The sequence below is a fragment of the Acinetobacter minutum genome (assembly GCF_035916735.1).
Taxonomy (GTDB): Bacteria; Pseudomonadota; Gammaproteobacteria; order Pseudomonadales; family Moraxellaceae; genus Acinetobacter.
On sequence record NZ_JAQIHG010000002.1, the window covers coordinates 1 to 57,671 of the forward strand.

The following is a 57,671-nucleotide window of genomic DNA, read 5'->3' on the forward strand; positions in this document are numbered from 1 at the left end:
TCCCCACTTGTTTTTAAGTGGGGACTAAATTAAGGCTTATAGGATGAATTCATAAGGTGTGTTCAGCGAACGCTTACCTAAACTTTCCAATAAAAAACCACTCAGTTGAGTGGTTTTTATTTGCTTGAATTTTATATATTTTGGTGTTGTGAAGCAGAGGATACCGTCTCACGTTTAGGCATCTGAATCACTTCGTCTTCAATATGCAATTTCACGATCCCTTGCGAATTTGTCAGTTTACGCTGTAATTCTAAACGCTGGATCATGTTTTCGAGCACCTTAATCAGCTCAGGATATTCGAAATTTTGTGCTTCATCTAAATTCAACAGAAGATGGAAACCTTTGTATTCATAATCAAACCATTGCTGATTATCGAGTTTACGAACATTATATTTTTCCATGATTTGCCAAGTCTTTACAGGCCCCTGAATACCTTTCAGAAAGATAGGGGGCTTCGGCGAACACAGAAAATCACTTTTAATCAGCTGATAGGTATCATCAGAGATCAGAATTTCATCCACCTTGGCCGCACTTTGCAAACGGGCAGCCAAGTTAGCATCTCGACCAACAATCGTATACGCCATACGGTGAGCAGCCCCATAGTTTCCCACGTGACAATACCCCGTGCTCACGCCCATACGGATATGTAATGCCGGATAGCCCATTTTCACCCAACGTTCGCGTAACAGCTTCATTTGCTGTCGCATGGCTAGAGCCATTTCCACACAAGTTTTTGCATCTTGGGCAACACCATTCGAATGTGGATCACCAAAGAAAATCAGGATGGCATCGCCCATGAATTTATCAACTGTACCACCATATTGCTTCGCAATATCGGTCATGTGACTGAGATAATCATTGAGCAAGAAAGCCAGATCATCGGGAATCAGGGTTTCAGATAATTCGGTAAAGCCTTGAATATCCGAAAAGAAAATGGTCATTTTCTTACGTTTATATTCAATTTTGGCTTGTGCCTCTCCGCGCATAATGGATTGCCATAACTGCAGCGGTGCATAGCGGCTGAGCTGATTGGCCAGCTCCATATAACGATTCATTTCCTCATAATAATGCTGACGATTTTTATTAAGGAAACTCGCACGCTGGTTTTGATAAAAGCTACCGACACCAAAGTAAGCAATGAGACAGATAAAACCCAATACAATCAGTTCGGTACTGGTGTGATCAAAATATTCAGCAAAACCAAAGATAAAGATATTGCTCAGGTAGAAAACTGTAATTCCCAACAAACTTGCCATTGAGACAATCAGGAATGGAATTTTGTTATTGATTGCCGTATACAATAAAGCAAATAAGGCAATAAAACTCAGGACCAAGCTCAGATGAACAGCCGATAAAGTGACCGCAACCACCATCACATCTAGAGCGAACATCACATAATTATTAATTCTTTTATTATAACGATACAGTAGCCAACGTGATAATTTAGGGTGAATCAGAAGAACAAATAAAAAAAATAGTGGAGTGTAAATCTGGTAATTAACATCAGGTGCCGTGTAATAATAAATGACCACTAACAAAGACAGCATCAAATACCCCATCAGGCGATGGAAATACGCGAATTGTCTTGGTTCTTTCTCAACCCAGCTTGCTAATGGCACAATGGCACCCCAATGCTCAAATCTTTGTCACGCGCCATACGCGTGACGGGAAACCGATCTGGATTAATCCATACGCCAATCAAATGGCATGTCACCTTGCCCGCGCAAAGCCAACATCAAGGTCTGACGCATGTGTGCCAAGACTTCATTGCTATAAGGAACTGCTGGTGTTCCCCACACTGGTTTTGGCCATGCCACATCATTCTGATAACGCACCACATGATGAAAATGTAACTGGGGCACCATATTCCCCAAAGCTGCTACATTCATTTTGTCTGCACGGAACACGCGGGATAATTGGCTGGATAACCAGCTCGACTCACGCAGAAACTGTTCCTGATCCGCCTGACTTAATTCATATAACTCAGTGACGCCTGGTACACGTGGCACCAAAATCAGCCATGGGAATTGCATATCATTCATTAAACGACATGTTGATAGCGGAAAATCGCCAACCAAAAAAGTATCTTGAGCAAGTTGTGGGTGCAAACTAAACATATCTTTATAAATGATGCAATAACTATGATGGTTAATACTACCACATCAGATGTGGTGTGAATATTGTACGTAAAGGGTTTTATGCCAAATCAGCGTATCACTTTTATACCCAATATCAGCACTTTAAAGAATCTCTTTAAATAATCAAGCCTTTGTCGAAATAAATGCTGTTTGTTTGGACAATCCGTGAAATGTAACGGAATCCTGTAGAGGATTCCGTTACATCAGTATTATCTCGCCAAGTCTTGTAACAAACCTTTCAGCACATCATGAATGAACTGTAGGCGTTTTGCGTAATCTTCGAGTTCAACCGTCACTTTCAGACGTTGCCCACCATCCATTCGGTAATACGTTGGATGCTTCTGCATCAATTGAATGATACTAATCGCCTGCACGGGTGTATCGGGAGAAAATTCAATATGTCCACCCTGGCGATTAAGGTCAACCTTGGTAATGCCCAACTGTTCGGCCTGTAAACGAATTTGATGCACACTGAAAAGCTGTTTCACTGCTTGTGGCAAGATCCCAAAACGGTCAATCAATTCCATACGGATATGATCCAGTTTCTCCTGACTGTCGGCATTACTGATGCGTTTATAGAATAAAAGACGCTGATGTACATCTCCCAAATAATCATCTGGAATTAAGGCAGGCATGTGCAGGTTAATTTCTGCAGTCAGCGATAGCGGTGCATCGAAATTCGGCGTCTTGCCTTTTTGAATGGCTTTGGTGGCTTTTTCCAGCATTTCCATATAAAGACTATAACCAATCGCCTGCATCGAACCACTTTGTTGCTCACCAAGCAGCTCTCCTGCACCACGGATTTCCAAATCCTCAGTAGCCAACATAAAACCAGCACCCAACGTTGACGCACGCTGGATGGCATCCAAACGTTTTTCCGCATCGCCCTTCAGATGTTTGATCGAAGGCACCAGTAAATAGGCATAGGCCTGATGGTGGGAACGTCCAACACGGCCCCGCAACTGATGTAGCTGAGCTAGACCGAGTTTATCTGCCCGATCAATCAAAATGGTATTGGCATTTGGCACATCAATCCCGGTTTCAATAATGGTCGAGCACACCAGCACGTTATATTCTTTATGATAAAACTGCTGCATGACCTGTTCGAGCTCACGTTCACGCATTTGCCCATGAGCCACTGCGACACGGGCTTCAGGCACCATTTGACGTATATTTTCAGCAGCGCGCTCGATGCTTTCGACTTCATTATGCAGGAAGTACACCTGCCCCCCACGCAATATCTCACGCAGAATCGCTTCCTTAATCGCATCGCCAGTGTGTTCCGTGACAAAGGTCTTCACCGCAAGGCGTCGTGCCGGAGGCGTCGCGATAATCGACAAATCACGCATACCGCTAAAGGCCATATTCAAGGTCCGTGGAATAGGAGTTGCCGTTAGCGTAAGCATGTCAATATTGGCACGCATAGCTTTAATGCGTTCTTTATCGCGCACACCAAAACGGTGTTCCTCATCCACAATCATCAGTCCAAGATCTTTAAACTGCACATTTTCCTGCAGGATTTTATGGGTACCAATGACAATATCGACTTTACCTTCGGTCAAATCCTCGATGGTCTTCAAATGCGCCTTACTCGAACCAAAACGCGATAAGACTTCAATGCGTACCGGCCAATCTGCAAAACGGTCTTTAAAGGATTCATAGTGCTGTTGAGCCAGTAAGGTAGTTGGCACCAGTACCGCTACCTGCTTATTGTTCTGTACCGCTACAAAGGCTGCACGCATAGCAACTTCGGTTTTACCAAAGCCAACATCGCCACAGACCAAACGATCCATGGGTTGTGCACGCTGCATATCATGCAAGGTAGCTTCAATTGCATTGGCCTGATCCAGTGTTTCTTCATAGGCAAAACCGCTTGCGAACTGCATATACAGAGTATGGTCGAGCTCGAATGCAAAGCCAGGTTTAGATTGACGTCGGGCCTGGATATGCAGCAACTCCGCAGCCACATCATGGATCTGCTCGAGCGCTTTACGTTTTGCCTTATTCCAAGTATCGGTTCCCAGCTTATGTAAGGGTGCCAAGTCCGGATCACCGCCACTATAACGACTGATCAGGTGCAGATTGGTCACAGGTACATAAACTTTGGCTCCTTCTGCATAATCAAGTTGCAAAAATTCATGGGTTTGCCCATCAATTTCTAGGGTCATTAAACCAGCATAACGCCCTACACCGTGATCAATATGTACCACGGGAGCACCAATATTCAGTTCTGTCAGGCTGCGAATTAAAAATTCTTCCGACACTTCCTGCTGACGTTTACGGCGTCGCTGTACAACACGATGCTCATAAAGCTGATTTTCTGAAATAACGGAGAGCTGATCCGTCAACAGTAAACCACGGTCTAAAGGTGCACTGGTAATGGCTACAGCGTGTTTCTGTGTGATAAATTCGGCAAAATTCTGTACGCTTGGGATTTCACCCAGACTGCTTCTAAGTGCATCTTTCAGCGTTTCACGGCGTCCCGCACTTTCTGCAACCAACAATACAGGCGAATTTGACGCCTCAACATATTGCTTGATTCTAAAAAAAGGTTGCTCTTGCTTCGGATCAACGGGAAGTTTAGGCGGTTCCTGCGTTTCTAAATTCAGCGCTCCCGCCTTGAGTTCAACCTCATCAGCAGATGCAATCATTCGCGGGAACTGATTGAGCATGGACAAGATCTGATTTACCGGAATAAAAATCTCTTCTGGCGGTAAAATCGGCTGATCAATATTATGGCGACGTTCTTCATAACGACGGATGACATCTTTCCAAAAAGCAGTCAACTCCTCTTCGACCTGCTTATTTGTAATGACAATGCAATTCTTAGGTAAGTACGATGCAAGGGTTGATTGACTTTGCATCATCTCTTTACTAAAGAAAAGTGGAAAATAAAACTCCAATCCGGGTGTCGCAATGCCTTCCAATACATCTTGATAAATTGGATTTTTCTTTGGATTTGCTGTAGGAAAACTTTCCGCGTAGCGATCTCTAAAAATCGAACGTGCTTCTTTTAGAGGGAATTCTTTGGCAGGCAAGATACTGAAACTTTGCAAACTTTCAGTGGTACGCTGGGTTTCAGGATCAAAAAATCGTAGCGTTTCAATTTCATCATCAAACAGATCGATGCGGATCGGCGACTGCTGACCTGATGCATAAATATCCATGATACTGCCACGAACGGCGAACTCACCATGATCATAAACCGTATCGACCAAATGGTAACCTGCCTGAATCAGACGGCTTTTTTGTTGCTCCAGATCAAACTTCTGCCCGGCCCTAATATCAAAATGTTCACCAAGAATCCAGGAAGCTGGTGCGACACGCTGTGCAAGCGTGGATGCCGAAAGCAGTAAAATGCCCTGTTTCGGCATATTAGACAGGATAGACAAACGTTCAGAAACAATGTCTTGGTGCGGAGACAGACGGTCATAAGGCAAAATTTCCCAATCCGGAAAAATCGTGGGTTTCACCCCATAAAATTCCAGTTCGCTTTCTAATTGGGCCAGATGCTGGTTATTTCGCGCAACAATCACCAGAAGCTGCTGTGACTGTTCACTGATTTCTTTAAAGAGTAATGCTGCTGCTGAACCTAAAATTGAACCGATCCAACGTTTTTCACCGGCTTTGAGCTGTGACAGATTGAGCTGAGAGATTTCTTTTTGAAACATGTAGATAGATCTGGGCCTAAATGACATTGTTGCTAATACTAGCATGATGCGAACGCCAGTTTAGTTAAATTTTCTCAACTTCGATGATGTGGTAACTCACAATTTTTCAACACCTGGCTCCAGCCAAAACGAACCTAGTGGAATTGACTAATCTGCCCTTCTTAGCACTCTCATTTTTATTTATTGCGTTGAAATTTCACAAAGTAAGCATTCAATTTCTGAATAATTTGTTTCAACTCATTTAGGTTAGCCTGAGTATTACCCAAATGCTCCACAAAACGTTGCGTGGCGATTTCCAGATCAATTTTTTCGTTAATCTGCGGAGTAATTTCAAACAGTTTTTTGAGATCGTTAAAATTTTCCAGTTTTCGGTTAGAAAAATACTCCAATCGTGCAGCCAGAAGATTCACGACAATGCCATCAACAATTGGACCCTGTTCCGGATCAAACTGGATATTCTGTTCACGTAAATAGACCTGCTCTTCAGTTTCCTTAGCGCTTGGTTTAAAGAGATCAGTGAGCTCCTTTAACATTTCCTCATCCTTTTCAGATTCAAAAAAAATATTACATCTATTTTAGTCAGGTTTTTCCCACACTTGTTTGATTTACAGAAGTAATTGTTTACATGCTTAGGCTATTTCATATTGACTCAGCATCTAGCAAGTTCAGAAGAATCAGATTCTCATCCGAACAATTGATTTTTAAAGCATACATTTAGATTTTATATATTTGAGTTTTGAGCAAAGTCTTTTCCTATCTATCATAAAAAAGACAGATAAATGATTTATCTGTCTTTTTTATTGAGTAAAAGTAGCAAGGGTTTTCCTTGTTTAAGGCATCGACTCGTCAGGCTAAATTCACCAAAGCTTGTTTTGCCACCACGATACCGTTGTTATCCGCATAAATGTAATCACCGGACTGAATGGTAACGCCACCAAAATGCAAAGTAATATCAACTTCGCCTAGACCTTTACGGTTACTTTTTTGCGGAATAGCAGCCAAAGCATGGACGCCGAGATCCAGCTGAGCAATCGCGTCTACATCACGTACACAACCGTAAATAATCACACCATTCCAATGGTTTTTTACCGCAGATTCAGCGATTAAATCCCCCATCAAGGCACAACGCATCGAAGCGCCGCCATCCACAACCAGAACTTTTCCTGTTCCGTCGGTTGCAAGCAGCTCTTTGACTCGAGAATTATCTTCAAAGCATTTTACCGTGACTACCTGCCCACCAAAGGTTTTGCGTGCCCCGTAACTTTTAAAAAATTTACCATCCAATGAAGGGCTTACCACTTGCAGGTCCAGCTCAGGATGATCATCAAGTAAATCACAGGTTACAAATGCTGCTGTAGTCATTTCTCTCTCCGCATCTATCGGTTTTTTTGTAGGCTTAAATTATCATAAATTTGAAAGGCTTCCGTTTGCGATTGTGCAACCTCGACCATAGTATGAGCCAGTTGTTGTGCTGAAATCGGTTTATAGCGAAATCGCTTTTTAATCCAAGGTTCAACAATGCCATAGGCTTTTTGGGCAAAATGCTCCAGAACACGTGTGTCTTGACGTTGTCCTAATAACAGCGACGGTCGAAAAATAGACACCTGAGCCAGATTCAAACTCTGAATATAGTCTTCGAGTTCGCCTTTGACCTGATTATAAAAAATCCAGGAATTTGAATCTGCACCGAGTGCGCTCACCAATAGGTAATGAATCGGTTTATCTTGTAACAGATCAGCAAAATGCGCATTGATTTCAAAATCAATATCGTAAAAATCTTGTCGAGAACCCGCCTTTTTCAAGGTCGTCCCCAAACAGCTAAATGCATGGGTATGACCATTCACATCTTCATCATTTAACAGGAGAAAATCTTCGAGTATCAGTTGCTGGACTTTTTCCAGATGCTCAAACTCGCTGATGGGATGTCTTACAATTACTGTGATTTGTTCGCATTGCCCCAGCTCGTGCAAGCTTTGCACCAAGGCTCGCCCAACCAAACCACTCGCCCCAATTACAATTGCTTTCTTGATGATTTTAGTCATTTTTTATTCTATCTCCGGAGATTTCTTATAATCTAACGTTTTCTTTCATTTTTATCTTCATCTAAAATGTTGTCAAAGCGTCTCAAAGCTTGACTTCGGTGTGCCATTTCATCAAAATATGGCACTTGTTTACGGGCTGGTGATAGCGTGTTCTGGCAAATGTCAGTTTAAACTACAGCCCGCCCAGACCAATCAATTTCAAGGAGTGCAAGAGTGGCAAACTCTGCTCAGGCTAAAAAACGTGCGCGCCAAAACGTTAAAGCGCGTAAACACAACGCAAGCTTGCGTTCTATGGTTCGTACTTACATCAAACGTACTGTAAGTGCAATCGCTGCTGGTGATTATGCTGTTGCTACAGAAGCTTACAAAAAAGCTGTTCCTGTAATCGACCGTATGGCTGATAAAGGCATCATCCACAAAAATAAAGCTGCTCGTCATAAGAGCCGTTTAAATGCTCAAGTTAAAGCACTTGCTGCTAACTAATTGATGCATGTAAAAAAAGCCCTTCACAGGGCTTTTTTTATGTCTGAAATCTAGAATACTGTTATAAAAATCACATATCTTTCAACTTGTTAGTGTACAGAATGACGCTGTAAAAATTCTGGAATATGCAACTGCTGTACCTTACCTCGCCAGATCCATTTCAGTTGACTGTTACTAAATTCTTCACCTTCAAACCAAACAAATAGTCCTTCCATCATTGCTGGCCAGTCTTCTTGGGCAATTTGCTTGTGTCCTGAGATGACCGCAATAATCGCGGCAATAATCGTATCATGGCTCACTGCCAAACTTAAGCCCTGCGCGGTTTGCGGATGGGTGTTATAAATCAGCTCCAGCACATCAGCTACCCCATGAATCGGATGTTTCATACCGGGTAATGCATTATTAACAAAGCTGTTAATAAATCCCAATGCACCTTGCTGCTTAAAATACGGCGCAGCTTGCTTGATATCCAACACAAAACTGCCAGGCTCAACCAATAAGCCCTGCTCCACAATTTCAATGCGATGTGTATTATGTTGGGATTGCTTGACCTGGTCTGCACCCTCAATCATCAATGCCGCTGTATCGATACAACGCTGGATCGGACTGGAAATACAATGCTGGACCACACGACCGGTATTTTGGATCAGATATGCTCCCCACGCCTGAGCAAGCTTACGTCCCTGCGGGGTTAATTGCAAATCATAGCCTGCCAGTCCCTGCCCGTCCTGAATTTCTCTTACCGAATGACGGGTAAACAAAGTCACCGGTGTTTGAGCATCGGGAAGCAAATCAATAGCATGTAACATGCTGGAGGGTAGCAGTTCGAGAGACATGACGTTATCTGTTTCTATCCTGAGTTATGCTTTCACTATACCCCATCCGTACGACAGAGAAACCGTTAATTACACTTATCATGATTTTGTAAGGCATCTAGGGCAAGCTGACGTGTTTCAGGACTTACAAATGCGATAAATCCTTCATTTAATACTGTATCGCGCTGGTTATACACAAAAGGCTTACCTTGTAAAGTTAACAAACCACCTTGAATACTTTCCAAAAGTCCCTGACCTGCACTGGTATCCCATTCAGAGGTCGGGTGGAAACGAGGATAGATATCAATTTCCCCCTCGAGCATCATACAGAATTTATATGCACTGCCCGCTTCACGACGCACTACGGGCTTATGCTGCTCAATCCATTCAATATAATTTTGATAGCGCGGATCACGGCTGTTATGGCTTAAGCCCACCTGGATGGTTTGCTCTGCACGTGGCTGCAAACAGTACTGTAGCCAGACCTGCTGTGAAAATTGATATTTGTAAGGCAACTCATGCGTATAGCCCAGATAAACCACCTGCTCACAAGGCACCACAATAATTGACAGCACAGTTTGATGCTGCTCAATCAAACTTAAATTGATGGTGAATTCATCACGCTCATGGATAAATTCTTTGGTTCCATCCAGCGGGTCTAACATCCAGCAACGTGGCCAGTGATGGCGTTGTGAATAATCACTCTCTTCAGAAAGCACAGGAAGATCGGGGGTGAGCTCTGCCAGCTGTGCCAATAAAAAAGCATTGACTTTCAAATCTGCTTGCGTCACGGGCGACTGATCATGCTTTTCATCGATATCAAAATCTTGACCAGCACAGTAAGCCTGATACTCCTCCAGTAAAATCTGACCAGCCTGTTGTAAAATAGGCAGTAATTTGAGCATCAGCTCATCAGTAGGTGCTTGAGTGTGTACAAACATAGATTACCTATCTCCACACGACCTGATGCTGAACAACAGACATCACCTGCGTGCTAGATCTGGAAAGATTTATAAATGTGATACCGTTAAAAGAACAACTGTCTATGAATCCACTTCCAGCCAGATTGATCACTCAAGGTATTTCTTCTTTCTATATTAGACCAATCCTGCTTAAAACACCTATTAGTCTTTCAGACTAGCTTGTATAGGTGCATTGCTCTTGACTTTCAACATTGGAAAAGAGCATACACTCACGTCACCCGACTTACTCCACACCTTGTAGAGTCAGAATGAATTCTCTAATCTTGAACACTCAAGACTATCTATCGGGAAAATGACTATGAGCGGCTGCGGATGCAAATCGACTCCAGCGGACTCACCACAACGTGCTGTTTTGATTGAACCAACAGTCTCCTTTATTAGTGATTATAAAATCCCACAGATGGACTGTTCTTCAGAAGAGCAATTGATCCGGATGAAGCTTGCGAATATCAGCCAAATTCAGCAACTAAAATTTGATTTGCCACAGCGTAAATTGACTGTTTGGCATCAAGATCGTGCAGAAGAAATTACAACAGCCTTAGAAAGCCTGCGTTTAGGTGCTGAATGCTTGCAAACAGTATTAGCCACAAACCCTGCAGAAATCAGCTATACGACGTGTTACCACATTTCACAGATGGATTGTCCAGCAGAAGAACAAATGATTCGTATGGCTTTAGCCCCCTTAAAGCATATCCAGCATCTCACATTTGATCTCAAACAGCGCACGCTTGAAGTTCAACATTCAGGAGATACAGCCGCGATTAGCTCTGCACTTGAACAATTACATTTGGGCAGTACTTTACAATCGTCATCTAAAATTCATGCTTCAATACCAGTGCAAAACAGCCCCGAACAACAGCGCCGAGTTCTACTCATACTTCTAGCCATCAATGCTGTGCTGTTTATCGTTGAACTGGTCACGGGTATTTTGGCTTCCTCAACAGGTCTGATTGCAGACTCTCTGGATATGTTTGCTGATGCTGCCGTTTATGGCATCGCGTTATATGCGGTCGGTAAAGCACAAAAATATCAACTGCAAGCAGCACATATATCCGGCTGGTTACAGATTTTATTGGCCTTTATGGTGATCAGCGATGTGATCCGACGTTTTATATTTGGCAGTGAACCTGAGGCAGGGTTAATGATGATCATTAGCCTGATTGCCCTTGCCGGTAATGCTTACTGCCTGTATTTAATTTCTGGTCACAAGGAAGATGGGGTACATATGCAGGCAAGCTGGATTTTTTCTTCCAACGACGTCCTCGTCAATGTCGGTGTCATTGTGGCAGGAATACTGGTCTATGTCACACAGTCTGCCTATCCTGACCTGATCATTGGTTCAATTGTCGCTGTACTGGTTTTTAAAGGCGCGTGCAAAATTCTCGCATTAAAATAGACTTGAATATTCCGAAAAACACACCATTCTATAAACAAAGTTTCTGGCAAAAGACTAAAAGCCAAATACTCAAATCTCATGAAATTTCGACTTTTAAAATTAACTCAAGGTTGCCACCTTAACATGCAAAATTTCGCTGTGCCGATCGATTTTCAAGCCTGCTGTACCATAAGGAAACATACATGACCCGACCGATTATCATGTTTGACATGGACGGTACTCTTTTAGATTTGGCCTTCGATGATCTGATCTGGAATCACCGTTTACCGGAACGTCATGCTCTTGCTCATCACTGTTCATTACAACAGAGTCAGGCCACTTTGTTTGAGTTTTATCAGCAACATAAACATACCATTTCCTGGTATTCATCACGTTATTGGACCGAAAAAGTCGGTGTCGATACGTTAGAGCTGCAAAAAGAATTCCAGGCACACATCAAACCTCGTAGGGGTTGCTTTGAACTACTCAAAATGCTCAAAGAGCAAGGTTATCGCTGCTGGCTAGTAACGAATGCGGACTGTGCTGGTCTAGCGCTTAAGCTTGAGAATGTCGACCTACAACCCTATTTTGACGTGATGATCAGCAGTGAGCAGATCGGCTATTCCAAAGAATATGTTGAGTTCTGGCAGATCCTGCAATCCATGCATCCTTTCGATCCAACCCAGGCTGTATTAATCGATGACACTGCAGCCGTCCTTGCTTGTGCGCAACGTTTCGGGATCCAGCATTTGGTGACCATAACCCAACCCTCCACCCAAAAAGCACAGCGCCAGTCACATGAACTTGACTACCCCGCTATTGATCATTTAACCGAATTCCTTCCCCTACTCGCTCAATTCAATTTAAAGGACCTCGATGCAAAAACAGCTTGACCTTTCGACCACTGAAAGTATGCGTGTGGACAAGTGGCTTTGGGCTGCACGTTTTTTTAAAACCCGTTCAATGGCTAAAGCGGCCATTGAAGGTGGCAAAGTCCACCACAACAATGAACGGGTGAAAGTCTCCAAAGAAATCCGTATTGGTATGGAACTGACGATTCAACAGGGTTTCGATCGTAAAACCGTGGTTGTAGAAGCCCTTTCAGCTGTACGTGGACCTGCACCGATCGCTCAGCAACTGTATCGCGAGACAGAAGTCAGTGTTGCTCGTCGGGAATTAATCGCATCGCAACGAAAATTGCATAATCTAGCACGACCTGATCATCGACCAAGCAAAAAGGACCGTCGTCAAATCAGCAAGTTTAAACAGGATAATGATCAACAATATGACCAGCATTGGTCTTATAATGATGATTAAAACAGGACGTCATATCATGTCGTAGCAGACGGATATGACATGGAATATAAAAGAAAGATCTGTCACTATAAAACGGTGGAAACAAGTTGAAAGTTTAACCATCCACTTAAGTGAATAGTGAATGTGCATCGTTTTGAGGTTACGAGATGGATGAGAATAAGAGTAAAGCGCTGAATGCTGCTTTAAGCCAGATTGAAAAGCAATTTGGTAAAAATACCGTCATGCGTTTGGGTGATAACACGGTTCAGGCGGTTGAAGCCGTATCAACAGGTTCGCTTACCCTAGATATCGCGTTAGGCATTGGCGGTTTGCCAAAAGGCCGCATCGTGGAAATCTACGGTCCTGAATCTTCAGGTAAAACCACTATGACTTTGCAAGCAATTGCGCAATGTCAAAAGGCTGGTGGCACCTGTGCGTTTATCGATGCAGAACATGCACTTGACCCACAATATGCACGTAAACTGGGTGTCGACATCGACAATCTTCTGGTCTCTCAACCAGACAATGGTGAACAGGCACTAGAAATTGCCGACATGCTAGTTCGTTCAGGTGCGATTGACCTGATTGTCGTCGACTCCGTGGCCGCCTTGACGCCACGCGCCGAAATTGAAGGCGAAATGGGTGATTCCCACATGGGTCTGCAGGCACGCTTGATGAGTCAGGCACTGCGTAAAATCACCGGTAATGCCAAACGTTCTAACTGTATGGTAATCTTCATCAACCAGATCCGTATGAAGATTGGCGTGATGTTTGGTAGCCCCGAAACCACTACTGGTGGTAATGCCCTGAAGTTCTATGCTTCTGTACGCCTGGATATTCGCCGCGTAGGTCAAGTCAAAGAAGGCGATGAGATTATTGGTTCGGAAACCAAAGTTAAAGTCGTGAAAAACAAAATGGCTCCACCATTTAAAGAAGCCCTCTTCCAAATTCTGTATGGCAAAGGGGTCAACCATATGGGCGAGTTAGTTGATTTAGCGGTACAACAAGATCTAATCCAAAAAGCTGGTGCATGGTACTCTTATCAGGGCAATAAAATTGGCCAAGGTAAAAACAATGTTATCCGTTACCTAGAAGAAAACCTGGCTTTGGCAGACGAAATTGAACGCATGATCCGCGATCAATTGCTAACCTCAGCCAATAGCGCACCTGCGAATGCAGAACTTGAAGATGATGAACAACCTGATTTTTTAGAAGGCTAACCGATATTCAATAAAAAACGCCCTTCGGGGCGTTTTTTACATCAAGGGATCATGATCAATATGACAGCAAATGAAAAACCTCAGCGCCAGCTCCTGACTGGCAGCCGTTTACGCTCTTATGCCTTTGCCCTACTGACCAAACGGGAATACTCCAAAGCAGAGCTACTTGCCAAACTGGGTTTGCATGCAGCGGATTTACAGGAAGTCGAACATCTGGTCGAAGAACTGAGTGAAAACCACTATCAGAGTGATCAGCGTGTGGCCGAACTCATCGTCAATAGCCAAATTCGTCGTGGCAAGGGACCCAACCGGATCAAACAGGCACTCAAAGATAAACAGATCGATATGCTTTTGATTGCTGAAGATTTACAAGAAATGGATTGGGCTGAACAGGCTTATCAATTAAAAGTTAAGAAATTTGGAACAGCAGTCGCACCAGATATGAAAACCAAAGCCAAGCAGATCCGCTTTTTGCAATATAGAGGTTTTGATATGGAAGCGATAATGAAAGCAATTTGTCGAACGACAGAAGAATGATGGTGGCAACCCTACTAGCAAAACCTCGGCACATTATAGATCTGCTACCGTTGCTACCTTCCGGTCCTGGCGGGGTTTACAGAGTACAATTGCGAAGCCACCAGCAGGGCTACCATTGCAGGAACAGAGTATAGAGATTTTTCATTAACTTGCAAGCCCCAGCCACTCATTTTGAGACATTCCCATACTATTTGCTTATTTCCTCAACAAATATATAGAGATAATGATAATTCCCCCCATAAAAATGCCCGATCACTCAATAAGATTTAAATAAAAATACTTGAACATTGTAAAACATGATTGCAATTCATAAACGAGCCGTTTTAAATGGCACTATTACTCAATTATGGTGGTAAAAGCATCTGCTAGCTTTAGCTAATGGCTTTATACCCCTTGCATTACACGATGGATTACACTCTTATGCTCAAACAGCATGTTTTCTCTCTACTTGCCCTAATGGGTTCCGCTTCCGTTTATGCCAATATTCCGATTGAATCACGTGCTTTGAGTGAATCAAATCGCAGCAGCCCAAGCTATGCCCTTGCTCCACAAGAATCACCTGCAGGCAATTTAAACTGGCAGCTCATTCAAAAGAATCAGCAACTGGAAAATGATATTCGCAGCCTACGGGGCAAACTAGAAGAACAAGAAAATGAAATTGAAAAACTAAAAAGTGAACTGACCAATCGCTATACCGATCTAGATCAGCGTCTACAGTTATTACAACAAAAAATTGAACCTGAAACATCTACTGAAGAAGAGAATCAGACACCCCCTCAAGATACTGTAACACCAAGTCAACCAGCCGCCGTACCGACTTCCCAAGTAACTACGCCTAGTTCTGCAATAGCAAGTACGCCCCCATCAATAACGGCTGCAAGCAAAATAGCAGAATCGAGTGAATTGGAAAAAGCAGCCTACACAGTGGCATTAGACGCCTATAAGCAAGGGGGAGCAAAAAAAGCCATTACCCCCATGCAAAATTTTGTGAAGAACCATCCAAACAGCGTTTACACAGGTAATGCCTATTACTGGTTAGCTGAATTTAATCTAGCGATTGATCCGCCAAACTATGCGGAAGCGAAAAAGAATTATACGATAGTCTCCACCAAATTTTCTCAGTCAGCAAAGGCTCCCCGTGCTCTGTATCAACTCTACAGTATTGCCAAGAACGTTGACCGCAATAATATCTTAGCCAGTCAATATCGCACAAAATTGTTGGCTACTTATCCAAAGTCTGAAGAAGCAGGTTTTGTGAAAAAATAAAATCTGCTTCGCACATGCCTGCATAAAAAAAGACACCGCCTAGGGTGTCTTTTTTTATGCAACTTAACAATTAACGCACAATACCACGAGCGGAATTCTCAAGTGAATCCACTAACAACTGTGCTTCAGGCACCTGTGGAAGAATTTCTGTGCGGATCTGTGCAACTGCTTGTTCAGTCGTAAGATTGGCTTTATAAATCAACTTGAATGCTTCACGTAAACCTTGAATTACATCTTTTGACCAACCCTTACGACGCATTCCTTCAATATTTAAACCAAAGGCATGTGCAGGGTTACCCGAAGCCATGACATAAGCCGGCACATCTTTAACAATTAAAGAAGCGCCACCGATCATACTATAGGAATCAATCTTACAGAACTGATGGATTCCCGAGTTACCACCAACCACTACATGACTACCTACATGAACATGACCTGCGACACCCACGTTATTGGCAAAAATGTTATGGTCACCGACGATACAGTCATGGGCAATATGTGTGTTTACCATGAGCAGATTATGACTACCGATTTTGGTCAAACTGTTATCTTGAACCGTACCACGATGCAGACTGCAATGTTCGCGGATCCGGTTATGATCACCAATCTCTAACCAGGTTTCTTCACCACGGTATTTTAGATCCTGGCAAACTTCACCCACACTCGCAAACTGAAAGATTTCGTTATGCTGACCAATACGGGTAAAACCACCAACTACGACATGCGAATGGAGTTTAGTGCCTGCACCAATCGTCACGTTTGGACCAATAATACAGTAAGGACCAATCTGAACATCGGGAGCAATGACTGCGGATGAGTCAATAATAGCGGTGGAATGGATTAGATCGTTATTGCTCATGCCTGCTCTATTTTCTAAGGTGCGAAATCATGATTTCGGCTGTGGTTGCAACAATGCCATCAACAGTAGCCGTACAATTATATTTGTAAATGCCACGTTTTTGCATTACCAACTCAGATTTTAATACGAGTTGGTCACCTGGAACCACTTGTTTTTTAAAACGTACGCGTTCAGCACCCGCAAACAGGAATAAAGATCCTGGTGTTGGCTTCTCACCATTCATGATGAAGCTTAATACACCTGAAATTTGAGCAAGTGCTTCAACGATGAGCACACCCGGCATAATAGGATATTCAGGAAAATGCCCCTGTAAGAATTCTTCATTAATTGAAACGTTCTTATAACCCACAATGCTATTTTCATGTACTTCAGTTACACGGTCTACCAACAGGAACGGATAACGGTGCGGTAGATATTCACGCAACGTCTGGCTGTGCATTGGCAATTCAGGAATAGTAAATTCTGGAGATTTTGACTCAGTTATCATATGTCTACTTACGCAATTTAAAAGTTGATTCAAGAGACTCAATTTGAGCCTGCATATGATCAAGTCGTTTCATCAGTTGGGTCAATGGCACATCTGCTAATTGTCTCAGACGTACAACAGAGCGTTTCCACTGACTATTTTCCATAAAGCTGGTGCCTGAAGAATACGTCCCCGTCTCAGAAATATTTTTTGTGACCATTGACATTGCTGTAAGTGTCACATTATCCGCAATAGTCAGATGCCCTGCGACCCCACATGCACCACCTAGGATACAATTTTTGCCAATTTTAGTGCTGCCAGCAATCGCACAAGTTGCAGCTATCGCGGTGTTTGAGCCAATTTGTACGTTATGTGCGATTTGCACAAGATTATCAATAATCACACCATCTTTAATAATCGTGTCATCGAGGGCGCCTCGATCGATACTACAATTTGAACCGATTCGGACATCATTTCCAATATGCACCGAACCCAACTGGGCGATACGATGCCATTTCCCCTGATAAGGGGCAAAGCCAAAACCTTCACTACCGACGACAGTATTGGCATGAATACGTACACGATCGCCTATTTTACATTCACCTGTTAAGGTCACATGTGAATCAATAAAGCATTCTTTACCAATTTCGACCCCATGGTCTATTTTTACATGTGATTGGATGACCGTGTCATCGCCGATCACACAATTTTCACCAATGACTGCATAGTGCCCAATGTAAGCACTATCCGCGATAATGGCTGACTCATGGATCTGTGCCGTACTTTCAATGCCTCGTTCCGTCACTTTCTTCTCAAAGACATGAGTTAAAATAGCAAAAGCGAGATAAGGATTAGCGACAACAATAAGGTTCTGATGTTCGGGGATTTTTTCTCGAAGATCTGCGGTTACGATCAAGGCTCCCGCTTGTGACTGACGTGCCTGATCCAGATATTTATCCGCATTGACGAAGGAAATATGCTGTTTTCGAGCCGCGTCTAAACTGGCAAGCCCTTGTAGTTTGAGATCTACTTGGCCGACTGGCTCACCTTGAACCAGATGAGCCAAATCTTCTAAACGGTATTGATGACGATTCATTGATTATTTGTATGCGTTAACCTTTTGGATCATTTTATCAGTTAAATCATACTTAGCGTCATAAGCAAGCGCAGAGTTTTTATTCAAAACAAAATCTAATTTGTTTTCTTGACGCAATTGCTCTGCGGCCTGTTTAACCCGACTCTCCATGGTTTTATTCATGGTTTGCAAAATTCCTTGCACGGTTTTTTGCAACTGTTGCTGAATCTGATTGAATTCATCCACTTTTGCCTGATATTGCGTTTGCAATTGAGCAACTTCAGTAGCAGGAGCAATTTGCGCCTGCTTTTTGAGTGCTTCGATTTCACGGCTCAACTGTTCCAATTTGGTCGTCGATGGCTTAATCGTCTGACCAAGATTGGTATTCTGCTGCTTCAGATAAGTGCTATTCTCAACCACTTTTGCTAGATCTACCACCCCATATCCTGCAGCATGGCCCAATGCGGACAACCCCATCCCCATTGCTAATAACAGCATTTTTATTTTCTTCATCATTACCATCCTGTTATGAGGACTGAAATTTTTGCTGAAAAGGCCGTACTTAGAAAGTACGACCGATTTCAAACTGAACTGACTTGGTTTGATCACCTTCTTTATCGTTCAGCGGGAAGGCATAACTTAATGAAAGTGGACCAATCATGGTAATCCAGGTAAAGCCTACACCTACACTATAGCGTAGATTACCCAAGTCAAAACCATAATTATCTTCACAGTCTTGGCGTGTAGTTGCATCACGTGGCACATCACATTGTGTATCAAACACTTGTGCGCCTTCAGCAAAAAGGACTGGTCGCACTTGACGCGTCCAATCACCTTTAAATGGTAATGGTAAAGCTAATTCTGTACCAAATTGAACCAAAGCATTACCGCCAACCCGTTCTGGATCCGGATCAGTACCATATCCAGGCGATGTAGGATCAGTATAATAAATACCAGGATATTTAGGGCCTAAGGTATTAACATCATAGCCACGTACCGAACCATAACCACCTGCGTAGAAGTTTTTATAGAATGGCAAGTCATTACCATAGCCTAATTTACCATAGCCACGTAGTACAAAATCGTGACCTAACGGCAAGAAAGCTTGAGCATCATAAGTGACTTTTTGGTATTCGACATCACTGCCCGGTACTGCTGTTTCAAAGTTGACACGATGCGACATCCCTGAGGTTGGGAAAATCGGACGGTTTAATGTATTGTAAGACCAGCCCAAATTCAGGTTATAAGTCAAAAACTGGTTATCGGGTCCACCATTAGCTGCAAGGTAGTCAGCGATATACGTGGAGACATACTCACCTGTTTTGACATCCGTCTGATCGACATTGACTGAAGCACTGAGGCTCTGATTTTCATCAATTGGATAACCAAAACTGAGACTAGCACCCACGCTATCCGTCACATAGTTGTTCACGTTATAGCTACTATCAAGTTTGGTTTTACGATAGTAAACGTTATAACCACGGCTTACACCATCAATGGTGAAGTACGGATCAGTGACGCTCAAGTTATAATAATCCTGAGTTTGTGAACGCGACAAATCAATGGATACGCGGTTACCCGTTCCCAGGAAGTTGGTCTGACTTAATCCCGCCTGGAAGGTAATACCCCCACTTTGTGAATAGCCGACAGCCAGCGTACTGGTGCCTGAATGCTGCTCTTCTACATCAACATTTAAATCCACTTGGTCTGGCGTATTTGGAATACGGACAGGTTTGATATTCACTGTCTTAAAGAAGCCCGTACGCTCTAAACGTACACGCGACAGATCAATTTTTTCATTACTGGCTAAAGCACCTTCCATTTGGCGCATTTCACGACGCAAAACTTCATCTGCCGTTTTGGTATTTCCAGCAAAATTAATCCGTCGTACAGTCACCTGCTGACCTGGATTGACATAATAATTGAGATCAACAACGCCTGTTTCATTATTGATCTGTGGCACTACATTCACTTCGGCAAAGTAATAACCAGCATTACCATACTTACGTAGCAATAACTGCTTAACGTTATTTACCTTTTCCTGCGAGTAGATTTCGCCAGCTTTATAGAGCTGCAAGGCTTGTAGTTCTTCAGTTTTATAAAGGGCATCACCTAAAAATTTGGTTTGACCAAATTTGAAGCGCTCACCCTCATCAACCGACACTTCAATAAAGATATGCTTCTTGTCTTCACTGATGTTGAGATTAGAACTGTTAATCGTAAAATTGATATAACCTTTATTGAGATACAATGCACGCAATGCTTCTAGACTCGCCGCCATTTTTTCACGTGCATAACGGTCGTTGCGTGAAATAACAGAAGTCCAACCCGTTTCTTTTACCGCAAAGACCTGTTTGATTTCATCATCTTTAAAAATGGTGTTACCGATGATATTGATATCGAAGACTTTGGCTGCTGTGCCTTCTACAAAGTTAATCACAACATCAACACGGTTGTTCGGACGAGCAATCGTTTCTACCCGAACATCAGCATCATAACGGCCTTGTTGAGCATATTGCTGCTCAAGTTCAGTTTCCAGGGTTTGTAAGGCCGATTTTTTCAGCACCTCACCTTCTGACATTCCCATTTTTTTCAAGCCATCTTCCAACGCTTCTTTTGGAATCAGCTTGTTGCCTTTAAATTCGATTTTTGAAATGACAGGACGTTCAACAACCTGGAAAACTAAAACATCATTCTGTTTAAACGCTTTAATATCATCAAAAAGTCCAGTGGCATACAAGGTACGGATTGCACTGGCCAAACGGGCATCATCAACACGATCCCCACTGGTGATTGGCAACATGCTGTACACATTGGTCGGCGTTAAGCGAACGAGGCCTTCAATTTTTATATCACGCGCAATAAACTCATCTGCCGCATATGCTTGTTGTACTGTTACCATCGCACTGACGAGTGCCAAAGGCATAAATAAATGTGTGTGCCGCATGCCAAATTTCCAGTAAAAGTTAATTTATTCCATCTTCTACGTTGTTATAAACGCATAAAATCATTAAATAATGCTAAAAGCATCATACTTCCGAGCAGTACCATACCAATTTTTAAACCGGTTAATTGTATTTGTTCAGAAACCGGCTTGCCTCGAATGGCCTCAATAAAATAATAGACTAAGTGACCACCATCAAGCATTGGGATCGGTAATAAGTTTAAAATTCCCAAACTCACACTCATGAGCGCCATAAAAGAAATAAACGTCTGCCAGCCCATTTCAGCACTTTGCCCAGCCACTTTAGCAATCGTAATTGGGCCAGACAGATTCTCCAAACCAATCAGACCACGAATCATTTTGGTGATTGAATTCAAAATCATGCCTGAAAGTTGGCCCGTTTTGTCCACCGCCATCATCAATGCTTCTGCCGGATTATATTGCAAAGTCTGTTTGTATTCTGCAGGAATGGACACTTTACCGGGATTATTTTGTACGCCCAGCACACCACTCACATTCCCCATATTGTCACGCTGACCTTGTGGCATGACCTCAAGCTGTACGAGCTGCCCTTGGCGTAGCACGTCAATTTTCAACAGTTTTTCCGGTGATTTTTGCACCTTATCTACCACATCGAACCAGTCGTGCATCTTGATGCCATCAATCGCGACAATACGATCTCCCTCTTTCATTCCTTGACGGATTGCAGCCCCGTCTTCACTCAGCTTGTGCACAACTGCCGGAATGACAGGACGATAAGGGACAAAGCCCAAAATCTCTAAAGGTGATTGACTTTGATCTTTCAGAAAATTTTGAATCGGTAAATTAAAATTTTGCACTTGGCCTTGACGCTCAACCTGCACCTGAACCGTACCGGTTTCTCCTGCACGATCCACCAAGGCATAGTTTAATTTTTCCCAAGTGGCTGTCGGTGTACCATCAATTGCAGTAACTTTGTCTCCAACTTGTAATTGCGCAGCTGCCGCAGGGCTTGCTGGAAGCACTTTACCAATACGGGTATTTAACTGCTCCTGAGCTGGCAAAAATAAAACCCAGAACAACAGAATTGCAAAGATCAGGTTAATGAGCGGGCCCGCTGCAACAATCGCAATACGCTTCCATGGTGCTTGGCGGTTAAATGCATAAGGTAAATCCTGCTCAGCAACATCACCTTCACGCTCATCCAGCATCTTGACATAACCACCCAAGGGTAATGCCGAAAGCTGATATTGAATGCCCGATTTTTTTGAGGTCCATTTCAACAACGTCGGACCAAAACCGATGGAATACACCAGGACTTTCACGCCAAGTTTACGAGCTACCCAATAATGTCCAAATTCATGAATCGCAATCAATGGACCAAGCAAAAAAATTGCAGCAACTATGATAAACAAGGCATTCATCATCAACTCCTGAGTTGCGTTATGTATTGATGGGCGCAATGACGAGCACGTGCATCAGCCTGCAGAATCAGCTCTAGCTGATTCGCTGCTCCATTTTCAACCGTTTGTAAGGTTTGTTCAACTACTTGTGGAATTTCAGTAAAACCAATTTGCTGGTTCAAAAAGGCAGCAACTGCGATTTCATTTGCCGCATTCAGAATAGCCGGACTCAAACCGCCTGCCTGCATGGCTTGACGCGCCAATTTCAGTGCAGGAAAGCGAACAGTATCGGGTTCCTGAAAATTCAGCTGTTGATGAACAAACAGATCCAATGCTGGCACATGGGTATGAATACGTTCTGGCCATGCCAATGCATGTGCGATCGGTGTACACATATCAGGATTTCCTAATTGTGCTAGCGTAGAACCATCAACATATTGCACCATAGAATGGATGATACTTTGTGGATGCACCACTACTGTGACATAGGCTTCTGAAATGGAGAAGAGATGACAGGCCTCGATCAACTCCAAACCTTTATTCATCAAAGTAGCTGAATCAACGGAAATTTTTTGTCCCATGGACCAATTCGGGTGTTTGCATGCCTGTTGCGGTGTCACCGTTTTGAGCTGCTCTAGACTATGCTGTAAAAATGGCCCACCTGAAGCAGTTAATAAGACACGAGACACACCCAATTTCGGCTGTCCATCACGTGGGGCATACAAATAATCCGGTGGCAAACATTGGAAAATCGCATTATGTTCAGAATCTACGGGCAACAATAACGCCTGATGCTCATGAACTGCCTGCATCATCAGGTCACCGGACATTACCAAAGCTTCTTTATTGGCCAGGAGAACCCGCTTGCCTGCTTTTACAGCGGCCAAGGTCGGTAGCAAACCGGCAGCTCCGACAATAGCAGCCATCACGACATCCACTTCCGGATGCTCAGACACTGCAATTAAACCCGCTTCGTCAGTCAGAATTTCAATATGCTCAAGTTCGACCTGTTTTAACATCTGGCGTAATGGATCTACATGTTCAGCAGGAACCACAACGACTTTAGGATGGTAGCGTTTACATATTTCGACCAGTGCTTCCATTCGGCTATGTGCCGTAACCGCAAAAACAGAATACTTATCAGGATGTTGTTCTAACACCTTAAGCGTACTTTGACCGATAGAACCTGTAGCCCCTAATATGCAAACCGCTTGTGACATTTATAAATCCACACCCATAAGTTTTAGTACATACATACCCGCAGCAAAAACAGGTGCTGCAGCCAGTAATGAATCGATACGATCCAGCACTCCACCATGGCCGGGTAAAATACGTCCTGAATCTTTGATGCCGGCACGACGCTTGATCATCGATTCAAACAGATCACCCAACACCGAAGCAAAAACCGTAACCAGAGAAAGCACCATAAACAGGATATGCTGAGAAAGAGTTAAATCCAAATAGCTCGATTGAACCAATACGATAATGATGGCTACAGTAATAATCCCACCATACAAACCTTCAACCGATTTATTTGGACTCACGTCTGGTGCTAGTTTCTTTTTGCCAAACTTACGCCCAACAAAATAGGCCCCACTGTCTGCGCCCCAGACCAGCAAGAACAGATACATCAACCACCATGGTGAACTTTGCCAGACGGAAAAAATTGCTGTAACGGCGGCGGAAACTAGAATAAGTCCCACTAGATATAAGCTTGGATTATACCATCCCTCATATTCGGGATAAGACTTCACCCAATAAGCCCCAAACAACCAGGTTAAGATGGATGCTGACCATAGCAGCATAACCATATCATCAAAATATAAAGCCAGCCCTGATAATAAGGTTGTTAAAATACCAAAACCCAAAGCCAAAGGTTTAATGACAAATTTGCTTTTTCTCGGCATGAGTTTAAACCACTCATAACCTGCCACCCCGGCCGCGACCATCATCAAGATCAACATTGGATAATAAGATTGCGTAGCAAACATGCAGCTCAGTACAACTGCCACCAAGACCAAGGCGGTAATAATCCGCTCTAACATTTATACGTTCTCAATTGTTCTCTTGTTGGATTTGCTCTGATGTTTTACCAAAGCGTCTCTCACGTCCAGCGAAGACTTCCAAAGCATGATCAAATTCTTCAGCCGTAAATTCAGGCCATAAGGTTTGGGTAAAGTACAACTCAGCATACGCCGTTTGCCATAACAGAAAATTTGACAAACGATAATCTCCAGCTGTGCGGATTAATAAATCGACAGGAGGTAAATCAGCCAAGCTGACATATCGACCAAACAACTCCGCATCAATCTGGCTGATGTCTATTTCATGATTGACTGCAGCTTGTGCGATTTTCTGTGCGGCTTGTGCAATATCCCACATGCCACCATAGCTAATCGCGATAGTCAGCGTCATTCTCGTAAAACTAGCGGTACGCTCTTCTGCATAGGTCATCAATTCACGTAATTTTGAGGACAAACGTGAACGATCCCCAATAAAACGCAAGGCAATATTGAATTGCTCCATTCGCGGCAATTGCTCATGAATGGTCTCTTCAAGCAATGCCATGAGAAGATCCACCTCAAACTGCGGGCGATTCCAGTTCTCACTGGAAAATGCAAAAACCGTCAGCGCTGGAATACCTCGTAGGATGCAATGATCAACAATCGGATCAAGAATCGCTTTTCCTTCTCGATGTCCAGCACCTTTTTGCATGTGATATTTTTTGGCATAACGGTTGTTGCCATCCATGATGATGGCAACATGCTGAGGAAGATGGTTGTCTTCAGAAGAGGTCATTGAATTAGACCTTCATCAATTCAGCTTCTTTAGCGGCAAGACGTTTATCGACTTCTGCAACGTATTTATCAGTAATTTTTTGGATGTCTTCTGCAGCACGGCGGTCATCATCTTCAGAAATTTCTTTTTCTTTCAATAATGCTTTTAAGTCACCTAAAACATCACGACGGATATTACGGATCGCGACTTTAGCATTTTCAGCTTCAGAACGCGCCACTTTCTGCATATCGCGACGCGTTTCTTCAGTTAACGCAGGTAGCGGAACACGAATAGAATCCGCAGTAATCGGGTTTAATCCAAGGTCAGACTCACGAATTGCTTTATCAATTGCAGAAACCATCGTACGTTCAAATGGCTGCACGATCAATGTACGGGAATCCTCAACACCGACGTTCGCCACTTGGTTTAAAGGCACGTCAGAGCCGTAGTAAGGAACCATCACACCATTCAGAATGGATGGATGCGCACGGCCGGTACGAACTTTGGCAAAACCCTGCTCTAAAGACTCAAGGGTTTTTTGCATGCGTTGTTCGCTGTCTTTTTTAAGATCGTTAATCATAAGATCTTCCTTACTGATTTATTCAAAGGTGTTTCGTTATAACAAAATAGCGCTAGTATAAAGAGCTTTAGGCCAAGCGTACATTAGTTCGTGACGCGGGTACCTTCTTTTTCGCCCATGACCACAGAAAGCAATGCACCTGATTTATTCATGTCGAATACTTGTAATGGCACATTATGATCACGGCATAAGCAAATCGCCGTTAAATCCATGACACCCAATTTCTCATCAAGCACCTGGTCAAAAGTCAGGCTGTCATATTTCACAGCATCTTCATATTTACTTGGATCTTTGTTGTAAACACCATCCACTTTTGTAGCTTTCAAAATGAGGTTAGCTTCAATCTCGATCCCACGTAAACACGCAGCAGTGTCTGTCGTAAAGAATGGGTTGCCTGTACCGGCCACAAAAACGCAGACCTCACCCTGTGATAAATGACGAATTGCATCACGGCTCGAATAAGGTTCAACCACCGTACCAATCGGCAGTGCTGACATTAAACGGGTTTTAATGTTACGGCGCACCAAAGCATCACGCATTGCGAGACCATTCATTACAGTGGCTAGCATTCCCATCTGATCGCCAGTTACGCGACCAACTAGACCATCTTTTTGTAACTGGCTACCACGGTAAAGGTTACCGCCACCGACCACAATACCCACTTGCACACCTAGACCCACCAAGTGTGCAATCGACAAAGACATCTGATCCAAAACTTGAGCATCGATTCCCATATCTTTATTACCGGACAGAGCCTCACCGGAAAGTTTCAACAAGATACGTGAGTAACGTGGGGTTTTTGAGTCTGCCATGTTGCTGCTCCAAATAAAGTTTAAAAATGAAAATTCTTTTTAAGTCTAGGTCTGTACTTAGGCCGATTTAATCTGAATCAACTTGGCAAACAGATCATATTCATCCGCGTCGGTAATTTCGACTTCTAACAAATCGCCCGGCTTAATTTTGGATTTATCAATGTCTTCGACAAATACATTACCATCAATTTCAGGTGCATCTGCATAAGAACGCGCCACAGCGACCGGGAACTCTTCTTCGAGACTATCGACCAATACAGTCATGGTTTGACCAATACGCTGCTGGAGCTTGGCTGCCGAGATTTCTTGCTGTACCTGCATGAAACGTTCATAACGCTCTTGCTTAATCTCTTCCGGTACGTGATCTGGCAAGTCATTTGCTGTAGCACCTTCAACCGGTGAATAGGTAAAGCAACCCACTCGATCCAGCTGGGCTTCTTTCAGCCAGTCGAGGAGCATCTGGAAATCTTCTTCTGTTTCACCCGGGAACCCAACGACAAAGGTTGAACGAATGACCAAGTCAGGGCATTTTTCACGCCAAACTTTGAGACGCTCCAGTGTATTTTCACTGTGTGCCGGGCGTTTCATCAATTTGAGAATTTTCGGGCTGGCATGTTGGAAAGGAATATCCAGATACGGCAGGATCTTACCTTGTGCCATCAAGTCAATTACGGCATCCACATGTGGATATGGGTATACATAATGTAAACGCACCCAGATGCCCAACTGGCCCAAAGCTTCACACATGTCATAGAATTTGGTTTTAACAGGCTGACCGTTCCAGAAATCCAGCTTGTACTTGGTATCTACGCCATAGGCCGAGGTATCCTGAGAAATCACCAGGATTTCTTTCACACCCGCACGCTTTAGTGCTGCTGCTTCTTCTAAAACAGAACCGACCGGACGCGATACCAGATCACCACGCATACTTGGGATGATGCAGAAAGTGCAACGGTGATTACAGCCTTCAGAAATTTTCAGATAAGCATAATGTTTTGGCGTTAAACGTACGCCCTGTTCTGGAACCAGATCAATAAACGGATTATGCTTTGGCGGTGCCGGAACATATTCGTGTACAGCTTCCATCACATCCTGATAGGCTGCAGCACCGGTCACTTTTAAGACGTTGGGGTGCATTTGACGAATTTTATCTTCATCTTTACCTAGACACCCCGTCACAATCACGCGGCCATTTTCATTCATGGCTTCGCCAATCGCATCTAACGATTCTTGTACTGCAGATTCAATAAAACCACAGGTATTAACAACAACTAGATCAGCACCTTCATAATCCGATGCTACTTGATAACCTTCAGTTTTCAACTGAGTTAAAATTCGTTCAGAATCTACCAATGCCTTAGGACAACCTAAAGAAACGAAACCGACTTTGGGGGTCTTCATGAATCTGCGCTCCACTAGAATGGGCGTATTGTATGTCTTTTCCGTTGATAAAAATAGTTGTCCAGCTGACTCTTTGTATAATGCACCAAAATACAACCTATCTTTTTGCAAAATAATTCAAATGCACCATTTTGGCTCAAGTATTTTTTTCAGGTAAGATCAGAGTGCAAATCATCACAACGATAAAGACCAATTTCAGCGCACTTTTCATCTTCATCTCTTTCAAATTCACTTGACCTAGAAAGTTGGCGTGCATTTTGCTTACTTAGAGGGAGTTTTTTTCACCAAGATGTCTCATTACAGGGAGACAATCAAAAAAATGAAGATGCCATTGCGCTATTTTAATACAGGAATCATTCGCTAATGGATCAAAGCTCTACTATTGACTACCGCCTCTTGGTAGATAATCTGACCACTGCAATTATGTTGGTCGATAGTAACCTGAATGTCTTTTATTTGAACTCTGCGTGCGAAGCTTTATTCGATATTAGCCTGTTACGCGCTTCTGGTCAGCCAGTTCTAAATTTATTACATGCGCCTGATGACCCTTTCAACACGCATGAAGCACTGCTCAATACACTAAAAACCGGTCAACCCTATACCCGCCGTGAAGCAGTCATCAGTGTTAATTTCAAACCTATTCATGTGGATTACACTGCATCCCAACTCAACTCTGGCAAAAAGTACCATCCTTTACTCCTGATCGAATTAAATGCGATTGACCGCATGCTGAAAATTTCCAAAGAAGAAAATTTCATTCAGCAGCATCAGGTCGCTCGTCAGCTCATTCGCGGTGTCGCGCATGAAATCAAGAACCCGTTGGCGGGTATTCGTGGTGCGACGCAACTGTTAGCACGCAGTTTAAATGATCCACAATATGCAGAATTCACCGACATTATCATTGATGAAGTAGATCGTCTGCGTAATCTAGCAGATACCATGCTGGGCTCACGTCAGTTACCCAGCTATGAATTGGTCAATGTGCATGAGCCCCTTGAACGTGTCCGTTCATTGATCGTGAATCAGACCAAAAAGAAAATTAAAATTTCCCGCGATTATGATCTATCACTTCCGGAAGTTCTAGCAGACCGTGATCAGCTGATTCAGGTCATGCTCAATATCAGCGTGAATGCAGTACAAGCCGTAACAGAAAACAAAGAATTTTTTGTCGAACATCAACCAGAATTGATTTTAAGAACGCGTATTCAGCGTTTGGTCACTATTAATGGTGTATTGCATCGCTCCGCGGTTCGGATCGATATTGAAGATAATGGGCCAGGTGTTCCGGAAGGAATTCTGGAATCCGTGTTCTATCCTTTGGTTACAGGACGTGCTAAAGGAACCGGATTGGGCTTAAGTATCGCCCAGAACATCATGCACCAACATAACGGAATGATTGAATGCCAATCTGTTCCAGGAAAAACAGTATTCAGCTTATATTTACCTTGGGAGTCAAACCATGTCGCGAAATAAAATATGGGTAATCGATGACGATCGCGCCATGCGCTGGGTTTTGGAAAAAACCTTTAAAGAAGAAGGATTAGATGTCAGAAGTTTCGAAGAAGCCCAAAGCGCGCTAGATCAGTTAGCCGCAGATACTCCAGACGTCATCTTAACCGATATCCGTATGCCTGGTGTCGATGGTTTGACATTCCTCGGCAAGGTAAAAAGCAGCTACCCGGATTTACCTGTCATCATCATGACAGCCCATTCGGATCTTGAGTCGGCTGTATCCAGCTATCAAACCGGTGCGTTTGAATATTTGCCAAAACCATTTGATATTGATGAAGCATTGGCACTGGTACAGCGGGCAATTCTGCATGTCAACAAACTACAACAGCAAGAGTCTGCCAAAACCGTTTCACCGATTCAGTCAGCAGAAATTATTGGTGAATCTCCGGCCATGCAGGAAGTATTCCGCGCCATTGGTCGTTTATCACAATCGCATATCACAGTACTGATCAATGGTGAATCGGGTACGGGTAAAGAACTAGTGGCACATGCGCTACACAAGCACTCGCCACGCAGTAGCAAGCCATTTATTGCGTTAAATATGGCAGCCATCCCTAAGGATCTGATCGAAACCGAGTTGTTCGGCCATGAAAAAGGCGCTTTTACCGGTGCCAACAGTCAGCGTCAAGGTCGTTTTGAGCAAGCAAACGGCGGCACACTGTTCCTCGATGAAATTGGTGACATGCCATTTGAAACGCAAACCCGCTTGCTGCGCGTTTTGGCGGATGGCGAATTTTACCGGGTCGGTGGACATATTCCGGTGAAAGTCGATGTGCGTATTGTGGCAGCGACACATCAGGATCTTGAAAAACTGGTCCACGAAGGCCGTTTCCGTGAAGACTTGTACCATCGTCTGAATGTTATCCGGATTCATATTCCAAAGCTGGCACACCGCAGTGAAGACATCCCGATGCTGGCACAGCACTTCTTGGCACGCGCCGGTAAAGAACTTGGCGTGAGCCCAAAAATTCTACGTCCGGAAACAGTCGACTACATGCAACAATTGCCTTGGCCAGGTAACGTTCGCCAGCTGGAAAATACCTGCCGCTGGCTCACGGTAATGATCACTGGACGCGAAGTTTACCCAGAAGATTTACCTTCTGAACTGAAACAGATTCCCATTCAGAAATCAGGTGAACCAGCAACTATTAGCAATAGTTTTGACCGTGTTTCCTTGCATCACTGGGATGAATTACTGGGCCAATGGGCAATTCAAAAACTCAAAAATGGCGAGATGAAAATTCTGGACATCGCGACTCCAATGTTTGAACGCACGCTGATTAATGCGGCTTTGCAGCAAACCCGTGGTCGTAAGCGTCATGCCGCTGAATTGCTGGGTTGGGGCCGTAACACACTCACGCGCAAACTCAAAGAGTTGGGCATTACAGCAGAAGATGACGAAGAAGATACAAAGTTATCTTATTCTGAATAGAAACCTGCTTTCTTTATCACGGTGAATGTGCGATGTATAAAGCATGACAACCTTAAGAGGTTTTAAAGATGCGCTATACATCCTTATTCATCGGCTCAGCTTTCCTTTGCATTTCCATGAATAGCTTGGCAACGGTTGGTGGTGGGCAACATATTGAATTTTTAGGCTACGAAGCCAAAGATCAAAAACTCTATTTACTCCGTCATTTCGAAGATGGCCGCGGTCGCTTGCCACAACTGTATTATTATCAGTTCTCCAAACATCTGCGCTATCCGAAACTCACACAGGTGAATTCTTTATATGTCAACAAACGTACAGGTCTGATTGATTATGATCAGCAGTACAAAGTTCTTGAGCCTGAACTGAACAAGATTAGGCGTCGTTTACAACCGATACAGCGTATTACCCCAAAAATTTTTAAAATTATTATTAATAAACAGCAACAAAGAACAGTACCTGCTATCTGGGTTGACCCCAATATCAAAGTTCAACAATATCATTATCAATATCAGGTCGCTTCAGTCTGGTTTGGCAGTCAATTACAGCAAGCGGTTAGCTATAAACCCGAATTAAAAGTCAAACAGGCTTTTTATATTCCCCAGCAAAACAAAGTAGTGCTCACCACACAATATTTAGCATTTCCTGAAGAAACTGGCTATCTCAACGAAGACCCTGTATTGCTTGAAGTAAAAACTAGACGCTAACACCGCCAGAAATAAAAAACAGAGTAAAACCTCTGTTTTTTATTTCTGCTGAGACCGATGAGCTGTCACCTCACAAAGAGGTTGAGTTTTAGCTCTTTCTCTAGCCATAAAATCAGAATCAATAATTTCATCGATGCAGCCGTAAACCGAGATACTGAAACAGCAAAAACCTGATCAACCAAACAGTTTTCATCACGTTGCATAATTGCTTCACCTCAAACAAAGATCAAGTAAAGACGTATCCACCATATGTTTTAGCAACGCTTCAAAACAAACCTCAATCTTTGTATTTTCATGGATCAATTTTTAACGTAACAATAAACCGCTCCGAGCGCAGGCTTACAGCTATTTAGCATTGAATTGGTTATAATCGGCTCCATATTTTTAATTATTCTGCTTCAGTTAGCCGTCTGTCTATGCACGAACCCGCCGCTCCTTCCGATCCTCACGATTGCCAGCAACCCCAGACGCGTCGCGGCATCGAACGACGGCTGGCTTTATTGCTGAGCGCCACTGAGCTTTTTCTACAAAATGGTTATGATGCTGTCTCCCTAGACGATATCGTGCAACATGCAGGGGGCTCCAAGACCTCGATCTATAAATATTTTGGCAACAAAGATGGCCTATTTACTGCCATTTGCGATTATCGACGTGAGCTGTTCTTTCAGGACATCTGTATTCCGTTTGATGGCAAAAATATCGACCTGCGCAGATACCTGATCAACACCTTAATCAGCTTCTACCAGCATATTCGCCAACCCCAGAATATGGCTTTTATGCGTCTAGTGATTGAACAGTCACAACGCAACCCCAACCTCGCACTCTACCTGCATCAAAAAGGTCCTCAATATATTCAGCACACCATTGCCACTGCATTAAGTAAAGCACATGAACAAGGACAATTGGACTGCCCCAATCCGTTATATTCCGCGATGATGTTTTTCAGCATTCTGCGTAATTATGAATGGTGCATTATTATGGCGATCGAAGTACCGTGCGATGATCAGGAAGTGATCAATTACCTCACTTATTGCGTTGATCTTTTCCTAAAAGGCCATCAGAAGGCCTAGTTTTTTTGCATTTTCTCGCGCTTATAGTATATTACTCGATTCTCTTTTCTATCCAATTAACCAGCAACTAATTGTTGTTTCACTCGGCAATTATTGTGGAGTAACCATGGCTCTACGGCATTTTCTTACTTTACGTGACTTATCTAGCTTAGAACTCAACCGCATTTTAGAACGTGCGCACGAACTTAAACGCATGCAACATGACAATACGGTTTATCAACCTTTTGTCGGTAAAGTATTGGGAATGATTTTTGAGAAATCGAGTACACGTACCCGTATTTCCTTCGAAGCGGGGATGTGCCAGTTTGGTGGTAGCGCCATTTTCCTTTCGCCACGTGATACTCAATTAGGCCGCGGTGAACCGATTGAAGATTCTGCACGCGTTATTTCCAGCATGCTGGATATTGTGATGATCCGGACTTTTGGTCATGACATCGTTGAACGTTTTGCATCTTACTCAACAGTTCCAGTGATTAATGCGTTGACTGATGATCACCATCCCTGCCAGCTGCTTGCGGATATGCAGACTTTCCAGGAACATCGTGGTTCGATTCAAGGCAAGACCGTTGCCTGGATTGGTGATGGCAACAATATGTGTAATTCCTATATTGAAGCAGCACATATGTGGGGCTTTAAACTCAAAATTGCTGCGCCTAAAGGTTATGAGCCAGAAGAAAAATTCCTAACAGAGTTTGCCCACTGTGTTGAACTCGTAGACTCAGCTGAAGACGCTGCAGTCAATGCTGACCTCATCGTGACTGACGTATGGGCCAGTATGGGTCAAGAGGAAGAACAAAAGATCCGTGAAAAAGCCTTTGCCAATTACCAAGTCAATGAAAAACTGATGGAATTGGCACACCCAGACTGTTTATTCATGCACTGCCTTCCAGCACATCGCGGTGAAGAAATTTCAGAAAATATGCTCGACCACAAGAACTCTGTGGTTTGGGATGAGGCAGAAAACCGTCTGCACGCACAAAAAGCATTGATGGAATTCTTGCTTAATGAAAACCTGAAAAAAGACTAAGTAGCTTTTTGTATATAAAGCACCTTCGGGTGCTTTTTTTTGCCGAGCATATCCTATAATGATATGAAAATGTGAATATGTGACTTGAATAAAATGCACTTAAAGACAATTGTTTTAGTCTGCTCCACAGTACTTTGTAGCCTAACTGCAAATGCACAACCGACTGAACTCGACCATTATTTGGTCGAACAGCATATCTTGGATGCTCAATACAAAATTCAGAATCCACAAGCACTAGCTGAAATACTTGATGTGTTAAGTGATGAGGATTCACGTACATTCCCCTATCAAGTCGACCAGAACACCGTTCTAGAACAGGTTCAGCTCTATACTGATCATATTGAAGTACGTGGCCTGATTATTACCCCTGATTTTGAACAGTTTGTGGCGGATATAGGGAACCATCAAGTCAAGCATCTGCTGCAAAAAGCGATGGTCAATAATTGTCATCATTTTTTCGAACATGAATTTCAAAAGGTTAACCCTTATCAACTACACATGACTTTAAGCTCAGAGAAAGAAGTCTACACATTTGAAATGAAAAATAGTGAATGTAAATTTTAACTATAAGTGATAAAGGAATACTGGTTAGGCCTAACGTATCAAACCATGCGGTTGTAAGATCATCAGGCTCGCACTAACCCACACGACTAATCTTCCCAACAAATCCCAGCGTGTGAGTGCCACCTGATCAACAAAATGTAACCAAAATAAGGCCGTAAAAATATAAATCCCCCAGAAGCGGCAGGATGTAGTGTTAATAGCCAGACAAATATCGCCAAACTCAAGATCGCAGGAACCCATAACCACACAGATTTCCCTTGCTTTAAAATCAAGTAAGGAAAATAACAACCTAAAATTTCCGCGACAGCTGTACAATCAAACAGCAAAAATGCCGGTACTATTTTACCCAAAGAAAAATTCATTCAACCTTGCAAAAAATAACCCGTGTCACAATGACACGGGTTATCCATAATAAAACGACTAAAAACTAGGCAGGTTCAGCCGTCTGATCTTCAAAAACTTCGAGTTTCAAACCAACTGCCTTACCATTTTCTTTTTTCACTGAAACCGCAACATTCCCACCATGATCAGCCAACTCACCAAACAGAATCATTTCAGCAAGTGGTTTCTTCAAGTGTTCCTGAATCAGACGTTGCATTGGACGGGCACCCATTAAACGGTCATAGCCATTTTCCGCCATCCATTCACGTGCGCTCTGATCGACTTCCAGAATAACTTTTTTATCATCCAATTGTGCTTGCAACTCAGTCAAGAATTTATCTACAACAGATTCGATTACGGTAGTTGGCAAAGCTTTAAATTGAATGACACCATCCAGACGGTTACGGAATTCTGGAGAGAAGGCTTTTTTCATCGCTTCCTGATTGTCATTGCTATTGTCCTGCTCCATAAAACCAATACTGGTTCGAGAAATGCTTTCAGCACCAATATTGGTGGTAAGAACAATGATGACATTACGGAAATCTGATTTACGACCATTGTTATCTGTCAATGAACCGTGATCCATCACTTGTAGTAACAAGTTAAAGACATCAGGATGTGCTTTCTCTATCTCATCCAACAATAGTACACAATGCGGATTTTTATGGATCGCATCAGTAAGCAAGCCACCTTGGTCATAACCTACATAACCTGGAGGTGCACCAATCAGACGTGAGACCGCATGGCGTTCCATATATTCAGACATATCGAAACGTACTAATTCCACGCCTAACATTTTAGCCAGCTGTTTAGTAACTTCAGTTTTACCTACACCAGTTGGACCGGCGAAGACGAAACTACCCACGGGTTTATCCGGCGACTTCAAACCTGCACGTGCCAATTTAATTGCCGATGCCAGAGCAGTAATCGCTTCATCCTGACCGAAGACCACACGTTTCAGGTCACGCTCCAGATTTTCCAGAACACTCTTGTCATCTGTAGAAACCGTCTTTGGTGGAATCCGGGCAATTTTTGCCACGATATCTTCAATATTCTCAACAGTGATGAGAGAACCATCGTTTTCGGCTTTCAGACGGCGCTGTGCACCCGCTTCATCAATCACATCAATGGCTTTGTCTGGCAAGAAACGGTCATTAATATATTTTGCAGACAATTCAGCAGCCGATACCAAAGCTTTATCATCATATTCGACATGATGGAAATCTTCGAACTTGCTTTTTAAGCCACGCAAAATATCAATGGTTTCCTGAATACTTGGCTCATTGACATCAATTTTCTGAAAACGACGGGAAAGCGCGTGATCTTTTTCAAAAACCTGACGATATTCCTGAAAGGTCGTTGATCCAATACAACGCAATGTTCCATTGGCCAATGCTGGCTTGATTAGATTTGATGCATCCATCGTGCTGCCCATACTGGAACCAGCACCAATAATCATATGAATCTCATCAATAAACAGCACAGCATCTGGCTTTTTCTTCAACGCATTCAGCAATTGTTTCAGACGTTTTTCGAAATCACCACGGTACTTGGTTCCCGCCACCAGCGCACCAATATCCAGACTGTAGATTTCTGCATGGCTAAGCGGCTTAGGTGCTTTACCATTCACAATCAGCCAAGCCAAACCTTCCGCAATTGAGGTTTTACCTACACCAGGATCACCCACCAATAACGGATTGTTTTTCCGGCGGCGACAGAGAATCTGTGCTGCACGCTCGATTTCTTTATCACGCCCGATCAGTGGATCAGTTTTGCCTTTTTGTGCTTCAGCATTCAGATTAACTGTATAGAGCTCTAGTGGACCAGCATTGTTAGAACTACTGGTTTCACCTTCAATATCTTCAGACTCTTCCTCTACTTGGACTTCATCTTTACGTGTACCATGGGAAAGATATTGCGTCAGTGTCAAACGGTTAATCTGATGACGTTTTAATAGATAGACCGCAAAAGAATCACGCTCCGAATACATGGCCACCAGAATGTCAGCACCTTCTACTGTACGGTCACTGCCACTGGATTGCACATGAAAGATGGCCCGCTGCAAAATACGATCAAAACTTTCTGTTGGATGAGGGGCTTGATCATTATTTTCGCCCAACTTCGGTGTATGTTGTTCTACATATTCTTCTAATTCTTTACGTAAAACTACAACATCTGCGCCGCATGCCTTTAAGGCATTCACAGCAGAATCATTATCAAGTAAGGCCAACAGTAAATGTTCGACTGTTAAAAACTCATGTCGCTTTTGTCGAGCCATACTCACAGCCAAACGTAAGGATACTTCTAATTGACGACTAAGCATGCGTAACCCCCTTTATTCTTTTGGCTCAATTTGGCATAACAACGGATGTCCTTGTGCTCGAGCATAATTATTGACTTGGTTTGCTTTCGTCTCCGCAATGTCCCGTGGATAAACACCTGCAATCCCTTTTCCTTCATAATGTACTGTTAACATTACTTGAGTTGCCTGGTCAAGATTCATTGCAAAATATTGTTGTAAAATTTCAATCACAAAATCCATTGGGGTGTAATCGTCATTCATCAACACCACCACATACAGTGGTGGACGTTTTAATTGCGGTGGTGCAGTCTGCACCGCAAGATCACCTTCTTCATGCTCATGCGGTACGTCAGCTAAGCGAGGTTGTAAGTGCCAATCGGTATATCCCGATTGCTGAAAGGACGTTTTGATTTCACCTAAACTGATAGGACGCTTGTATGTTCGCATAAAATGGACTTTCACTATTTACTGAGCATTTGCTTCGGCTTGAGGAATCTCAGCGACAAATGCGGAAGAATTTTCAACAGGCTTACCACGTTGCCAGCTGTAACGCTTAATTACAGGTTGCGTTCCGCCATTTAAACGCACTTCAATAAATTGAGGAATAAAGCCTTTAGGCATGGTCCAGCGCCCGGTTAAACGTTCAAACTCATCAAAGTTAAACTGGCTATCCTGCATCGGAACCACCAAAACTTCAGTTTCACGAATCAAACGCAACTCAACGGTTCCCGCAGCACGACGGCGTGCTGGACTGATCTGAGCCAAATCCAGTTGATATTCATATGCTTCCTCTGGCAAAGGCTTAATAACCAGATTCTGTACGCTAAGGCTCAAACCACCACGCTGACGCAAGGTTTCCCGATATAATACATTCAACCCTTGCATTTGAGCTTTATCATTACGGGCTTGGGTCAGTGCTTCAGTTAAGTTATTGGCATTGCTCACAGCCATGTCACGTTCCTGGACCGCAATATTCAGGCTTTTGTTGAGCTGATTCAGCGTTTCTTTTTGCTTTTGCACCACTTCAACCAACTGTTCTGCATCCGCGTCATAGCCAACAACCGTTAACCCTTGACGATGCCCCACCGAATAACCTAGTCCCAAGCTACCCGCTCCCAAAATCACAGCACCAATAATTAAAGGCAAATTAGTCTGCAAAAAAGGTTGTTTAGGTGCTCGTTGTTGTGACGTATTCTCTTCTAATGGACTGTTATGCATCGTCATCTCGGTTCTTGATCATTGCAAAACACACATTTAAATCCAAATTTAAATGTGTGTGAAGCGTTAAAGCGTTTTTTATGGTAATAGGCCAATGCCGTTTAAACCAGCATCTTCAGCAAAACCGAATATCAGGTTCATATTTTGGACAGCTTGACCAGCAGCACCTTTTACCAGGTTATCCTGTGCAGCCAGAATCACCAATTTATTCGGTTGTGGCTTATACAAGGCAATACGCAAGTGGTTTGCACCGCGAACTGAACGGGTTTCTGGCGAGCTATTCGCTGGCATCACATCGACAAACTGCTCGTTTGCATAGAAACTTTCATAGAGGCTTTGTAAATCTGTTTGCTCACCTACATCCGTCAAGCTTACATAAATCGTGCTCAGCATGCCACGGATCATTGGTACCAAATGGGGTACAAACAGAATGTGATCAAATACACCTTTCTGGCCTGAAATATTTTCCAGCGCTTCTACAATTTCTGGATGATGGCGATGCCCCGCAACACCATAGGCTTTAAAGTTATCGGCATTTTCACTATAGATCATGCCAAGGCTCGCTTTGCGGCCCGCACCTGACACCCCTGATTTAGCATCAATAATAATGCTTTCAGGTTGAATCAGTGCTGTATCCGCTTTTAATAACGGTGCCAAACCTAATTGAACCGTCGTTGGATAGCAGCCTGGATTACCAATCACGTTAGCCTGTTTAATTTTTTCACGGTTTAATTCAGACAAACCGTAAACAGAATCTTGTAGAATTTCTGGACAAGCGTGCTGCATGCCATACCATTTTTCAAATTGCGCCAAATCCTGCAAACGGAAATCCGCCGCCAAATCGATAACTTTAGTATTGGCAGCCACCAGTTCACGTGCATGCTGCATGGCAACACCATGTGGCGTTGCGAAAAACACCACATCACAGGCCTTGAGTGCTTCAATATCTAGATCAGAATATTGCAAGTCGGTATGACCACGCAGACTTGGGAACATGTCATCTACTCGGCGACCGGCTTCAGTACGTGAGGTTAAAACACTGACTTGAACCTGCGGATGACGTAATAAAAGACGCAATAATTCAACGCCTGTATAACCTGTTCCACCTACAATTCCGACAGTAATCACGTTTAGAACCTCAACTTAAAAGTATCTATAAAATAACATCCTAGTATGACAGGAAGTTCGGACTTTCTGAACTGTTTTAGTTGAGTTTTATTATTTATGAATCACTTAACCCTGCAACGCAAAATGGATTTTCAGTATACTGGTTGTCAATGCCATCGACAGAGATAAAGCGCAAAAATAAATGCCGGCAAGGCAAACAAAATAATCAGATCAAAGCCCCAGATAAAAGGACTTAATCCGATACTCGCCAAAACAGTTCCAATGATGGGAAGCACTTTCGCTAAATGTAGATTTTTAACCCAGGCAATTCCCATCCAACTCAAGAATAACCATGCCAGCATCCCGCTGGTTAAAATCACATAACCATACCAAGAAACGCCAAATGAAAGGCGTACTAAAACCTTAAAATGTGTCAGGAGATAAATGGAATAAAAAAATAATGCGGGTAATAATGAAGCAAACGATATTCAAATTAAAGTGTCTTTATTTTATAGACCATCTTTTATCTGATTGTTTTTATATTTAGATCACAACTATTTTACAGCATGCCACCAATAAGGTAATGCACTGTTTTTTAACTGATAACGATGCTGCTGAAAATTTGCATCATGTTGATAAACCTTCGCCCAAAATTTCGCACTATGATCAAAATGTCGGGTATGTGCCAACTCATGTACAGCAACGTAGCGCACAATTTCAGGTGGAAAAAGCACCAATCCCGCGTGTAGCATGATGTCATGCTTGGCTGAACAACTGCCCCAACGGGTTTTGGGTTGGCGAATCGTGCATTTTGCAAATGGTAAGTCACATGCTCGACTCAACTGTTGCAAATAGTCAGGTAAATGTTCTTTGGCATAAGACAGAACAAACGCTTTTAAATGCTGCTCTGGCTGCTGATCACTGACCCACAAATGCTCCTGGGCTATATGAAAAATAAAGGGACAGTCAAGGCTTTGATAAGTCACTTGAATGGATTGATCGAGATTAAATAGTGAAAGCTTTGTAGGAAGTGTACTGACTTGCTGTTTTTGTTGCTGTTGCCAGGTATCCAACAACCATTGTTCCGATTGACCCAAAAAATGCTGAATCTGTTTTTGCGAACAACGTAGTGGAACAGTCAAACGAATACTATTAGGCTCGACACGCAAGCGCAGACGTACCGCCCTTGCATGCCGAACAATCTTAATTTCAGGCAGCTCAGCAAACCGAACGGCCTGATCAGCATTAAATTGCACTACGCTCTTCAATACCATTATTCGTAGCAACGATGGCAATATCCGCCTTGTTTAAGGCGAAAATACCATTGGTGACCACACCCGGAATATTATTAATGGTTTTTTCCAGCTCAATTGCGTTCAGAATATTCAGGTTGTAGACATCTAGAATCACATTACCGTTATCCGTCACCACGCCTTCACGATAGACTGGATCACCGCCTAACGTCACCAGCTTACGCGCCACAGCAGAACGTGCCATGGGAATCACTTCAACAGGTAATGGAAACTCACGACCCAACTGCTCAACCCATTTTGAATCATCAACGATACAGACAAATTTTCTCGCAATTGAAGCCACAATTTTTTCGCGAGTTAAAGCTGCACCTCCACCTTTAATCATATGCAGGTGACGATCAATCTCATCCGCACCATCAACATAGGCATCTAGACTCCCCACCTGATTCATATCAACCACTTCAATCCCGAGTTTTTTTAAACGCTCAGCGGTTGCTTCAGAACTGGCCACAGCAGCTTCAAGTTGTAACTCAGGCAACAAATCGATCAAAAAATTGACCGTACTGCCAGTACCAACGCCTAAAATGCCACCTTTAGGCAAGTGTTTTAAAGCGGCTTTGGCAGCAGCTTGTTTCTTCTCATCTTGGGTTGCATATAGACTCATGGATTCACTCAACTAATTTTGGATATTTGCCCAATTAAACGGCGCAAATGCAAAGGGGTTTGTTACAATAAATGCTTATTTTAAACTGTTAGATGGAAGATTAACATGCTGTCTCGTTTGGTTCGACAAATTTTGCAAGCCACCGTCTATGACGTTGCAATCGAAACCCCACTCGAAGCGGCGCCACGAATTAGTGAAAAACTAAACAATAACATTCGCTTTAAACGCGAAGACTTACAACCTGTCTTTTCCTTCAAACTGCGCGGTGCTTACAACCGTATCAGCCAGTTACCGAAATCTCAGCTCGAACGTGGCGTGATTACAGCTTCAGCGGGCAACCATGCCCAAGGCGTTGCCCTTTCAGGACAAAAACTGGGGATTCGTGCCATTATCGTGATGCCTAAGACCACCCCGGACATTAAGGTACAAGCGGTAAAACGTTTGGGGGGTGAAGTGGTTCTGCATGGTGATTCTTTTGATATCGCCAATAAATATGCAATTCAACGCGCCCAAGAAGAAGGTCTGACTTTTATTCCACCTTATGATGATGAACTGGTCATGGCGGGCCAAGGAACCATTGCCAACGAACTATTACGTCAGTGGCGTGATGTCGAATATGTCTTTGTCGCTGTCGGTGGTGGGGGTCTGATTGCGGGTGTTGCCGCTTATTTGGGTGATGTTGCGCCACACGTCAAAGTGATTCCAGTGGAGTATGAGGAGTCTGCTTGCTTAAAAGCGGCTTTAGAGGCAGGTGAACGCGTCATTTTACCGCAAGTAGGCTTATTCGCCGACGGGACTGCTGTGGCACAAATTGGTGAAAAACCATTTGACGTGATCCGACTGCAAAAATCTGACCAGTCTGGTCCAATTGTCGAACCGAATGTCGTAACCGTAAATACCGACGAAATCTGCGCAGCCATCAAGGATACCTTTGATGAAAACCGCAGCATCGTTGAACCGTCAGGTGCTATGGCATTGGCTGGCATCAAGAAGTATGTAGCGGAGCATGGTATCGAAAACAAAAACATTGTTTCGATTGTCTGCGGTGCCAACATGAACTTTGACCGTTTACGTTATATCGCTGAACGTACAGAGTTAGGTGAACATCGTGAAGCCATTTTTGCCGTTACTATTCCAGAAGAAAAAGGTTCTTTCCTCAACTTCTGCCGCGCACTACAAGGTCGTAACATTACTGAATTTAACTATCGCGCCAGCGAAAGTGAACAAGCCCAAGTGTTTGTCGGCATCAGTTTGAAAGCAGGTCAGACTGAACGTAAGGAAATCTTCGCAGCCCTCAAAGAAAATTATGATGTTGATGATTTATCTGATGATGAAGTGGCGAAACTACATATTCGTTATCTCATCGGTGGTCATGCCAATCTGGAAGATGAACGCTTATTCCGTGTGGAATTCCCTGAACGCCCGGGTGCTTTACTCACCTTCCTTGAGCGTCTCGGTCCAAGCCACAACATTACTCTGTTCCATTATCGTAACCATGGTGCAGCAGAAGGTCGTGTTCTGGTTGGCTTACAAGCAACAGATGCTAAACAGAATCCGGATGGCTTAATTGAAACGCTGGAACAGATTACTTATCCGTATGAAGAGATCAGCGATAATCTAGGTTATCGACGTTTCTTGAAATAAAGCGTTAAAATCGTTGTGCATGGTAAAACTCGTCTGCAATGGGCGGGTTTTTTATTTCACTGTATTTTTTATGCTTAGGCTATTTTTAATATAAGTCATTCCTTCTTATCATGAAAATATCCTCCAAAAATTGTTCGCTGAGATGATTCAAAATTTTCATAGATTAATGCAGTTACTCCACGCTTTTCAACGATCCATAAAATTCGAACCTTATGGCACGCTAAGCATTCTTGCACGCATAAAAAATGGCACCTTCAGATTGGAGATGCCATTTTTGAGACTTAGAAATTAAAAAATCATCTTACTAATCAACTGAAGCGCTTAGTTGACCTGTTTAATTTCAAATCCTAATTGCTGCAACACATCACGTTTAGCAAAGGGTGCCACCACTGATTTCATCGGTTGTTGCTCGATTAAATACTGCTGGGCAACACGTTTTAAATCATCCAGTGTCACGTTCAATAGACGTTCGCGCAAGGTTTTACGAAATGCAGGAGTACGGCCATGCAATAGTGCATAACACGCCGTAATGGCTTCACCCGCTGGTGAACCAGGTTTATCCATACTGGCGATCAATCCCAGAATCGCTTCTTCCAACTGATGCGGTTGCTGCTCCACCTGCATTAACCACTGTAAGCTGGCTTCGAAATCAGCAAAGGTTTCTGCCAGACGTGGATCACGGTAACTATAAAAACGGAAAGCACAGGCATTGCCATCATAGCTCGCACCACCACCATAGGCACCGCCCTTCTCACGAATCGCACTATGCAAGAAACCATTACGCAGGTAGGCTGCCAATACCATCAGAGGTGCCGCATCTGGATGAGCGACTTCTACTGCAGCATAGGCTGAAGCACAGAACTGAACATTGGTTTGAATCAACCACGCCTGATCCTGATCTGTATCTTGATACACAACTGGAGCAAGATCGATAGGACTTCTTTCAACGGCCAGTTTGTCCCACACCTGTTGAATTTCTTCCAGTAACACCTCTGTATGCTGTTCTTCACATACCAGTAAAAATTGTTTCGGTGATTGCAACAGCTTCTGATGGATCCGTTGTAATTCCTCGATCAGTTGCTGATAGGCGGTTTCATCCGTTTCAATTTTACTGACCAGTTCAGATAACCAGTTCAGTGCCCCTAGCCCCGTCGTCTGATAATCACGCTGTGCCAAAGCACTCATCTGGCGTGAAGCCACCTGCATCGCGTAACTATGACCTGAACCTGAAATACGCGATTGCCAACGGGTTTTACGTTGCTGCAACAGCTCGATAATCCGTGCTTTTTCATCAAAACGGAGCTGTTCAAACGCGATCTTTAACAAACGAATGGCATCCAAGTTATGCGTGAGAGATTTGGTTGTCAGAGTCATCCATGCAGTGATCTGCTGTTTATCATCGACTTTGCTGCGTAAAGAGGCGCCCATCCCCAATCCACCACTCACTGCCGTTTGCAGCTGTTGTAGTTCTAGATAACCATATTCACCGGCACCGACTTCCCCCATCAGGATTGACAACAGACTAAAATACGGCGATTTCACAATATCATCTGGAATCTGGATCAACACCTGTTGATAATAAATACCATTGGTGCCGGCATGATAAAGGTTCAATGGCGTATCCAAACCATTACAAATAATTTCGCGCAGCTGCCCCTGAACGATCTGCAAATCTGCCGGTACATCTTCAAGGCCGACTTTCGGTAACAGGTTCAGATCGTCCGGAGTATCTTGACGGATTTTCAATGCCTCGGTCTGCGCTACAATTTCAGCACGCTGCTCATCGGTCAGTTCAGCGGCAATTTCCGCTAAACGTGCTTGCTCAGCCTGCTGCTCTTGTGCAGATTTAGTCGCATCCGGTACCAACGTCATTTGTACACGATGTGGATTATCCAGCAGATGGGTCTGGATTAAACTAGACAACCACATTGGGTCTTGCAGTTCTTCTTTCACTTGCTCAATCGCTGAATCCACATCCCAGACCTGAACAGGATCATTGTGATGAATAACACTGCTCAAGCCATTCAAAATCAGGCTCAAACCATAAGGCATACCATCGCCATTGATTTCGCGTTGATGTAACTCAATTTGATGCAAGATCGCATCAACTAAGGTTTTATCGACCGGTTGAGACGCGACCTGTTGCAGAATATTCAATACACCTTGCTTGAACTCTTCCGCATGTTTCGGATTAGAACCCTGCACCCCACAGTAGAAAGTCATTTCAAAATTGCTGTCATCCACCCCCATCATTGGACCGGTAGACTGCGCATAGCTACAGGTTTCCAGATAATGGCGCAATGGTGAAGCTGAGTTTTCCAGTAACACACCTTCAACCAAGCGCATGCCCAGACGCAACTTTATGTCGCTCGCTTGTGGAAGTAACCAGGCCATCACATGATAAGTTTTGTCCTTCAGTTCATCCGCATCAACCGCGTAGGTCTCAGTGACTTCGATCGGCGCATTCAAGCGTTTTTCAGGATGCGAATGTAAAGTTTTTCCCGTCTGAAACTTATGTAGCGCCAGGGTTTCAAATTGTTCCTGCAACTCATATGCAGACTGGTTACCAAAGGTCATAAACACCGCATTACTCGGATGATAATGCGATTGATAAAACTCAACCAGTTGTTGATAGCTCAGATCAGGAATATCTTTAGGATCACCACCCGAGTTGTAATGGTAGGTCGTTTCAGGGAATAAGTGATGCGCCAATTGATGGTACAACTGATCCGCAGGTGCACTCATTGCTCCTTTCATTTCATTGAAAACCACCCCTTTAAATACCGGCTGGTCATTCTCAAGTTCGATCCGAATCCCTTCCTGAGCAAAATCCAAAGGATTCAGGTTGGCTGCAAATGCCGCATCCAGATACACGCTAAGCAGGTTTTGGAAATCTTTTTTATTCTGCGTAGCAAAAGGATAAGCTGTCCAATCCGCTGCAGTAAAAGCATTCATAAAAGTATTCAGTGAACGGCGCACCATCAAAAAGAACGGATCACGTACCGGAAATTTTTCAGAACCACATAATGCCGTATGTTCTAAAATATGCGCTGTTCCTTTTGAATCCATCGGCTGGGTACGGAACGCGACCAGGAAAACATTTTCATCGTGTTGCGTAGCCAAATGATAGTGCACCGCACCTGTCACTTTATGTTTGTATTCAGATACACAAATATCTAAGGCTTCAACATGGTGTTGACGAACCAACTGAAACGCGGGATGGACAGTATGAGCAATGGTTTCAGTGACATCGACAGTCATGTGATCTCCTAGTAAAAAAATCAAGAATAAAAGTTTCAGGCATTATACCTATAGTTCTAATCACAATTCACGTATTTCACTTGCGATTATTGAGTCAGCCAGGATGACCTCACAGCTGCCATACGAAATGCCTCGTCTAGCCCGGATAGAGTTGAATTTTTTTCATCAAACTACAGCAATCCTGAGCATTCGTGTAAACTTGGCTTTTTATTTCAGATGTGATTTCTAACATGGCGACTGTTGAGCTTTTTGCAATTGGTAATGCATTAATTGACCAGGAATTTAGAGTATCCGATGACTTTCTCGTTCAAGAAAACTTGCAAAAAGGCACCATGCAGCTCTGTGATGGTGAAACTCAAAGTGCCTTATATCAACATTTAAAAGCCACTCAACACTATAAAGGCCAAGCAAGTGGTGGTTCTGCAGCCAACACCACCGTCGCTTTTAGTGCGTTAGGTGGCAAAGCCTTTTATGGTTGCCGTGTAGGTAATGATGATCTCGGTGAAATTTATCTCGAGGGTTTGAAAGAAGCAGGGATCCAGACCACAGCTAAGTCAATCAGCGATGGCGTGACTGGTACGTGTATGGTGCTAATTAGTGAAGATTCAGAACGTACCATGCAAACCTTTTTGGGTATTACCGCTGAGCTCTCTGCAACACAAATCGACTTTGAACCGCTCAAGACCGCAAAATGGTTGTATATCGAAGGCTACCTGTCTACCAGTGAAACTGCGCGTCAGGCGGTTCGTGAGGCCCGACAGATCGCACGTGCGCACGGTGTGAAAATTGCCTTGACCTTGTCCGACCCGGCAATGGTGCAATATGCTCGCGCTGGTCTGGATGAATTGCTGGATGATGGGGTTGATCTGCTGTTTTGTAACGAACATGAAGCCATGATGTATAGCCAAACGGATAATGTGGAAGATGCTTTAGCCAAGCTACAGACCATTAGTCAGATCACCGTCATCACCCGCAGTGAAAAAGGTGCAGTGATCGCAACCCCTGAAGGGAAATTTGGCGTAGCCGGCCGATCGGTTAAGGCGGTGGATGCCAATGGTGCAGGCGATGCATTTGCCGGTGCTTTGTTGTATGGTTTAACCGCAGGCTTTTCGGATCAAGCTTCTGCTGAGCTTGCTATCCTGATTTCCAGTGAAGTGGTGGCTCACTTCGGTCCACGCCTCGCACTATCAGACTACAGCCGCCTTCTACATAACTTTCAGAAGGAATGTGCCTGATATGAATAAAATTTGTATGATGGAAGATATTCCTGAACGCGAAGCACGTGCTTTTGAAACCATAAATGGGGAGACTATTTTTATTACCCAACGGGATGGCTGTTTTTATGCCTATCAAAACTTGTGTCCACATCTACAGGTAGAACTTGAATTTCTCGAAAATCAGTTTCTGGATCGGGATCAAGAATACATCGAATGCTCAACACACGGTGCATTGTTCCAGGTTGAAACGGGGCACTGCATTTCCGGACCTTGTGTAGGCCAATCCCTTGAAAAGGTCGCAATCACCGTGCATTCTGACGGTGGAATCTATTTAGAAGAATAACGAATACAGGTGAGCCATGGCTGAGTTTCTAACCCACTATGATTTGATGCTTTTCCATTTAAGTGTTTTCATTCTGGTGTTACTCAGCATGGCTGAAACCATCGGCTATTACATCGGCTTACGGCCCAGCCGTTTTTTAGCCCGTAGATCACCCCAATGGCTAAAACGCTCCCCTCTCTTTCAGGTTAAGTTTTCCAAGATCCTGATTATTGTCTTCTTACTGCTAAATTTCAGCGTGGCAGGCTACTTCCTGCAACTTGTCTGTTATGCCAATCAGGGGCATTTCATCTCCGCATTCTATTTGATTATTCCTGCGCTCATCATCGCGATTTTTTTTACGGTATTTATGATTCACTGCCTGGATCAAGTCATCAAACCTAAACGTGACACACATAGCACGCCGCTACTCGGGCGACTCGCCACAATTTCTAGTGGCAATGCACGTCCAGGGTTTTCAGCTCAGGCTCGAGTCCGGGATGAATTTGGGCAACTCCATTATGTTCAGGTAGAACCTGAATTTGGTGAGCTTGAATTGCAAGCTCAGGTCATCTTAATTCGCTTGAAGAAATCCCATTATGTTGCGAAAAAAATTTCTCAATCTAATCGCTTATTTAATCCCGACTAATTTTGTTACGATTAACTTTATACCACCATTTATTAAATAAATATAAAAGATTAAAATATTTAACCTCTAATATTTTATTATCAAAACATTAATTACAACTGTTTTAATCAGAATTAAACAATATAAACACAACTGTTTTAATAGGTTTTTATTTCATTTTATTTCATTTTAAATACTCACTAGTCACACATATAAGATATTGTTTTATATAAATAAATCAATATATTTTTATTTTAACTATCCAAGGTATTTCTTTTTCGTATATTTTTGTTTAATAATGGTTGTAAGTTAAAAAAACAGGCTTATTTCTATGAGCTTAGTTAGCAAAAATCTCAATCGTCGACTCGTTCGAGAAATTACGATTATTTTAATAATCAAAGTCGTACTTTTACTCACGATTAAGCACATCTGGTTCGACGCTCCCACTATTCCCAAAAACTTTGACAATCAAGTTGCTGAGCATATTGCCAGCAGTCCTTCCCAAATCAAGGAGACACGTTGATGATTTCTGAAAGCGTGGTCGATCTTTCGCGGTTCCAGTTCGCTATGACCGCGATGTATCACTTTATTTTTGTTCCTCTCACACTCGGTATGGCGTTTCTTCTTGCCATTATGGAAACGACCTATGTCGTTTCTGGTAAAGAAATCTATAGAGACATGACCAAGTTCTGGGGAAAACTCTTCGGTATTAACTTCGCTTTAGGTGTTACGACCGGTCTGACCATGGAGTTCCAGTTTGGTACCAACTGGGCTTATTACTCACACTATGTGGGTGATATCTTTGGTGCACCATTAGCCATTGAAGGTTTGATGGCATTCTTCCTTGAATCGACGTTTATTGGTCTATTCTTTTTCGGATGGGATCGCCTATCTAAAGTTCAACATTTGGCTGTGACTTGGCTGGTTGCACTTGGCTCTAATATGTCAGCCTTATGGATTCTGGTCGCGAATGGCTGGATGCAAAATCCTGTAGGTTCAGCCTTCAATTACGAAACCATGCGTATGGAATTGGTGGACTTTGGTGCACTCATTCTCAATCCGGTTGCTCAGGTTAAATTCGTCCATACCGTTTCAGCCGGTTATGTAACCGGTGCAATTTTTGTGCTGGCGATTTCCAGCTATTACATGCTGAAAAAACGCGATCTTCCATTCGCACGCCGCTCATTCGCAATTGCCGCAATCTTTGGCTTGGCGTCTTCTCTCTCCGTTATTCTACTCGGTGACGAATCAGGCTATGAACTCGGTGACGTTCAAAAAACCAAACTTGCTGCTATTGAGGCGGAATGGGAAACAGAACCAGCACCAGCGGGCTTTACACTTTTTGGTTTCCCAAACCAGGAAGAAATGCGTACCGACTATGCCATTAAAATTCCCTATGTGATGGGGATCATTGCAACACGTTCTCTTAATACTGAAGTCACAGGTATTAAGGATCTGATGAAACAGCACGAAGCCCGTATCCGTAACGGTATGATTGCATATGGTCAGCTTGAACAACTACGTGCAGGCAACACATCAGCTGAACTTAAAGCGGCTTTTGAAAAAACACAAAAAGATTTGGGTTACGGCCTACTTCTTAAAAAATATACACCAAACGTGGTAGATGCCTCTGAACAACACATCCAGGCAGCTGTGAAAGACAGTATTCCAAACGTTGCTAGCCTATTCTGGTCATTCCGTGCAATGGTCGCTTCTGGTTTCTTGATGCTGTTACTCTTTATCTTGGCATCATGGTCTGTTGCAAAACGTAATGCAGAAAATAAACCTTGGTTGCTTAAATTTGCATTGTTTGCCCTTCCATTGCCATGGATCGCAGCACAAACTGGTTGGTATGTTGCTGAAGGTGGTCGCCAACCATGGACGATTGGTGAGGTTCTACCTACACACTTATCTGCATCAACATTAAGTACGGGTGACGTTTGGGGTTCTATCATTGCCCTAGCAGCGTTCTATACTGTACTACTGATCATTGAAATGTACTTGATGATCAAATTCTCTCGTCTCGGCCCAAGCTCGCTTCATACTGGTAAATACCACTTTGAAAAACTAGAAGCAGCACAAAAGCCATCTGAGGAGGCTCAAGCATGATCGAATATGAATTACTCAAAATCATTTGGTGGGTTCTGGTTGGTGTTCTACTGATTGGCTTTGCACTCACTGATGGCTTCGACATGGGCTCAATGGCGATTATGCCTTTTGTCGGCAAAAATGATGAAGAACGTCGTGCAGCAATCAATACGATTGCTCCTCACTGGGACGGCAACCAGGTCTGGTTTATCACGGCAGGTGGCGCGCTATTCGCTGCTTGGCCAATGGTTTATGCAACAGCATTCTCAGGTATGTATTGGGCTCTGCTTCTCGTCTTGTTCGCGTTATTCTTGAGACCTGTTGGCTTCGACTACCGCTCCAAACTTGAAAACACCAAATGGCGTAATTCCTGGGACTGGGGTTTGGCCGTTGGTGGCGCAGTTCCAGCACTCGTCTTCGGTGTCGCTTTCGGTAACATGTTTTTGGGCGTACCATTTGTTTTAGATGAAACTGTACGTTCAACTTACTCAGGTAGCTTCTTTGCCTTGCTTAATCCGTTTGCACTGCTTTGTGGTCTAGTCAGCTTGTCGATGCTATGTGCGCATGGTGGTGCATGGTTAATGTTACGTACCGATGGTGCATTACGTGAACGTTCTGCTAAAGCCACTCAACTTATGGGTCTACTCTATCTCGTGACCTTCTTGGCAGTTGGTGCATGGTTGTATTTCGGTGGAATTCAAGGTTATACCCTTGTAACCCCTTACGACACTAATGCTGCAGCGAATCCATTAGCTAAACAAGTTCTAACAAATGCAAATCCGGGCTGGATGAATAACTATACCACCTACCCAATTACCATGATTGCACCGATCATGGGTATTTTAGGTGGCTTGCTGGTTGTTTTGGCGGCAGGTAAAAACAAAGCAGGCTTAAGCTTTACCGGTACCAGCCTTGCGATTATCGGCGCGATCCTGACTGCTGGCTTTGCACTCTTCCCATTCTTGATGCCTTCAAGCCTAAACCCTGTTTCCAGCTTGACCATGTGGGATGCTGTATCTAGTAAAACCACCTTGACCGTCATGACTGTTGCAGCTTGTATCTTTGTACCAATCATTTTGAGTTACACAACTTGGTGCTATTACAAGATGTGGGGCGTGATTACTAACAAGCACATTCAAGAGAACTCACACAGCCTGTACTAAGGCTGTGTCAAAGGAGAAGAAATTATGTGGTATTTTGCGTGGATTCTCGGTATTTTAATGGCATGTTTCGCCGGTGTACTGAGTGCTTTGTATATTGAGCATCATCAGAATTTAGATGAGGAATAACACCATGACTGAACAAGCAATGACAACAACCAAGCAAAGTAAACTGCACACTATTGCAATGATCCTTTCATTTTTGTTGGCATTGCCTTTAGCAGTTGTGTTGTTAATTCACCCTAGCTTGATGCTGGATCACCGTGGTGAGTATAGTCACAACGTGATGATGCTCATCATGATCGGTATTTCTGGCGGATTCATTCATGGCGTTGGTTTTGCTCCACGCTTCTGGTTATGGAAATGGTTATTTAGTCCATTTGTTGCTTGGCCCTTAATGTTTTTAGGTTACTACACCTGGTTCCTAACCTGATTTTCTAAAACCAATAAAAAAAGACCTCTTGATGAGGTCTTTTTTTTATATTCATCTTTAAAGTTATTGAGCTTGTTCCGCTAGCCAAGTCATGAATTTTTGACGTTCAGCTTTTGAGGCTTTTTTCCATAATTCAATGAGTTGCTGGTCTGTTGCATTTCCTGTTGAAATTGCTGCATTTGCAGGCTGTGCAACTGCAGTATAAACTGCAGCTGGCTGATTAACAGGTGTGGTTTTTTTCTGTGTCAAGTCGTAGGCACGACTAAATAGACCACCAGTTAACCACGGTTTCGCTTCTGTATTAGCACCTGTCTGTTGTACTAGTAATTGGTTATTTTTATTAAATAAACCAATCGTTGGCTGCTCAGCGTATTTTTTGGCTGCGTCAAAATCTTGAGGTGCATTCACCAAAGCCAGTTTGTAATTTTCACCATCTGTCAGGACTGGCGTTTTCAATGTGACAACACCAGATTTCACCACGTCATGCTCACCATTCAGATGCTGGAAGAACTGTACATAGCGCACACTTAAACTGGTCTCACCTGCATCCACTTTATATTGATTATTTTTGGCACGAAATAAGCCTGCATTTACTTCCTGATCATTCACTGCCAGGATGGCGATTTCTTCAGGCGCGTTAATGGTGACTGCAGAAAAAACAGAACCACTGATAGCCAAACCCAAGCTGGCAATTGCTAATCTTAAAGTCATGTTAGCCTTCTCTATTGATATCGTCGTGAAAATTTAACTGCACTATGCTATGTAGTTGTGTCAATTTTATGACAAAAATATGAATCAGAACGATAACTCATTGATATTTTTTATGATATAGATTTCAAAATCACTCATAAACCATTACTCAAATCCACAAATTTCTGATTCATATTTCATTTGAAAAATAATTTCAATTAAGCACTTTAAAACAAGTATGAATATTCAGATCGGTTTTCTCCTTTGGCTCTTCTTCAATTGATCCAAAGACCAATTGAGCCTTCAATTGCCATGAAGCTGGCAACTCAAAGTGTTGAGTGACTATTTGATCCACGACAGGGTTATAGTGTTGCAGATGTGCGCCCAATCCCGAATTTGCTAAAGCAGTCCAGACTGCATATTGTGCCATTCCAGAGCTTTGCTCTGCCCAAATGGGAAAATATTCGGCATGTAATGGGATCTGTTTCTGCAAACGTTGAATTACACTTGAATCTTCATAAAAGAGTACTGTGCCAAAAGCAGCTGCACATTGTTCAATTTTCATTGCAATACCCGCAAATACTTGTGAGGGTACTAATTGTCGTTGTTTTTCTTTAACGATATGCCAAAATTGCTGATGTGATTTATTAAACAGAATCACAATACGGAAACTATGGGTATTCAAAGGTGCGGGACATGAACGGACAGCCTCTTGAATTAAAGATTCAATTTCATCTAGTTGAATAGCAACCTTTTTACCGAGGGAATAAATGCTACGGCGTCGCTGTAATTGCTGAGCGAAGCTTTGTTTATCCTGAGTTATATCTGTTTTCTTAAACTTCAAATCTTTAGTAAGATCAGTCGTCAACACCTGTCCAATTTTATTGAGTAGCGTCATTAAAAATCCCCAACCTCAAATACCTTAAAATTTATATGGTTTTATTTTACCTGGGTTATCTCAATAGAAATCAAAACAATACATCCACATGATGCTTTTTAAAACAAAGAGTTATCATCAAAACGAAAAACTCCGCACTTAGCGGAGTTTCTGTGAATCAAGCAACATTTATTGTTTTTGATCGGTTTCAAACAAAGCCGCAACGAAGGACTTGGCTGAGAATGGACGCAAGTCATCAATCTTTTCACCCACGCCAATAAAGCGAATTGGAACATGAGTTCGGCTAGCAATATTAAACAGGACGCCACCTTTAGCTGTCCCATCTAGCTTAGTAATAGTAATACCGGTCAAACCTACTGCTTCATCAAACATTTCTACTTGATTAATGGCATTTTGCCCTGTACCAGCATCAACCACTAACATAATTTCATGCGGTGCCGTTGCATCAATTTTCTGCATAACCCGTTTCACTTTCTTGAGCTCTTCCATCAAATTGCTCTTATTGTGTAAACGGCCGGCTGTATCAGCGATTAATACGTCCACACCACGGGCACGCGCACTTTCAAAGGCATCAAAAATCACGGATGCACTATCTGCACCATGACCTTGTGCAACCACAGAGATATTATTGCGCTCACCCCAAATTTGTAGCTGTTCAGTCGCAGCTGCACGGAACGTATCCCCAGCGGCAAGCATGACTTTCTTACCTTCACCTTGCAAACGCTTAGCAAGCTTACCAATCGTGGTGGTCTTACCGACACCATTCACACCGACCATTAAAATCACATAAGGTGCTTTATTCGGATCAATATGTAGAGGCTTAACACGTGGTGCAAGTAAAGCCACCAATTCTTCCTGTAACGCTTTATACAAAGAGTGTGAATAAATCAAATCACCACGTGCTGTACGTTCAGTCAGATTGGCAATAATAGTTTTCGTAGCTTCAACACCAATATCTGCAACTAAAAGTTGCTCTTCAACTTCTTCCAGCAATTCATCATCAATTTCCTTACCACCAATCAGGATATTGACCATACCATCTGCAAAACTCTTACGAGTCTTGGTCAAACCCTCTTTCATCCGGCTAAAGAAACCACCTTTCGATTTTTCTGATTCGGTCTGCGCGACCGTTTCAGTGGGTGTTTCTACTTGGACAGATTCAACAATGGGAATATCAACAGCAGGTAAACTAGGTAAGGTGACATCATCATCGCCGATATCAGCATCAATCAAGAATTTATTTTGCATATTAGATTGCTGTTGCATGCCGATTCCTTGAAAAGCATTGCGTTAAAAAAATCGAAGTTTAGCATATATTCAACTGCTTTCCCGCAGCAATGGCACCTCTGCTCAACTCAGACCAAAGTTGCTCACGTTACGACTCTTCATGCTTGAGTGCTGGAAAATGCCTAATCTCAGCCTGTTCAAATTGATAGCCATGAAGCAATTTTAAATAGGCACGTTTCCGTATCGAAGACTGTTCAAGTAATGCGATCGCCATCGCCTGTGTTTTAGGATAATTCGCTTGCTGTGCTAATACACTTACCTGTTGTTGCTGCTGTGGCGTAACCGGCCGAAAGAGTGCAATCGTCGCAAAAATCAAAATACAACCTATCATCATGATGAGAATCATGTAATAGATATATTCTATTTTTAATCGGGATATATAGAGAGAGAACCTATTAAAAAGATGTTGCATACATTACCTCGAGTTCGAGATAGTTTAGGAAGCAACAAGCTGAAGCACAAGATCAAAACGCAAGAGCAAATCTGGAGTTTACTCTTGCGCTAGACAAGTAGTAGCAAATAATGTTTAACCTACAATCGGTGGAATTACAGCCAAATATAGAATAGTAGCAATAATCACCAGTACAAGAAAAATGGCAAATACGCTTACGCCAGATTCAGCATCTGCAGGATGTAGATCTTCATCATCAGCGATACGGCGTAACTCGCCATCATAAACCAGATAGAAATGTCGGCGCTGTTCAGGTGGTAATTCATGTACCAAATCTTTCACTTTTTTGCGTTGACCAAGACAGAAATTCCCTAAATGAATTTCATGATGAAAAACCGCCTCATCGAGTTGTTGTCGATGATACTGCGCCAATGAAACAATTTGTGAGTCCGTAGGGGGAACATCAAAATTAAAACCGTCAAGTGTTTTCATGTTATTCTCCTTGTTAGCACTTTCTTTCCTATTAATTTTAATAAAAAAACTTTTTGATTATTGTTTAATCATGTAATCTTGAAATTATTAAAAATACACCTATATACAGATTGACACAGATGGATATCTGTAATATTAGTTTCACATAGAGCGAGTAAATTAATATGAAGACCAAAAGGGTCTAAGCGTCGTAATCATAATTAGAATAAGGAGTTAATATGATTCAACACATCTCTCACCATGACTTAGAACATACTTACGCGACTGCAGTTAGTACAATTCAATCGCAAATGAATTTCCAAGATGCTGTAAAACAGTTGGAAGAAGCGGCACGTGCGGGTCATGGTAAAGCTGCACTATTCTTAGCTGAACTGTACTATCAAGGTTTTCGCGTTGAACGTGACTCGATGAAAGCACAATACTGGCAAAAGATGGCCACAATGAAAGCATAAAAAAACGTCACTTAGGTGGCGTTTTTTATGGGAAAATTAATATTTACTTACGATTTTCAGCAAAGCTTACACGGTAATTTCATCTAATTTTTCTACAATAAGGCCAAGTTCAAATCGCACTAATGACTTATGCCTAAGTTCAAGCACCTATCCCCTGTTTCGCAAGAATTGATTCTCAAGATTTCCATCTTAAAAAGCATGATGTACTGTGGGGTCCTTTGGGGACTTTATCACCAGGGCTGGGCCATTAAATCAGACCAAGAGGGTTTTACTTTTCCTTTTTGGCTGAATGGCGTACAAGCTCACCGTTACGCTCAAATTCACTGGCCGAGCTACACTCCGCGCAAAATCACTCCGCATGATTTTCAGCAATCTTTGCTTCCCACCTTGTCTCGACTAAAAGTGACACCTGCAATTTTTAGCGCAAAAGGTCTCAAGCTGAAACTTTCAACCCAGCAGATGCGTCATTTCTTTTTTCAGGACTCGCTGTGGCAGGCTGCTTAATTCAAACCTAAAGTCCCCTTTTATACAACCGATGGTTTTTTATTCAAAAATACGTGATAAGTGACTGAAAAGTATTTGCAATATTTATGAATCCCGCTACTTTAAAATAAAACCCTATAACAAGAGCAAGGATAACAAGACATGACCAATGTAGCACAAGTAATTCAACACAAAGCTGATCAACAGGTTTTTACCATTTCTCCAAACTCTACCGTGCTAGAAGCCATTTCGGTCATGGCAGATAAAGGCATTGGAGCTTTAGTGGTCACCGATGGGGATCGCATCGTCGGTATTCTCTCCGAACGAGATTACACACGTAAGATCGCGCTCATGGAGCGTTCTTCCTATAGCACGACTGTCAATGAAATTATGACCAGCAGCGTACTCACCGTGACCTTGTCACACACAGTGGAAGATTGTTTACAGCTGATTACGGATCGTCATTTACGTCATTTACCTGTAGTTGAACAAGATAAATTAGTGGGACTTGTATCGATCGGCGATTTAGTGAAAGCCACGATGGAAGACCAAAAAAAAATGATTCAGCAATTACGACAATATATTTCCGGTTAATCACAAATCTATTAAATCTAAGGCACTATCAAAATGCCTTAGATTTTTTGAGACCTTACAGACCTAATTTTTGCGCAACATAATCCGCATCTTTATCACCACGACCCGATAGATTCACCACAATTTTTATGTCTTTCGCCATTTTTGGTGCTTCACGTAAAGCCCAAGCGACGGCGTGAGAGCTCTCTAAAGCAGGAACAATTCCTTCAACACGAGATAATGTCATAAAGGCATTCAGGCACTCTTCATCTGTTGCTGTGGTGTATTCCACGCGTCC

The 57,671-nt window shown here is 43.0% G+C and carries 59 protein-coding genes, 1 other RNA gene and 1 pseudogene (1 of these 61 running past the window's edge); 25 read left to right on the top strand and 36 right to left on the bottom strand.

What is annotated here, in order from left to right; all coding sequences use genetic code 11:
* Positions 1-131 precede the first annotated feature (131 nt).
* From PAE54_RS00955 to PAE54_RS00980, 6 genes are all read right to left on the bottom strand, one after another.
* Complete coding sequence (locus PAE54_RS00955; protein WP_326518080.1) at positions 132-1,619, bottom strand: adenylate/guanylate cyclase domain-containing protein; 1,488 nt, start codon at positions 1,617-1,619, stop codon at positions 132-134.
* A 63-nt stretch (positions 1,620-1,682) separates the two neighbouring features.
* Entirely contained in the window at positions 1,683-2,117 is a 435-nt protein-coding gene (locus PAE54_RS00960) for an HIT domain-containing protein (RefSeq protein ID WP_273779176.1), read from the bottom strand.
* A 230-nt stretch (positions 2,118-2,347) separates the two neighbouring features.
* Entirely contained in the window at positions 2,348-5,809 is a 3,462-nt protein-coding gene (gene mfd, locus PAE54_RS00965) for a transcription-repair coupling factor (protein ID WP_326518081.1), read from the bottom strand.
* 176 nt (positions 5,810-5,985) lie between these two features.
* Positions 5,986-6,342, bottom strand: a complete 357-nt coding sequence (locus PAE54_RS00970) for a hypothetical protein (protein WP_326518082.1) — start codon at positions 6,340-6,342, stop codon at positions 5,986-5,988.
* 313 nt (positions 6,343-6,655) lie between these two features.
* Entirely contained in the window at positions 6,656-7,171 is a 516-nt protein-coding gene (rraA, locus tag PAE54_RS00975; protein WP_273779173.1) for a ribonuclease E activity regulator RraA, read from the bottom strand.
* Between the two features lie 14 nt (positions 7,172-7,185).
* A complete protein-coding gene (locus PAE54_RS00980; RefSeq protein ID WP_326518083.1) occupies positions 7,186-7,851 on the bottom strand; it encodes a Rossmann-fold NAD(P)-binding domain-containing protein in 666 nt (221 codons plus the stop codon).
* A gap of 213 nt (positions 7,852-8,064) precedes the next feature.
* On the opposite strand from PAE54_RS00980, the gene rpsT reads away from it, so the two are divergent.
* Positions 8,065-8,334, top strand: a complete 270-nt coding sequence (gene rpsT / locus PAE54_RS00985) for a 30S ribosomal protein S20 (protein WP_273779171.1) — start codon at positions 8,065-8,067, stop codon at positions 8,332-8,334.
* 89 nt (positions 8,335-8,423) lie between these two features.
* Here the strand turns inward: rpsT and PAE54_RS00990 are convergent, their stop codons facing one another.
* On the bottom strand, positions 8,424-9,170 hold the full coding sequence (locus PAE54_RS00990) for a phosphoglycerate mutase family protein (protein WP_326518084.1): 747 nt from the start codon (positions 9,168-9,170) through the stop codon (positions 8,424-8,426).
* Positions 9,171-9,235: 65 nt separating this feature from the next.
* Entirely contained in the window at positions 9,236-10,090 is an 855-nt protein-coding gene (locus tag PAE54_RS00995) for a 3'(2'),5'-bisphosphate nucleotidase CysQ family protein (RefSeq protein ID WP_326518085.1), read from the bottom strand.
* 340 nt (positions 10,091-10,430) lie between these two features.
* On the opposite strand from PAE54_RS00995, the gene PAE54_RS01000 reads away from it, so the two are divergent.
* The 5 genes from PAE54_RS01000 (at position 10,431) to PAE54_RS01020 (ending at position 14,560) form a co-directional block, all read left to right on the top strand.
* A complete protein-coding gene (locus tag PAE54_RS01000; RefSeq protein ID WP_326518086.1) occupies positions 10,431-11,528 on the top strand; it encodes a cation efflux transmembrane domain-containing protein in 1,098 nt (365 codons plus the stop codon).
* A gap of 182 nt (positions 11,529-11,710) precedes the next feature.
* Positions 11,711-12,400, top strand: a complete 690-nt coding sequence (locus tag PAE54_RS01005; protein ID WP_326518087.1) for an HAD-IA family hydrolase — start codon at positions 11,711-11,713, stop codon at positions 12,398-12,400.
* Entirely contained in the window at positions 12,384-12,824 is a 441-nt protein-coding gene (locus tag PAE54_RS01010) for an RNA-binding S4 domain-containing protein (protein WP_273779166.1), read from the top strand. Before PAE54_RS01005 ends, PAE54_RS01010 begins: the two co-directional genes overlap by 17 nt.
* Before the next feature lie 146 nt (positions 12,825-12,970).
* Positions 12,971-14,023, top strand: coding sequence for a recombinase RecA (gene recA, locus PAE54_RS01015; RefSeq protein ID WP_273779165.1), 1,053 nt, complete (start codon positions 12,971-12,973; stop codon positions 14,021-14,023).
* 51 nt (positions 14,024-14,074) lie between these two features.
* Positions 14,075-14,560: a regulatory protein RecX gene (locus PAE54_RS01020; RefSeq protein ID WP_326518088.1), complete on the top strand. Its 486-nt coding sequence runs from the start codon at positions 14,075-14,077 to the stop codon at positions 14,558-14,560.
* A gap of 9 nt (positions 14,561-14,569) precedes the next feature.
* On the opposite strand, the gene ffs is transcribed toward PAE54_RS01020, so the two are convergent.
* Positions 14,570-14,666, bottom strand: an RNA gene (ffs, locus tag PAE54_RS01025) — signal recognition particle sRNA small type.
* A 314-nt stretch (positions 14,667-14,980) separates the two neighbouring features.
* On the opposite strand from ffs, the gene PAE54_RS01030 reads away from it, so the two are divergent.
* A complete protein-coding gene (locus tag PAE54_RS01030; protein ID WP_273779163.1) occupies positions 14,981-15,826 on the top strand; it encodes a YbgF trimerization domain-containing protein in 846 nt (281 codons plus the stop codon).
* 70 nt (positions 15,827-15,896) lie between these two features.
* Here the strand turns inward: PAE54_RS01030 and lpxA are convergent, their stop codons facing one another.
* The 12 genes from lpxA to rimO form a co-directional block, all read right to left on the bottom strand.
* Positions 15,897-16,685 carry an acyl-ACP--UDP-N-acetylglucosamine O-acyltransferase gene (gene lpxA / locus PAE54_RS01035; RefSeq protein WP_326518089.1) on the bottom strand — a complete coding sequence of 263 codons (789 nt, stop codon included), beginning with the start codon at positions 16,683-16,685 and terminating at the stop codon, positions 15,897-15,899.
* A gap of 7 nt (positions 16,686-16,692) precedes the next feature.
* Positions 16,693-17,169, bottom strand: coding sequence for a 3-hydroxyacyl-ACP dehydratase FabZ (gene fabZ / locus PAE54_RS01040; protein ID WP_273779439.1), 477 nt, complete (start codon positions 17,167-17,169; stop codon positions 16,693-16,695).
* 7 nt (positions 17,170-17,176) lie between these two features.
* Entirely contained in the window at positions 17,177-18,247 is a 1,071-nt protein-coding gene (gene lpxD / locus PAE54_RS01045) for a UDP-3-O-(3-hydroxymyristoyl)glucosamine N-acyltransferase (protein WP_326518090.1), read from the bottom strand.
* Positions 18,248-18,250: 3 nt separating this feature from the next.
* Positions 18,251-18,739 carry an OmpH/Skp family outer membrane protein gene (locus PAE54_RS01050; protein WP_326518091.1) on the bottom strand — a complete coding sequence of 163 codons (489 nt, stop codon included), beginning with the start codon at positions 18,737-18,739 and terminating at the stop codon, positions 18,251-18,253.
* A 49-nt stretch (positions 18,740-18,788) separates the two neighbouring features.
* Positions 18,789-21,173: an outer membrane protein assembly factor BamA gene (bamA, locus tag PAE54_RS01055; protein ID WP_326518092.1), complete on the bottom strand. Its 2,385-nt coding sequence runs from the start codon at positions 21,171-21,173 to the stop codon at positions 18,789-18,791.
* Positions 21,174-21,217: 44 nt separating this feature from the next.
* A complete protein-coding gene (gene rseP, locus PAE54_RS01060; RefSeq protein WP_326518213.1) occupies positions 21,218-22,573 on the bottom strand; it encodes an RIP metalloprotease RseP in 1,356 nt (451 codons plus the stop codon).
* A 2-nt stretch (positions 22,574-22,575) separates the two neighbouring features.
* Positions 22,576-23,772, bottom strand: coding sequence for a 1-deoxy-D-xylulose-5-phosphate reductoisomerase (gene ispC, locus PAE54_RS01065; RefSeq protein WP_326518093.1), 1,197 nt, complete (start codon positions 23,770-23,772; stop codon positions 22,576-22,578).
* A complete protein-coding gene (locus PAE54_RS01070; RefSeq protein ID WP_326518094.1) occupies positions 23,773-24,597 on the bottom strand; it encodes a phosphatidate cytidylyltransferase in 825 nt (274 codons plus the stop codon). It lies immediately after the preceding gene.
* A 10-nt stretch (positions 24,598-24,607) separates the two neighbouring features.
* The gene (gene uppS / locus PAE54_RS01075) at positions 24,608-25,351 is read right to left on the bottom strand and encodes a polyprenyl diphosphate synthase (protein ID WP_326518095.1); all 744 of its coding nucleotides are present in this window, start codon (positions 25,349-25,351) and stop codon (positions 24,608-24,610) included.
* A 4-nt stretch (positions 25,352-25,355) separates the two neighbouring features.
* Positions 25,356-25,910, bottom strand: coding sequence for a ribosome recycling factor (gene frr / locus PAE54_RS01080; protein ID WP_326518096.1), 555 nt, complete (start codon positions 25,908-25,910; stop codon positions 25,356-25,358).
* Positions 25,911-25,993: 83 nt separating this feature from the next.
* Positions 25,994-26,722, bottom strand: a complete 729-nt coding sequence (gene pyrH / locus PAE54_RS01085) for a UMP kinase (protein WP_273779150.1) — start codon at positions 26,720-26,722, stop codon at positions 25,994-25,996.
* A gap of 57 nt (positions 26,723-26,779) precedes the next feature.
* Positions 26,780-28,123 (bottom strand): 30S ribosomal protein S12 methylthiotransferase RimO, encoded by a 1,344-nt coding sequence (rimO, locus tag PAE54_RS01090; RefSeq protein WP_326518097.1) that lies wholly within the window; start codon positions 28,121-28,123, stop codon positions 26,780-26,782.
* 363 nt (positions 28,124-28,486) lie between these two features.
* Between rimO and glnL the strand changes: the two genes are divergently transcribed.
* The 6 genes from glnL to PAE54_RS01120 all read left to right on the top strand — a co-directional run bounded on the left by glnL (position 28,487) and on the right by PAE54_RS01120 (position 34,432).
* Positions 28,487-29,596 carry a nitrogen regulation protein NR(II) gene (gene glnL / locus PAE54_RS01095; protein ID WP_326518098.1) on the top strand — a complete coding sequence of 370 codons (1,110 nt, stop codon included), beginning with the start codon at positions 28,487-28,489 and terminating at the stop codon, positions 29,594-29,596.
* Positions 29,583-31,067: a nitrogen regulation protein NR(I) gene (gene glnG / locus PAE54_RS01100; RefSeq protein WP_273779147.1), complete on the top strand. Its 1,485-nt coding sequence runs from the start codon at positions 29,583-29,585 to the stop codon at positions 31,065-31,067. The genes glnL and glnG overlap by 14 nt, the downstream gene beginning before the upstream one ends.
* Positions 31,068-31,135: 68 nt before the next feature.
* Positions 31,136-31,771, top strand: coding sequence for an aminotransferase (locus tag PAE54_RS01105; RefSeq protein WP_326518099.1), 636 nt, complete (start codon positions 31,136-31,138; stop codon positions 31,769-31,771).
* Between the two features lie 416 nt (positions 31,772-32,187).
* A complete protein-coding gene (locus tag PAE54_RS01110) occupies positions 32,188-32,841 on the top strand; it encodes a TetR/AcrR family transcriptional regulator (RefSeq protein WP_273779145.1) in 654 nt (217 codons plus the stop codon).
* Between the two features lie 106 nt (positions 32,842-32,947).
* Positions 32,948-33,868 (top strand): ornithine carbamoyltransferase, encoded by a 921-nt coding sequence (argF, locus tag PAE54_RS01115; RefSeq protein ID WP_326518100.1) that lies wholly within the window; start codon positions 32,948-32,950, stop codon positions 33,866-33,868.
* A gap of 93 nt (positions 33,869-33,961) precedes the next feature.
* Positions 33,962-34,432 carry a hypothetical protein gene (locus PAE54_RS01120; RefSeq protein ID WP_273779143.1) on the top strand — a complete coding sequence of 157 codons (471 nt, stop codon included), beginning with the start codon at positions 33,962-33,964 and terminating at the stop codon, positions 34,430-34,432.
* 30 nt (positions 34,433-34,462) lie between these two features.
* Here PAE54_RS01120 and PAE54_RS01125 read toward each other — a convergent pair.
* The 8 genes and pseudogenes from PAE54_RS01125 to rpiA form a co-directional block, all read right to left on the bottom strand.
* Positions 34,463-34,794 (bottom strand): annotated as a pseudogene (locus PAE54_RS01125) (YnfA family protein).
* Between the two features lie 65 nt (positions 34,795-34,859).
* On the bottom strand, positions 34,860-37,136 hold the full coding sequence (gene clpA / locus PAE54_RS01130) for an ATP-dependent Clp protease ATP-binding subunit ClpA (RefSeq protein WP_273779142.1): 2,277 nt from the start codon (positions 37,134-37,136) through the stop codon (positions 34,860-34,862).
* Positions 37,137-37,148: 12 nt separating this feature from the next.
* Positions 37,149-37,562 carry an ATP-dependent Clp protease adapter ClpS gene (gene clpS, locus PAE54_RS01135; RefSeq protein WP_273779141.1) on the bottom strand — a complete coding sequence of 138 codons (414 nt, stop codon included), beginning with the start codon at positions 37,560-37,562 and terminating at the stop codon, positions 37,149-37,151.
* Between the two features lie 18 nt (positions 37,563-37,580).
* Positions 37,581-38,333, bottom strand: coding sequence for a DUF6776 family protein (locus tag PAE54_RS01140; protein WP_326518214.1), 753 nt, complete (start codon positions 38,331-38,333; stop codon positions 37,581-37,583).
* A gap of 78 nt (positions 38,334-38,411) precedes the next feature.
* Entirely contained in the window at positions 38,412-39,461 is a 1,050-nt protein-coding gene (gene argC / locus PAE54_RS01145; RefSeq protein WP_326518101.1) for an N-acetyl-gamma-glutamyl-phosphate reductase, read from the bottom strand.
* A 146-nt stretch (positions 39,462-39,607) separates the two neighbouring features.
* Positions 39,608-39,820, bottom strand: coding sequence for a hypothetical protein (locus PAE54_RS01150; protein ID WP_326518102.1), 213 nt, complete (start codon positions 39,818-39,820; stop codon positions 39,608-39,610).
* 174 nt (positions 39,821-39,994) lie between these two features.
* Positions 39,995-40,696 carry a M48 family metallopeptidase gene (locus PAE54_RS01155; protein ID WP_326518103.1) on the bottom strand — a complete coding sequence of 234 codons (702 nt, stop codon included), beginning with the start codon at positions 40,694-40,696 and terminating at the stop codon, positions 39,995-39,997.
* On the bottom strand, positions 40,686-41,357 hold the full coding sequence (rpiA, locus tag PAE54_RS01160; RefSeq protein ID WP_326518104.1) for a ribose-5-phosphate isomerase RpiA: 672 nt from the start codon (positions 41,355-41,357) through the stop codon (positions 40,686-40,688). The genes PAE54_RS01155 and rpiA overlap by 11 nt, the downstream gene beginning before the upstream one ends.
* 105 nt (positions 41,358-41,462) lie before the next feature.
* Here rpiA and ilvA point away from each other — a divergent pair, with 105 nt between their 5' ends.
* Positions 41,463-43,001, top strand: a complete 1,539-nt coding sequence (ilvA, locus tag PAE54_RS01165) for a threonine ammonia-lyase, biosynthetic (RefSeq protein ID WP_326518105.1) — start codon at positions 41,463-41,465, stop codon at positions 42,999-43,001.
* A 321-nt stretch (positions 43,002-43,322) separates the two neighbouring features.
* Here ilvA and PAE54_RS01170 read toward each other — a convergent pair whose 3' ends face one another.
* On the bottom strand, positions 43,323-46,262 hold the full coding sequence (locus PAE54_RS01170; RefSeq protein WP_326518106.1) for an insulinase family protein: 2,940 nt from the start codon (positions 46,260-46,262) through the stop codon (positions 43,323-43,325).
* 230 nt (positions 46,263-46,492) lie between these two features.
* On the opposite strand from PAE54_RS01170, the gene PAE54_RS01175 reads away from it, so the two are divergent.
* From PAE54_RS01175 to PAE54_RS01210, 8 genes are all read left to right on the top strand, one after another.
* Positions 46,493-47,497: an adenosine kinase gene (locus tag PAE54_RS01175; protein ID WP_326518107.1), complete on the top strand. Its 1,005-nt coding sequence runs from the start codon at positions 46,493-46,495 to the stop codon at positions 47,495-47,497.
* Between the two features lie 16 nt (positions 47,498-47,513).
* On the top strand, positions 47,514-47,822 hold the full coding sequence (locus tag PAE54_RS01180; RefSeq protein WP_326518215.1) for a Rieske (2Fe-2S) protein: 309 nt from the start codon (positions 47,514-47,516) through the stop codon (positions 47,820-47,822).
* A gap of 16 nt (positions 47,823-47,838) precedes the next feature.
* Positions 47,839-48,447, top strand: coding sequence for an OB-fold-containig protein (locus tag PAE54_RS01185; protein WP_326518108.1), 609 nt, complete (start codon positions 47,839-47,841; stop codon positions 48,445-48,447).
* 310 nt (positions 48,448-48,757) lie between these two features.
* Positions 48,758-48,949, top strand: a complete 192-nt coding sequence (cydP, locus tag PAE54_RS01190) for a cytochrome oxidase putative small subunit CydP (RefSeq protein WP_273779130.1) — start codon at positions 48,758-48,760, stop codon at positions 48,947-48,949.
* Positions 48,949-50,535: a cytochrome ubiquinol oxidase subunit I gene (locus PAE54_RS01195; protein WP_273779434.1), complete on the top strand. Its 1,587-nt coding sequence runs from the start codon at positions 48,949-48,951 to the stop codon at positions 50,533-50,535. The genes cydP and PAE54_RS01195 overlap by 1 nt, the downstream gene beginning before the upstream one ends.
* Positions 50,532-51,677 carry a cytochrome d ubiquinol oxidase subunit II gene (cydB, locus tag PAE54_RS01200; RefSeq protein WP_273779129.1) on the top strand — a complete coding sequence of 382 codons (1,146 nt, stop codon included), beginning with the start codon at positions 50,532-50,534 and terminating at the stop codon, positions 51,675-51,677. The genes PAE54_RS01195 and cydB overlap by 4 nt, the downstream gene beginning before the upstream one ends.
* A gap of 24 nt (positions 51,678-51,701) precedes the next feature.
* Positions 51,702-51,803 (top strand): cytochrome bd-I oxidase subunit CydX, encoded by a 102-nt coding sequence (gene cydX / locus PAE54_RS01205; protein ID WP_000270276.1) that lies wholly within the window; start codon positions 51,702-51,704, stop codon positions 51,801-51,803.
* A gap of 4 nt (positions 51,804-51,807) precedes the next feature.
* Complete coding sequence (locus tag PAE54_RS01210; RefSeq protein WP_273779127.1) at positions 51,808-52,107, top strand: cyd operon YbgE family protein; 300 nt, start codon at positions 51,808-51,810, stop codon at positions 52,105-52,107.
* Positions 52,108-52,170: 63 nt separating this feature from the next.
* Here the strand turns inward: PAE54_RS01210 and PAE54_RS01215 are convergent, their stop codons facing one another.
* From PAE54_RS01215 to PAE54_RS01235, 5 genes are all read right to left on the bottom strand, one after another.
* Entirely contained in the window at positions 52,171-52,818 is a 648-nt protein-coding gene (locus PAE54_RS01215; protein ID WP_326518109.1) for a DUF2057 family protein, read from the bottom strand.
* A gap of 193 nt (positions 52,819-53,011) precedes the next feature.
* Positions 53,012-53,695 carry a nitroreductase family protein gene (locus tag PAE54_RS01220; protein ID WP_326518110.1) on the bottom strand — a complete coding sequence of 228 codons (684 nt, stop codon included), beginning with the start codon at positions 53,693-53,695 and terminating at the stop codon, positions 53,012-53,014.
* A gap of 168 nt (positions 53,696-53,863) precedes the next feature.
* Positions 53,864-54,961: a signal recognition particle-docking protein FtsY gene (gene ftsY / locus PAE54_RS01225; RefSeq protein WP_326518111.1), complete on the bottom strand. Its 1,098-nt coding sequence runs from the start codon at positions 54,959-54,961 to the stop codon at positions 53,864-53,866.
* 109 nt (positions 54,962-55,070) lie between these two features.
* Positions 55,071-55,316 carry a hypothetical protein gene (locus PAE54_RS01230; RefSeq protein ID WP_326518112.1) on the bottom strand — a complete coding sequence of 82 codons (246 nt, stop codon included), beginning with the start codon at positions 55,314-55,316 and terminating at the stop codon, positions 55,071-55,073.
* A 192-nt stretch (positions 55,317-55,508) separates the two neighbouring features.
* On the bottom strand, positions 55,509-55,865 hold the full coding sequence (locus PAE54_RS01235; protein ID WP_273779121.1) for a hypothetical protein: 357 nt from the start codon (positions 55,863-55,865) through the stop codon (positions 55,509-55,511).
* 218 nt (positions 55,866-56,083) lie between these two features.
* Between PAE54_RS01235 and PAE54_RS01240 the strand changes: the two genes are divergently transcribed.
* From PAE54_RS01240 to PAE54_RS01250, 3 genes are all read left to right on the top strand, one after another.
* The gene (locus PAE54_RS01240; RefSeq protein ID WP_273779119.1) at positions 56,084-56,317 is read left to right on the top strand and encodes a hypothetical protein; all 234 of its coding nucleotides are present in this window, start codon (positions 56,084-56,086) and stop codon (positions 56,315-56,317) included.
* A gap of 129 nt (positions 56,318-56,446) precedes the next feature.
* Positions 56,447-56,821: a DUF2750 domain-containing protein gene (locus PAE54_RS01245; protein WP_273779118.1), complete on the top strand. Its 375-nt coding sequence runs from the start codon at positions 56,447-56,449 to the stop codon at positions 56,819-56,821.
* 141 nt (positions 56,822-56,962) lie between these two features.
* Positions 56,963-57,394 (top strand): CBS domain-containing protein, encoded by a 432-nt coding sequence (locus PAE54_RS01250; protein WP_326518113.1) that lies wholly within the window; start codon positions 56,963-56,965, stop codon positions 57,392-57,394.
* Between the two features lie 55 nt (positions 57,395-57,449).
* Here PAE54_RS01250 and trpB read toward each other — a convergent pair whose 3' ends face one another.
* On the bottom strand, positions 57,450-57,671 hold the 3' portion of the coding sequence (trpB, locus tag PAE54_RS01255; RefSeq protein WP_273779114.1) for a tryptophan synthase subunit beta. Its footprint extends 984 nt past the window's final position; 222 of the gene's 1,206 nt are visible here — the last part of the coding sequence; its start codon lies off the right edge, out of view — the gene reads right to left on this strand; the stop codon is at positions 57,450-57,452.

Excerpts from the sequence above, each read along its gene's own strand:
- mfd (WP_326518081.1), bottom strand. The coding sequence starts at position 5,809 with ATGTTTCAAAAAGAAATCTCTCAGCTCAATCTGTCACAGCTCAAAGCC.
- ispC (WP_326518093.1), bottom strand. The coding sequence starts at position 23,772 with ATGTCACAAGCGGTTTGCATATTAGGGGCTACAGGTTCTATCGGTCAA.
- frr (WP_326518096.1), bottom strand. The coding sequence starts at position 25,910 with ATGATTAACGATCTTAAAAAAGACAGCGAACAACGCATGCAAAAAACC.
- cydP (WP_273779130.1), top strand. The coding sequence starts at position 48,758 with ATGAGCTTAGTTAGCAAAAATCTCAATCGTCGACTCGTTCGAGAAATT.
- rraA (WP_273779173.1), bottom strand. The coding sequence starts at position 7,171 with ATGACTACAGCAGCATTTGTAACCTGTGATTTACTTGATGATCATCCT.
- argF (WP_326518100.1), top strand. The coding sequence starts at position 32,948 with ATGGCTCTACGGCATTTTCTTACTTTACGTGACTTATCTAGCTTAGAA.
- PAE54_RS01050 (WP_326518091.1), bottom strand. The coding sequence starts at position 18,739 with ATGAAGAAAATAAAAATGCTGTTATTAGCAATGGGGATGGGGTTGTCC.
- glnG (WP_273779147.1), top strand. The coding sequence starts at position 29,583 with ATGTCGCGAAATAAAATATGGGTAATCGATGACGATCGCGCCATGCGC.
- PAE54_RS01215 (WP_326518109.1), bottom strand. The coding sequence starts at position 52,818 with ATGACTTTAAGATTAGCAATTGCCAGCTTGGGTTTGGCTATCAGTGGT.
- PAE54_RS01120 (WP_273779143.1), top strand. The coding sequence starts at position 33,962 with ATGCACTTAAAGACAATTGTTTTAGTCTGCTCCACAGTACTTTGTAGC.
- cydB (WP_273779129.1), top strand. The coding sequence starts at position 50,532 with ATGATCGAATATGAATTACTCAAAATCATTTGGTGGGTTCTGGTTGGT.
- PAE54_RS01235 (WP_273779121.1), bottom strand. The coding sequence starts at position 55,865 with ATGAAAACACTTGACGGTTTTAATTTTGATGTTCCCCCTACGGACTCA.
- PAE54_RS00960 (WP_273779176.1), bottom strand. The coding sequence starts at position 2,117 with ATGTTTAGTTTGCACCCACAACTTGCTCAAGATACTTTTTTGGTTGGC.
- PAE54_RS01020 (WP_326518088.1), top strand. The coding sequence starts at position 14,075 with ATGATCAATATGACAGCAAATGAAAAACCTCAGCGCCAGCTCCTGACT.
- PAE54_RS01110 (WP_273779145.1), top strand. The coding sequence starts at position 32,188 with ATGCACGAACCCGCCGCTCCTTCCGATCCTCACGATTGCCAGCAACCC.
- lpxD (WP_326518090.1), bottom strand. The coding sequence starts at position 18,247 with ATGAATCGTCATCAATACCGTTTAGAAGATTTGGCTCATCTGGTTCAA.
- PAE54_RS01180 (WP_326518215.1), top strand. The coding sequence starts at position 47,514 with ATGATGGAAGATATTCCTGAACGCGAAGCACGTGCTTTTGAAACCATA.
- PAE54_RS00990 (WP_326518084.1), bottom strand. The coding sequence starts at position 9,170 with ATGTCTCTCGAACTGCTACCCTCCAGCATGTTACATGCTATTGATTTG.
- PAE54_RS00980 (WP_326518083.1), bottom strand. The coding sequence starts at position 7,851 with ATGACTAAAATCATCAAGAAAGCAATTGTAATTGGGGCGAGTGGTTTG.
- PAE54_RS01245 (WP_273779118.1), top strand. The coding sequence starts at position 56,447 with ATGCCTAAGTTCAAGCACCTATCCCCTGTTTCGCAAGAATTGATTCTC.
- PAE54_RS01140 (WP_326518214.1), bottom strand. The coding sequence starts at position 38,333 with ATGCATAACAGTCCATTAGAAGAGAATACGTCACAACAACGAGCACCT.
- PAE54_RS01010 (WP_273779166.1), top strand. The coding sequence starts at position 12,384 with ATGCAAAAACAGCTTGACCTTTCGACCACTGAAAGTATGCGTGTGGAC.
- PAE54_RS01250 (WP_326518113.1), top strand. The coding sequence starts at position 56,963 with ATGACCAATGTAGCACAAGTAATTCAACACAAAGCTGATCAACAGGTT.
- PAE54_RS00995 (WP_326518085.1), bottom strand. The coding sequence starts at position 10,090 with ATGTTTGTACACACTCAAGCACCTACTGATGAGCTGATGCTCAAATTA.
- PAE54_RS01030 (WP_273779163.1), top strand. The coding sequence starts at position 14,981 with ATGCTCAAACAGCATGTTTTCTCTCTACTTGCCCTAATGGGTTCCGCT.
- rpiA (WP_326518104.1), bottom strand. The coding sequence starts at position 41,357 with ATGAGTCTATATGCAACCCAAGATGAGAAGAAACAAGCTGCTGCCAAA.
- PAE54_RS01000 (WP_326518086.1), top strand. The coding sequence starts at position 10,431 with ATGAGCGGCTGCGGATGCAAATCGACTCCAGCGGACTCACCACAACGT.
- PAE54_RS01175 (WP_326518107.1), top strand. The coding sequence starts at position 46,493 with ATGGCGACTGTTGAGCTTTTTGCAATTGGTAATGCATTAATTGACCAG.
- lpxA (WP_326518089.1), bottom strand. The coding sequence starts at position 16,685 with ATGAGCAATAACGATCTAATCCATTCCACCGCTATTATTGACTCATCC.
- ilvA (WP_326518105.1), top strand. The coding sequence starts at position 41,463 with ATGCTGTCTCGTTTGGTTCGACAAATTTTGCAAGCCACCGTCTATGAC.
- pyrH (WP_273779150.1), bottom strand. The coding sequence starts at position 26,722 with ATGGCAGACTCAAAAACCCCACGTTACTCACGTATCTTGTTGAAACTT.
- glnL (WP_326518098.1), top strand. The coding sequence starts at position 28,487 with ATGGATCAAAGCTCTACTATTGACTACCGCCTCTTGGTAGATAATCTG.
- PAE54_RS01195 (WP_273779434.1), top strand. The coding sequence starts at position 48,949 with ATGATTTCTGAAAGCGTGGTCGATCTTTCGCGGTTCCAGTTCGCTATG.
- recA (WP_273779165.1), top strand. The coding sequence starts at position 12,971 with ATGGATGAGAATAAGAGTAAAGCGCTGAATGCTGCTTTAAGCCAGATT.
- PAE54_RS01185 (WP_326518108.1), top strand. The coding sequence starts at position 47,839 with ATGGCTGAGTTTCTAACCCACTATGATTTGATGCTTTTCCATTTAAGT.
- PAE54_RS01170 (WP_326518106.1), bottom strand. The coding sequence starts at position 46,262 with ATGACTGTCGATGTCACTGAAACCATTGCTCATACTGTCCATCCCGCG.
- bamA (WP_326518092.1), bottom strand. The coding sequence starts at position 21,173 with ATGCGGCACACACATTTATTTATGCCTTTGGCACTCGTCAGTGCGATG.
- rimO (WP_326518097.1), bottom strand. The coding sequence starts at position 28,123 with ATGAAGACCCCCAAAGTCGGTTTCGTTTCTTTAGGTTGTCCTAAGGCA.
- clpS (WP_273779141.1), bottom strand. The coding sequence starts at position 37,562 with ATGCGAACATACAAGCGTCCTATCAGTTTAGGTGAAATCAAAACGTCC.
- PAE54_RS01220 (WP_326518110.1), bottom strand. The coding sequence starts at position 53,695 with ATGACGCTACTCAATAAAATTGGACAGGTGTTGACGACTGATCTTACT.
- ftsY (WP_326518111.1), bottom strand. The coding sequence starts at position 54,961 with ATGCAACAGCAATCTAATATGCAAAATAAATTCTTGATTGATGCTGAT.
- PAE54_RS01230 (WP_326518112.1), bottom strand. The coding sequence starts at position 55,316 with ATGATGATAGGTTGTATTTTGATTTTTGCGACGATTGCACTCTTTCGG.
- uppS (WP_326518095.1), bottom strand. The coding sequence starts at position 25,351 with ATGACCTCTTCTGAAGACAACCATCTTCCTCAGCATGTTGCCATCATC.
- cydX (WP_000270276.1), top strand. The coding sequence starts at position 51,702 with ATGTGGTATTTTGCGTGGATTCTCGGTATTTTAATGGCATGTTTCGCC.
- PAE54_RS01005 (WP_326518087.1), top strand. The coding sequence starts at position 11,711 with ATGACCCGACCGATTATCATGTTTGACATGGACGGTACTCTTTTAGAT.
- PAE54_RS01070 (WP_326518094.1), bottom strand. The coding sequence starts at position 24,597 with ATGTTAGAGCGGATTATTACCGCCTTGGTCTTGGTGGCAGTTGTACTG.
- PAE54_RS00970 (WP_326518082.1), bottom strand. The coding sequence starts at position 6,342 with ATGTTAAAGGAGCTCACTGATCTCTTTAAACCAAGCGCTAAGGAAACT.
- rseP (WP_326518213.1), bottom strand. The coding sequence starts at position 22,573 with ATGAATGCCTTGTTTATCATAGTTGCTGCAATTTTTTTGCTTGGTCCA.
- clpA (WP_273779142.1), bottom strand. The coding sequence starts at position 37,136 with ATGCTTAGTCGTCAATTAGAAGTATCCTTACGTTTGGCTGTGAGTATG.
- PAE54_RS01240 (WP_273779119.1), top strand. The coding sequence starts at position 56,084 with ATGATTCAACACATCTCTCACCATGACTTAGAACATACTTACGCGACT.
- PAE54_RS01105 (WP_326518099.1), top strand. The coding sequence starts at position 31,136 with ATGCGCTATACATCCTTATTCATCGGCTCAGCTTTCCTTTGCATTTCC.
- PAE54_RS01210 (WP_273779127.1), top strand. The coding sequence starts at position 51,808 with ATGACTGAACAAGCAATGACAACAACCAAGCAAAGTAAACTGCACACT.